Here is a 57,671-nt window from a genome sequence, read left to right as displayed (position 1 = left end):
TATGAATACGTAGATAATGTCAATGTGGATAGTATTGTAGATGTTACCGTGACAAATATTCTTGAAAATCTCGATCCGCATTCGGTATACATATCATCAGATGAAGAAAAAAGAGTTGCTGAAAACATGCAAGGTGATTTTGTGGGTGTTGGTATTCGGTTTGATATGGTAAACGATACTTTAACAGTTATCCGAACCTTAGAAGGCGGACCAAGTATTGCAGCAGGAATCAAAGCTGGCGACCGTATTCTCATGGCAGATTCCGATACATTGTACGGAAAAAACATGCGCAACACGCAAATCATTTCAAAATTAAAAGGGACAGAAGCTACGTCTGTTAAACTGAAAATTTATCGCAAAGAGACAGATGAAAAATTTAATATAAACTTAAGAAGAGCCAAAGTTCCTATAAAAAGTGTGGTTGCACATTATATGCTGACAGACGATTTAGGATATATAAAAATAAATCGTTTTGCCGAAACTACACATGATGAGTTTGAAGCAGCATTAACTAGTTTGCAACGACAAGGAGCTAAAAACTTAACACTAGATTTGCGAAACAATCCAGGAGGAATATTGGATGTTACTCGTGATATTGCAGATGAGTTTTTGAAAGATGGAAAGTTGATTCTTTTCACCAAAAACAAGAAAGGGAAAATTGATAAATACTATGCAACGAATGAAGGTGATTTTGAAGACGGAGAAATTTATGTGTTGATAAATGAAAAATCTGCTTCTGCAAGTGAAATTATTGCAGGTGCGTTGCAAGACAATGACAAAGGTGTAATTGTTGGAAGAAGATCGTTTGGAAAAGGATTGGTACAACGCCCAATGCCGCTTGGTGATGGTTCAGTTGTTCGTTTAACGATTTCTCGTTACTACACACCAACAGGACGTTCTATTCAGCGATCATACAAAAAAGGAAACAACGATTATTTTGACGAATATTACGAACGATTCAAATCGGGAGAATTGAAATCGATGGACAGTATTAAAGTCGCAGATTCGTTAAAATTTGAAACACCAAAAGGTAAAATTGTGTATGGCGGTGGCGGAATTATTCCAGATGTATTTGTGCCACTTTCAAGTACACCAGAAGAGTTATCGCTGGAACGCGGATTACGAGCCAAAATAGTAGGTTATATTGACGACTTTGTATTCAATAAATTAGATACAGATAGAGCAACCTATAGCAATATGTCGCTTCAAGAATTTATGCGCGATTTTAAAATTTCAGATGAATTACTAAAGGAATACACTGGATTTTTAAGTGAAATGCGCGGACAACGTATTTATATTGAAAAATATGCCGATCAAATGAAAAGACATATCAAAGCTATTTACATAGAGCAATTGTTTGGTATGAATGGTTATCAGCAGCAGCTAAATTACGGTGATGAAATGATTGAAAAAGTAATTGAGTTACATACTAATTAGTACTGAGTATTGAGATGTTAGTATTGAGAAGTTTTGAAACGTATGTATTTGTTACAAAGACTACTACTACTACTACTACTGAACTTCAAAAGAACTTATTACAAGTTGTTTTTATTCCTCTTAATTAAAATCCACAAAGAAGTATCAATCAGAACTTGAACTAACATTAAACCAATTGCGCCATAAAAGTAGTAACTTTCAAAATCACGATTAAAACTACCATCATAGCCAAGTAAATCTAGCAAAACGCTCCATCCAATATTGGTTGTTGTATGTGTTCCATCGGGTCTAATTAAGGCAAGCAAAAGTAGGTTGAGAAATGAAATAACGACCAACCATGTATACTTTTTTAGGGATTGAATTTTTAAGCCTACGGATGCATGTAGAACTACTATTGGAATAAGGATGATGAGAGAAACAGCAAAAAACAATCCTATATTTAATAGCATGATGGCAATTGAAATACAAAAGAATATCCAATATGCAATACGTATGTTTTTCATTAGTTTTTTAAATGTAATTTTTCAGCAGGAATAAAATCAGTAAACTGTCCGTAAATTGGGCTAATCCAAATTTTCTTTTTGTTTCTTACAATTACAATCATGTTGAACCTTTTATGATAATACACATGATTGATGTCTTTCAAATGTACTTCTTTCTTTTTACCAAACTCAGTACAAATTACCATAAACGTTTCGTTAATCTGTATGCTATATCGAAAATAGTGTAATAAGAAATACATTGCAAATCCCAAAAAGCCAAGAAACATAAGAATAACGCTGAGAAACCCATAATACTGATTATCCTTAATAACAAAGAACATCACATACAGCAATACCAATGAAATTGCGAAACAGAAAAGTCCGATGAAAAGAATAAATTTCCCAGGTTTTAAATGCATTTAATTTTAAGTATATAGGCAATTAATAAACGGTAGATTCCTTTTAACGCTTTCAGTCAAAAAATCAAATCTTATCATGCACTTTCGTATGATTTCCATCATTCCAAAGTGTCAAAATATCGGTGGCAACCTGTGCGCCACTTCCTGCGGCAATAGCAAACTGACTTCTCCAACCAGCAATAGTTCCACAAACATACAAACCATCTTTTACGAGATGATCTTCATTTTTTAAGTAGAGACGATCTTTCTTTGCAGCTGCTCTTGGATGTGGAGCTATAAACTCGTCCAAACCATCAATTGTAAATGGTTTTGAATAATTTAATGCAATAACTACACATTTACTTTGATAGGTATTTTTGTTTGTAATGATTTGAAAATTATCAACATCACCTGTAATTTCGCATACTTTTTCGTTGGCAATTTGCGATACATGTGGATATACTTCCGTTAAATGTGTTTGTCCTTCTTCTAAAATAGTAGCGCCAGTTGTTCCTTTCGGTAAACCGAGTACATTATTAAACAAGGCATTCTGTAAATGTGAAGACTTTTGATGCAGTACAATTCCAATCTTCTTTTCTGTAGCAAATGGTTTTTCCTTTGCGGAACCTAATACAAGTGCGCATTGCATTCCAGAAACGCCGCCACCAATTATAAGTACGTCAAACATTATTTTTTCTTATGATTTTTCACTTTTTCTTCAATCTTTTTAGACGTTAGAAAAATTAATAAAATCATAATTGCACACATAGCAGCAACAATACTAATTACTGCAACCAAACTGTCGCCTTGTAGTAAATTGTTAAAATCTAACTTTGTTGCATTGTAAATGCTCAGAGCTATGGCAAGAACAATAAATATATAAGAGAATTTTTTCATAACAATTTTATCTTTTTATTTAAAATACGCTAAAAGAATTTCATTTTTTAACGCTTCTGCTTTTTGATCAATTTTTGGCGGTTTTGCCAATTTTTCTGGACTGCTAAAATACGATATTTCTCGGTAATATTTTTCTATATCTCCTATGTCGTCTTCATCCTCATCTTTTGAAGTGTACTCGTATTTGTCCGTAATTGTTTTTGTTATCCAATTCAAATGTTTGTCAAAAGTATATTCCGCCAATTGAATTCTTGTAGCAACGTCTTTATCTGAGTCAATTTCAATATCTTTTATAATATTTCCATAATTGTCAACGGATTTAATAAAGGTTTTTTGTAAACCTTCTTTCTCATCTTTATAGCTGCTACGTCGCGCTTTTGGAATATTAGTCTCAAAGAGTAGCTTCGTAACTTTTGTATTCTTTTTAGGATATTCATGTATATATTTATACCCACGATATCCGTTTGAACCAACAGTTTTGTCAAATTTTATCACTAAATTTCCATCAGCATCTCGTAGATATGTATCTAAAGCATATCCTTCAAATTGACCTGAAGAGGTGTATTTTACAGATTGAAGATACGGTTTCCCTTTAATGGTTTCGTAAATATATTCAGTTGTATATTCAAAAGTTCTTCCATTACCAATATTTTCATGTCTATGTTGCGTCTGAATCAATCCTGCGCTATCGAACTTTTTTGTAGTTGTATACAATAAGTAACCATATCCACGTTTTTCCAACCCTTTAATAGTTGCAACAATGTCAGTTCCTTGTTTTTGGTACGAATATGTTTTGTATTCATCAAAGTGATACACAGAATCTTTGGTAATTTTATACTCAAAAAAGGTGAGTATGTTTCCGTATGTATCATAAGACATTTGTTCTACACGAGAATCCATATCGCCATAATGATCTTCACCATTCTCGCGGCTTTCACGATGCAAGATATTTCCTTTTTTATCATAATAATAAAAATAAGTATCCTCATCATTTTTCAACTTTGTTATTTGTCCGATCGTGTTAAAATCAACCTCTGTATGTATATATACAGTATCGTTTTCTATCACAACAGCATCATCACCATAACCTGACCATTTTGAAAACTGACGCACATGCTTGGGTTGCTTATTGAAAATAGTATCAAACCCGCTTGAAATGGTAATATTACGTGTAAAACTTACTAAAACACTGTCTACAGCAACTGGATCTATGAGTCTCTCAGATACTGTGCTTTTTGTGTCAACAGATTGCCCGTTTACATAATTAACACATAATAAAATGCTAAAAATAGATATGATATAAGAGATTAATTTCATTTCATTGTGAATATTTCCTGAATTCCGGAAGTAAATATTTTAACCGCAATTGCTAATAAAATAACACCGAATACTTTTCGTAAAATACGAATTCCATTTTGTCCAAGCCAACGTTCAATTTTAGCGGAAGCTTTCAATACAATATACATAATAATCATGTTGATTAAAATGGCAATCACAATATTTTGTGCATCAAACTCAGCGCGAAGCGACAAAATAGAAGTCAAACTTCCAGGTCCAGCTACTAATGGAAAGGCAATAGGAAATACAGAAGCATCACTCATAGCATCTTCACCATCTTCCTTAAATAAGGTAATTCCTAAAATCATTTCTAGTGCTAGAAAAAATAGCACAAACGAACCTGCAACAGCAAACTGACTAGCGGTAATTCCGATAAGATTCAGCATACTTTGCCCAATAAATAAAAATACGGTCAAAATTACACCCGCAATAATGGTAGCTTTACCAGATTGAATGTGTCCAGTTTTGCGTCGTAAATCGATAATGATAGGTATGTTTCCGATAATATCAATTACCGCAAAAAGCAACATACTAGCTGTTAAAATATGATTCCAATTCAAATTCATTTTAGTATATCTTTAAATTCGCGGCAAAAGTACACTATTCGCCTAATTATCAAAGAGAAAAGATGTGTTTTTTAGTTTAAATTAAAGTGAATAAATCGTTGCTGTTAAGTTTGAGTAAAAAGTCAAAATAAAAAGTCATAAAAAAAGTATATTTGCCACATGTTTCAGATAGGAAAAACCATCATTTCAGAAGATATTATTGAAAAGGACTTTGTATGTAATTTGGCTGCATGTAAAGGAGAATGTTGTGTAGCAGGTGATGCAGGTGCGCCACTTGAAAAAGAAGAAGTCAAAATATTAGAAGACATATACGATACCGTAAAACCTTTTTTACGTAAAGAAGGTATAGAAGCTATTGAAAAGCAAGGAACCTATATAGTTCAAGAAAATGGCGACTTAGAAACTCCTTTAGTTAATGGTGCAGAATGTGCCTATGTTATTTTTGATGATAAGAATACCGCTTTGTGCGGAATTGAAGAAGCATACAATAAAGGTTTGGTCGATTGGAAAAAACCTATTTCTTGCCACCTATACCCAATTCGAGTAGAAGCATATAGTGATTTTGCAGCAGTAAATTATCACAGATGGCCAATTTGTGATGATGCCTGTTCTTTAGGAAAAGAATTACAAGTACCTACATACAAATTTGTGAAAGAAGCATTGGTTCGAAAATTTGGAGAAGATTGGTATTCAGAATTAGAGAAGACAGCAAAAAAATTAGGACGCTAATTTATTAAAAAATCATTTTCCCATTTTTTTTTGAAAACGCTGGTTTTATCGCTGCTAGCAAAGAGTTGATTCTTGTAATTAACTGATAATCAGATAAAAATGCCGTTTGATAAAATGTTGAAAAAGTAGGAAAAAACTGTACTGTTGTTAAAAACTCATCAACTTTGTGAATAAGTTAGACTTTCATTTTAAAAGACAATTTCCAATCTTTGTAGTTCCCAAATCAAACAATAGTCTTTTACCCAATTTTACATTAAAAAACCCGATAATTTTATGTCATCAGCAATAGAACCCATCTTACAAGAAAACAAAGACAGATTTGTGATTTTCCCAATAAAACATGCAGATATATGGGAATGGTATAAGAAATCTGAAGCTAGTTTTTGGACTGCTGAAGAAATTGATCTTCACCAAGACTTAACAGATTGGAGCACTAAATTAAATGATGACGAACGTTATTTTATAAAACATATTCTTGCCTTTTTTGCAGCATCAGACGGAATTGTAAATGAAAACTTAGCAGAGAACTTTGTAAATGAAGTACAATATTCAGAAGCTAAATTTTTCTACGGATTCCAAATTATGATGGAAAACATTCACTCAGAAACATATTCGTTATTAATTGACACGTATGTGAAAGATGAAAAAGAAAAAGACAAGTTATTTAAGGCAATTGACAATTTTCCAGCAATCAAAAAGAAAGCAGATTGGGCTTTACAATGGATTGAATCACCAAGTTTCGCAGAGCGTTTAATTGCGTTTGCTGCCGTAGAAGGTATTTTCTTTTCAGGAGCTTTCTGTTCTATTTATTGGTTGAAGAAAAGAGGAATTATGCCTGGGTTAACTTTCTCAAACGAGTTAATTTCTCGTGATGAAGGTGTGCACTGTGATTTTGCAGTACACTTACACAATAATCACCTAATAAATAAAGTTCCTAAAGAGCGTATCCGTTCTATCATCGTAGATGCATTGAATATTGAGCGCGAATTCATTACAGAATCTTTACCTGTAAGTCTTATTGGAATGAATGCTAAATTGATGACGCAGTACTTGGAGTTTGTTACCGACAGACTTTTACAAGAATTAGGTTGTGAGAAAGAATACAATGTATCAAATCCATTCGATTTTATGGATATGATTTCTCTTCAAGGTAAAACGAACTTCTTTGAAAAAAGAGTTTCAGAATACCAAAAAGCAGGTGTGCTTAATAAAGAAGAAGAGAAAGACAAATTTAGCTTTGACGCTGATTTCTAAAAGAAAATCCCTTTGATTTTGGTTGCACTGCAATCAAAGTTTTAAAACACATTAATAAAACCCTAAATGCTAATTTTTTCGCCGAAAAATTAGCAAAATAACTAACCCCTTTTCTGAACGAGAGTCAGAAGGAACAAAAAACAGATGAGCGTATGTTTGTAGTAAAAAGAGACGGAAGAAAAGAGCCAATGATGTTTGACAAGATCACTTCACGAGTGAGAAAGTTATGCTATGGCTTAAACGATTTAGTGGATCCTGTAAAGGTTGCTATGCGTGTAATTGAAGGATTATACGATGGAGTAACAACTTCAGAATTAGATAACCTTGCAGCAGAAATTGCCGCCACAATGACGACTACGCATCCCGATTATGCACGATTGGCTGCACGTATTTCCGTATCAAACTTACACAAAAACACAAAGAAATCATTCTCTGAGACAATGGTGGATTTGTATGAGTATGTAAACCCAAGAACAGGAAAAAAAGCACCATTATTATCCGATGAGGTATATAATGTAATTATGGAAAATGCAGATCGTTTAGATTCTACTATTATCTATAATCGTGATTTTGGATACGATTACTTCGGATTTAAAACGTTAGAGCGTTCATACTTATTAAAGTTAAATGGTAAAATTGCAGAACGTCCACAGCATATGTTAATGCGTGTTTCTGTTGGAATTCACTTAAATGACTTGGATGCTGCGATTGAAACATACGAGTTAATGTCTAAAAAGTTCTTTACACATGCAACTCCAACGCTTTTCAACTCCGGAACTCCAAAACCACAAATGTCATCATGTTTCTTATTAGCAATGCAAGATGATAGTATTGATGGAATATACGACACTCTAAAACAAACGGCGAAAATATCACAATCAGCAGGTGGAATCGGCTTGTCTATCCACAACGTGCGTGCTACAGGATCATACATTGCAGGAACTAATGGAACTAGTAATGGAATTGTACCAATGTTACAAGTGTACAATGATACAGCACGTTATGTAGACCAAGGTGGAGGAAAACGTAAAGGTTCGTTTGCAATATATATAGAACCTTGGCATGCAGATATTTTTGACTTTTTAGATTTAAAGAAAAATCACGGAAAAGAAGAAATGCGTGCGCGTGATTTATTCTACGCAATGTGGATTCCAGATTTATTCATGAAGCGTGTAGAAGAAAATGGACCTTGGACATTAATGTGTCCAAACGAATGTCCAAACTTATTCAATGTACATAGTGATGAATTTGAAGAGTTATACTTAAAATACGAGTCGTTAAACAAAGGAAGAAAAACAATTAAGGCGCGTGAGTTATGGGAGAAAATCCTAGAATCTCAAATTGAAACAGGAACGCCATACATGTTATATAAAGATGCGGCAAACCGTAAATCGAACCAAAAGAACTTAGGTACAATTCGTTCGTCAAACTTATGTACAGAAATCATGGAGTATACATCTCCTGATGAAGTAGCAGTTTGTAACTTGGCTTCGATTGCATTGCCAATGTTTATCAAAGGAAAAGAATTTGATCATGATGAGTTATTCCGAGTAACAAAACGTGTAACAAAGAACTTAAATAAAGTAATTGATAGAAACTACTATCCTGTAAAAGAAGCAGAAAACTCTAACTTCCGTCACCGTCCAATCGGATTAGGTGTGCAAGGATTGGCAGATACCTTTATCAAATTAAGAATGCCATTTACTTCGGATGAAGCTAAAAAACTGAACCAAGAAATATTTGAAACTTTATATTTTGCGGCAGTAACTGCTTCTATGGAATTGGCAAAAGTAGAAGGTCCATACCAAACGTATGAAGGTTCGCCAATATCGCAAGGAGAGTTCCAACATAATTTATGGGGAATTAAAGATGAAGAATTAAGCGGTCGTTGGGACTGGGGAAGTTTGCGTAAGGAAATTGCTGAAAATGGAGTACGTAACTCATTATTAGTAGCACCAATGCCAACTGCATCTACATCACAAATTCTTGGAAACAACGAATGTTTTGAGCCATATACATCAAATATTTATACGCGTAGAGTACTTTCAGGTGAATTTATCGTGGTAAACAAACATTTACTAGAAGATTTAGTAAACTTAGGATTGTGGACAGAAGATTTAAAGCAAGATTTAATGCGTGCTAACGGATCTATCCAACACATTGAAGAAATTCCGCAAGACATCAAAGAATTGTATAAAACAGTTTGGGAATTGAGTATGAAAGATATTATTGATATGTCTCGTCACAGAGGATATTTCATTGATCAATCTCAGTCATTAAACTTATTTATGGAAGGTGCAACAATGGCAAAATTAACGTCAATGCACTTCTACGCTTGGAAATCTGGATTAAAAACAGGAATGTACTACTTACGAACAAAATCGGCAGTAGATGCAATTAAGTTTACAGTAAAGAAAGAGGTGAAAAAAGCACCAGTTGCTGTTGAATCTGCGGCTGCAATTGCTGTGGAAACAGTAGGAGCAAAGCCAACTCCAGTAGCAGTTGAGCCATTAACTCCAGAAGAATTAAAAGAAATCATTGCACGATCAAAAGAAGGTCAAGATGACGATTGCTTAATGTGTGGTTCTTAAATCATATATTATTATAAAAAATCGACAAAAGAAAAAGGGAACGCTTGAAAAAGTGCTCCCTTTTTTAATGTTTTATCAGAAATGTCAAACTGACAAACAATTGATTTTTATCTAATGCTAATACCATTTATCATTTTCTTTTACAGTAAATTCAAACAACAATTGGTATAATAATTTCTTATGTCAATCTCACATTAAGTAGCAAATGTGGTTTAATTTATTACTATTTTCTGTGTTTGAATATTGTTGCCTTGCTGAATTTTTAAGATGTATACACCAGAAGCAGTATTGGAAACCTTAAAATTTGTCGTTGTATTTTTTGTTAGATTGATAGTCTGATGATCTACTTGTTGTCCAGATAATGTATAAGTTGTTATCGTTGCCAAGCCATTTTCATTCGCGCCAAGCGACATATTTCCATCAGAAATAGTTGGATAGATTGTAAATTGATTTTCTGACTCAATTTCCGTAGCATTCAAGGTTCCAGATAAGAATTGACCTGTAAAAAACCCGCGTCCGTGTGTAGTTGCCAACACTATATTGTCTGATGCGCGCATGTCTAAATCTAATACAGGAACAGAACGCATTCCGTTGTTAGATTGTACCCAAGTTGGAGACATTGTTTCAAAGTTTTGCGATCGCCACACACCTAATTCAGTTCCAACAATTACTTCTTCTCCATCTGTAAGTAATGGATTCATTAAGATAGATTTTACAGGTAAATCTGGTAAATCACCTTCTTTATTGTTCCACGAAGTTCCTTGATTCGGTGAATACCAAATATTAGTTACACCATAATTATGAAAGGTAACTAAGAGTTGATTTTCATTCAAGCCAAATTCAATATCAGAGATGCTTCCCACAAAATTAGCATCGCTTATATCCATAAAACTTGGAGTTTCTGTATGCGCATTGTCTATTTTTAGAAGTTTTCCATTTTTTAAACCTGCATATAAGGTTTGTCCGTCCGCAGAAATTTTCAATGCTGTTGGTGCATTGTCTAATAAAGCATCTTGAAATTCAAAAGTAATTACATTGCCATTTCCTCCATTTACATTGGAATGTTTCCCTATTTGAAAAGCTCCGTTAGAGATAGAAGCATTCGTGTACAATACATTGTTTGTTTTGTCTAATTCTGCTACATTGATAAATTCGCCTTCGCGAAAGCTAGACGGATTCGATTCAGACACAATAAAATAACCAATAGAAGCATCTAACGAAGGATACGGAACATACGCATGGTTTAAGAATGGAAACGAAACTACAGCGTATCCGTCGGCTTCATCAATTTCGGTATACGCGCCATCGCCTCCTAAAGCTGTGAAAAAGTTATTGATTCCCACAGTAGCATCAATTGCACCTAGAGTTCCGTTGTCTTGTGTTCCACCAGCAATATCATCACCATCTAAAATATCAGAATCTGCAATAGCGCCATAATAAAATTGCGTTACATTGTAATCTTTTACGCGTGCTTCCATTGCAGTAGCATTATTCACGGAAGTAGAAAAAGCAGCGCTAAAATATACACCACCATCATTTCCTATGATTGCCTGATTGGGATTGTTTGGTCGAAATGCAATAGCGTGTTGATCGGCATGTACAAGTGAAGCCGTAATGTTTTGTAATCCGTTATTGTTTTTCCATTTAGAGATTTGATCCCAATTGTTATTTGTTGTATTGTATTTGAATAAGTCAATTCCACCAACATATAAGTTGTTGTTCACGTCTGCTTCAATGACCAAATCGTAAAAGGCTTGTCCGCGCGTAAAATCGGTAGCGGCAATTCCGTTGTCTGCATCACTTGGTTCTGCGAGTGTGTTTACAGTATCAAAATCATTTGTTGTGATAAACATATCTGCACGTCGGTTCACTTCTGCCAAAATCCAAAACGTTCCTGCTGTGGTTTGCGAAGGTTCAATTTCCGTACGCTGTCCGTTTGGAATGGTGTGTTTTAGTGTAAACGTATTTCCATCTGTAGATTCATAAATATAACCGCCAGGATTATTGAAGAAATCGTTTGTGGTTGCCAGCCAAATATTGTTGTTGATGTCTAGTTCAATATCATTTGGGTTTACGTATAATCCGCTTGTGTATTGCAGTGGAAATCGTGACCAATTGGCACCATCATCCGTAGATTTGTATAAACCGCGTTGATCGAAGCCTAGAATATTGAATGGAGCTGCTGCCTCTCGGTACGAAGCACTTGCAATGGCTGCATAGACTTCTGTAGTTCCGTTATTGTTTCTCGCCACAATATCATTTACATGAAAAATACCATCAACATAATACGAAGCACCATCTACAGACGATGTTCCTTCATTTCCGCCTAGTACTTGTTGCCAAGTTGCGCCACTATCTGTTGATTTATAGATTCCGCTTCCGACACCAAAACCGCTTGAGTATGATTCGCCAGAACCTAAGTATAAAATGTTAGTATTATTCGGGTCAGCTTCTAAAACTGTCACCGAAATGTTATCAGGCAAACCTGCAACTAACTGCCACGATGAGTTTGCATCTGTGATATCGTCATTTACCCATAAACCGCCCGAAACACTTCCTGCAAATACGCGTGTATAATCGTCATTCGGATTTGCGTTATTGATATCGTTTGGATCAAATAAAATGGCACGTGTGCGTCCGCCAACATTGTTTGGACCTCTTTCTAGCCAAGCATTATCGGAAGCATCACCAGGAGCGCGTTTTTGTATATTTTGTTTTGATTGTTGTTGTAGTTGAAGTAGGTTTTCGGGAGTTGGTCTTCCTAAAGCGGGATTCATTGTGAGTTCCCATTGCTGTTCATAGTATGCATTTGGTGGAATTCCTTGTGCTTTTCTGTCAGATCGAGATAGATATTTTGAGTTTGAAAACGGACTATTTTCTAGGTGATACGCATGTTGTTCTTTGATTGTTTTTGCAGGAACATTTTTTTGCGTTGCTTCTTTTTTCTTTTTACTACTTAGAACATAGCCAATAATTGCTAGAAATAGTAAAATTAAAAACGCCCTTCTCTTTAACTTTTTGTCCATATTTTAGATATTGAACTTGTATAATATTGGATTATGAATTAGCTATCTTAAAGGTAACTGTTCTTGCTAAATTAATATCTTTTAGTAGATAAATTACTTTAATTTGTGTCAAATACACTTATAGCTACATTGTTGGTATTTTTAATTGGTTTGAAAAAATATGACTCTCAAGTTACAATACGACATAAAAAAAGCGAACTTATTTAATAAGTTCGCTTTTGATTTTTAGTAATAGTTTGTATTACTGTATAACTATTTTTTGAGTTTTAATTGCATCGTTTTGCTGAATTTTCAGAATATAAACTCCTGATGATAATTCAGAAAGGTTTAAGTTTGATGGTGTATTTCTACTTAAATCTAGTTCTTTTACACTTGCTTGTTGTCCTGCAATTGTATACGCTGTAACTGTTGTTTTTCCGCTATCTTTTGCTTTAAGCGTCATATTTCCATTAGAAATTGTTGGATAGATAGAAAAGTTGTTTACTGCGCTAAATTCTTCTGTACTTAGTATTCCTGGTAAGAATTGACCTGTAAAGAAACCTCTACCGTAGGTTGTAGCAAGCACTTTATTATCTGAAACTCTTACATCTAAATCTAATACTGGTACAGAGCGCATTCCGTTATCAGAACGTACCCAAGTTGGACTGTTTGTGTTGAAGTTAGCTGATCTCCAAACTCCTAAGTCTGTTCCTATAATTACTTCAGCGCCATCAGCTACTAATGGATTGCTTTTTATTGTCATTACTGGCAAATCAGGTAAGTTTCCATCTTTTTGTTCCCAAGTAACTCCTGCATCTGGAGAATACCATACATTGTTTACTCCATAGTTATGGAATGTAACGTATAAATCATCTTCTGTTTCTCCAAATTCGATATCAGAAATACTTCCAACAAAATTTGCATCTTGCACATTTGACCAAACTGGTATCGTTGTTAATGCAGCTTCAATTTTTAATAAACGTCCATTACGAAGTCCTGCATATACTGTTTGTCCATCTGCAGATGCTTTAAAAGCCGAAGGCTGACTGTTTAATAGTCCATTTGTTAAATCGTTTCTTACAACATTTGCTCCACCGTTCGTTATGTTTGTAAATTGTCCTATACGTGGTGAATTACCAACAGTGGCATTTGTGTACAAAGTATTTGTGTTTTTGTCTAGTTCGACTGTATTGATGAAGTCTCCATGGCGAGCACCATTATCATTTGCAATAAAATAGGCTCCTGAGGTATTTAACGCTGGATATGGAATATATACATGTCTTAAAAATGGTAATGATGCAACCATATACCCATCTTCGTCATCGATATCTGTAAAAGCTCCATCTCCTCCTAAAAACATGTTTAAACTGTTCACTCCAGCAGCAGCATCCAATGCAATTAAACTTCCATTATCTTGTGTTCCTCCAGCGATATCATCACCATCTGCAGCATCTAAAGCTCCAATAGCTCCATAATAAAATTGTGTCACATTATAGTTTAAGTTTCTAGCTTGAATAGCTGCAGCATTGCCTGCTGAGTTTGCAAAATCGGCACTGTAATAAACTCCTCCATCATTTCCTATGACTGCTTGTGTGTTATCATTTGGACGAAAAACGATTGCATGTTGATCTGCATGTACAAAAGAAGCTGTAATATTCTGCTGTCCACCTCCTGTTTGCCATTTAGAAAGCTGATCCCAATCATCATTAACTGCATCGTATTTAAATAAATCGATACCACCTACATAAAGGTTATCATTAGCATCTACTTCGATTGGTAAGTTATAAAACGCTTGTTGTCTCGTATAATCTGTTGCAGGAATTCCGTTATCTGCATCATTAGGTTCTGTTAAAAGTGTTACAGACCCAAAGCTATCTGTTGTAGTATATATATTTGCTTGCGATCCAGCACCTACATCAGCCGCAACCCAAAATGTTCCTGGAGTTGTTGACGATGGTTCCAATTCTGTACGTTGCGTATTTGGCAAACTAAATACAAAATTAAACGTGTTTCCATCTGTAGAACGGTAGATAAATCCACCTGGGTTTCCGAAGAAATCATTTGTTGTAGTCAACCATATATCATTATTCAAATCTATTTCAATATCATTTGGATTCATGTATGTATTGTCTGGAAATTGAATTGGGAAACGTGACCAAGTTGTACCGCCATTATCAGATTTGTATAATCCTCTTTCATCAAAACCTAACAGATTCGATGGTGTACTAGATTGACTATATCTACCACTTGCTGCAGCTACATATACTTCTGTAGTTCCATTGTTATCTCTAACAACAAGATCATTTACATAAAAGATTCCATCTACATAAAATAATCCACCTGTATCATTAAATGTTCCTGCGTTTCCTCCAAATATTTGTTCCCAAGTTACTCCGCCATCTGTAGATTTGTACACTCCATTTCCTACGGCAGCTCCAAATGTATACGATTCTCCAGAACCTAAGTACATTGTATTAGAATCATTAGGATCTGAAACAATGACAGTAACCGAAACATTTCCAGACAAACCTTCTACGAGTTGCCAAGAAGAGTTTGCATCTGTAATGTCGTCATTTACCCACAATCCACCTGAAGTTCCTCCAGCAAATACACGTGTATAATCATCTGCAGGATTTGCATTGTTTATATCATTAGGATCAAACATTAATGCTCTTGTACGACCACCAATATTGTTTGGACCTCTTTCTTCCCAAGTATTATCAATTGCATCACCTGGCGCACGTCCTTGTAAATCGAATTGCTCTATTTGTCGTTCTATTTCTTGAAGATTTTCTGGAGTAGGCCTTCCAAGACTTGGGTTCATCGTTAATTCCCATCTTTGTTCGTTGTAAGCATTTGGAGGTAATCCTTTTGCTTTACGATCTTTTCTAGATAGTTTTTGTGTCTCTTTGAAAGGACTGTTGGCTAGAAAATTGGCATGTTTTTCTTGCAAACTGCTTTCTTTTTCTTCATTCACAAATTCATCACTAAGAGTATATCCTAGTACTCCTAGGAATAAAAGGCCTGCAATTGCCTTTATTTTAGTTTTCTTTCTCATTAAATTTTTGTTTTAATGTAATTTAAATACATATTTAGTAATTAGGTTAAGAGGCTAAATATTTTAATAAATTATACGGTTTTTGCTGTAAGCTTATTGAATAATATTACTGCTTTACTATCCGATAATCTAGATACGTAATTTGTAATATTCATTAGTCGGTTATACAAATGGTTTGTTTGATAGTCTACATTTTCAGGTAAAACTTTCAAAATTAACTTATCATAGTTGGAAAGCGAACCGTTATGATGGTTTTCTGCAGCAGTGATAAATGTCTCTAGTAGGTGTTGCAATACATGATATCCTGTGATTTCTTTTTCTATGACTTCACTGCTTTTATAAATTTTATCGATGCTTATTTTAATAATATCGTCTATTTGTGCTTTGTATTTGCTTTTTTCCATCAAACCAATAGAAAATTCTCCTGCACAAATAGCTTCTTCATTCTCCAAGAAAATACGTACTGCATCTTCTATGAGTGTGTTGATTGATAGTGCTCTTAAATAACTCAAGCGATCTTCACGATGTTGCAATAAGCTATATTTATCTTTTTGAATGGTGTCTCGCACTAAATTGATTAAATATTCTAGTGCTTTTTCTTCTTGAATTAATCCAAGGTTGATTCCATCTTCAAAATCGATAATTGTATAACAAATATCATCGGCAGCTTCTACCAAAAATGTCAATGGATGTCTCGCATAACGAATATCATCTCCTTCTCCATGTGCACGCAAACCTAGTTCGGTAGCAACATCTAAAAATGCTTCTTTTTGCGATTGAAATATTCCATATTTCTTATCTGCAATGTGTGATGTTGGTTTTTTTGGCAGCGATTGTTTCGGATATTTCATAAAGGCTCCCAAGGTTGCATAACTTAATCGTAAGCTTCCATCAACTCCTTTGCGGTTTTCAGTTAATAATTTAAATCCGTTTGCATTTCCTTCAAAATCACATAAATCTTGAAATTCTTTTGGAGTTAATTTTGATTGAAATTGTGTGCCGTTTCCAATTTTAAAATATTCTCCAATTGCTTTTTCACCTGAGTGACCAAACGGCGGATTTCCAATGTCATGAGCTAAAGCTGCAGCAGCTACAATAGCACCAAAATCATTAAATTGAAATCCATGAACTTCTTTTAAATGTGGATACTTTTCTAAAAGTTTTGTCCCAACTTTTCTTCCCAAACTTCGCCCAACTACTGACACTTCTAAACTATGAGTAAGTCGTGTGTGTACAAAATCTGTTTTGGATAAAGGAACCACTTGCGTTTTATCTTGCAAGCTTCGGAAAGCAGATGAAAAAATTACCCTGTCATAATCAACTTCAAAACCCAAACGAGTCTCATCTTGTTCTTTACGCAATCGCTTATGGGTGTCTCCGTGGCGTTTTAGCGAGAGTAATTGTTCCCAATTCATTAGAAAATAGCATTTTCCTCGCAATATACTATATAAATAACAGAAATCCCATCAAGAACAAATTCTAGATACAATATTCCCGTTTTTCAAACAAAAAAATGTTTTTTTGTTTCTTTTATCGTAATCGTTATTGTTGCCAGCTCATTACCTTTTAAGCCTACAAGATAATTTTAACAATAATGTAATTATATAAAATTATTACGACCAAATTTTGATAATTAATGTTACCTTAACTATGGGATTGAATTTCTTTCGTAATAGAATAAACCAATTTACCATAGTATTAAATTAAATTTTAGTTGTTTTACACTAAAACGGTGATTTATTAAAAACTCTTGAATGATCAAAATAAAAGTCCTCTTAATTCTATTTTTCTCTACTTTTGTATTCAAATCTAAAGCACAAGAAATCAGTGTTCCAGAATTCGGGAAAGGTATTTTAAATATCCAAAAAAAAGACAGCACTTTTAGTATGAATTTTAGCGCTAGAATGCAATTTTTGGCTATTTCTCAATGGGAAGATCAGAATGGAGACCTTGTGAATTCTGAATCCAATTTTTTAGTTCGTAGAGCACGTTTAAAATTTAAAGGGTTTGCCTTTTCTCCAAAACTTCAATATAAAATTGAGATAGGGTTATCTAATAGAGATATTGCTGGAGGGTCAGAATTTACCAATAATACACCAAGATATATTTTGGATGCTTTGGTAAAATGGAATTTTCATGAGAATTTTTGGCTTTGGGTCGGGCAAACTAAATTGCCAGGAAACAGGGAACGTGTTATCTCTTCAGGAGACTTATCATTAGTAGATCGCTCTCTTTTAAATGTCAATTTCAATATTGATCGCGATGTTGGATTACAATTACGACATCATTTTAAACTTTCAAATAGTTTTATTGTTCGTGAAATGTTTGCTTTTTCCCAAGGAGAAGGACGAAATGTAACTACTGGAAATCTTGGAGGTTATCAATATACAGGTAGAATCGAATTATTACCCTTTGGAACATTCCAACAAAATGGAGATTATTCGGGCGTTGACTTTTTAAGAGAACAAAATTTAAAAGTAGCTATTGGTGCTACCTATGATTTTAATAATGATGCAGTAAAAAGTAGAAGTAATCTAGGTACTTACATGAAAACAGATACTGGTTTTCACGAAACTAACATTAGTACTTTTTTTATTGATACTATGTTAAAATATAAAGGTTTTTCATTTCTGGGAGAATATGCTAGTAGAGATGCAGATAATCCTATTGCCAAAAATGCTGATGGCAGTTTAACAGGTGATGTCGTAGAAATTGGAAATGCGCTTAATTTGCAAGCAGGTTATTTATTTACTAGTAATTATGAAGTGACTGGACGCTACACAAATATCAATTTTAATAAAAATATTACAGGAAAAGGTCTTGAAGAGCAATTTACACTTGGAGTTTCAAAATATATAGTAGGACATAAGTTAAAAATACAGTCAGACATTAGTTATTTATCTGTAAATAAAGGTAATGATCAATTAATGTGCAGATTGCAATTTGATGTTCATTTCTAGAAAGATATAACCTTAAGGTAACATTTGCTTTAATAACACTCCTGATATTTGCATATTATTTTTTAACATATTTTTTTATGGAGAATATTTACTTATATATGATTATTGCTCTTGCAATTTTGGCTATTGCCGATTTAGTAGTAGGAGTAAGTAATGATGCGGTAAACTTTTTAAACTCTGCTATTGGTTCTAAAGCCATTTCTTTTAGAACGCTTATGATTGTAGCGAGTGTTGGAGTTGCTATCGGTGCCATTTTTTCAAGCGGATTGATGGAAGTCGCCCGAAAAGGAATTTTCAATCCTGGCGAATTTATGTTTGAAGAGATCATGATTATTTTCATGGCAGTAATGATTACAGATATTCTACTGCTCGATTTCTTTAATTCTATAGGATTACCTACTTCAACAACCGTTTCTATTGTATTTGAATTGTTAGGTGCTTCTGTGGCAATAGCATTGATAAAAATTGGTGCTAATGATGCGGAAACTGCTTCAGACATAACAAAGTATATAAACACAGAAACTGCAACGTGGATTATATTCGGAATTATTCTCTCGGTCTTTGTCGCTTTTACCATTGGTGCCATTGTACAATGGATATCCAGACTTATATTATCTTATAACTTTGAGAAAAAAGCAAAATGGGTTGGCGCATTGTTTGGTGGTATTGCCTTAACTGCTATTACCTATTTCATTTTTATGAAAGGAATCAAAGGAACTGCCTATGCAAAAGCTATTGTCGACACTGTAAATAATATTCCAATAAATAATCTTCTTGAATGGGGTAATGAATACTTAGGAACTACATATGAGACTTTAGAAGGCTCGGAAGGATTTCTTGAAAAGACAAAAGATTTATTAAAAATTGATGGAAATACAGCTGATTTAACATTAAGAGGGTTTCTTGAAAAATATGTACTTCCAATTGTTGGGATAAGTTTAGTATTCTGGTCATTATTATCCTATGCATTGATGAACTTCTTTAAGATGAATATCTACAAACTAATTATCATTGTAGGAACATTTGCACTAGCATTGGCATTTGCAGGAAACGATTTAGTGAACTTCATCGGACCATCAACTGGAGCATTTCAAGCATATACCGATTTTATGGATCCTTTGGTGAACACGCAAGGTTTATCGGCAACTGAGTTTCCAATGGATAGTATTGGTAAAAAAGTAACAACTCCTACATTCCTTTTAGTAATTGCTGGATTGATAATGGTGGTTACATTATGGTTTTCTACCAAAGCTAAAAATGTAGTAAAAACATCATTAGATTTATCTAGTCAGGGAGAAACGAAAGAGCGTTTTCAGCCTAACTTTTTATCTAGAGGGTTTGTTAGAATGGCGATGGCAATGTCCAAAACAACTTCTTATATTTTACCTGAATCATGGCAACAAAAAATAGAGAAACAGTTTGAAACACCCGAAGTAACTTTATCAAGAGATAAAACAGAAGAATTACCCGCTTTCGATATGGTTAGAGCTGCCGTAAACCTTATGGTTGCTGCTGTTTTAATTTCTTTCGCAACCTCTTTAAAACTTCCACTGTCTACAACCTATGTAACTTTTATGGTTGCTATGGGTACATCTTTAGCTGATAGAGCTTGGGGAGCTGAAAGTGCCGTGTATAGAGTTGCAGGTGTATTAAACGTAATTGGTGGTTGGTTCTTTACAGCACTAAGTGCATTTATCGCAGCTGGATTGGTAGCATTCTTATTAAACTTGAATTTAGAAGTAATGTTCCCTATACTACTAGTTGTCGCTATAGGATTATTAGTAAGAAGCACTATTGTTTATAATAAAAAATCGAAAGAAGCTAAGGCTGAAGATCACTTACAGAAAACAGAAAGCAGTTCTGTACAAGGAGTTATTCACGAAAGTGCAGATAATATTGCAAATGTTGTAAAACGTGGTAATAGAATCTACACAAACGCTATTAACGGATTGGCTAAACAAGATTTAGCAATGCTTAAGAAGAATAAAAAGAATATTGTAAAACTTTCAGATGAAATTGACGAGTTGCGTGACAATATCTTTTATTTTATTAAGAACCTTGACGAATCAAGTATTGGTGCAAGTAACTTCTACATTAATATTTTAGGATATTTACAAGACATGACACAATCATTAGAATACATTTCTAAAGTAAGTCATAAGCACATTAATAACAATCACAAGAAATTAAAATTCAACCAAATTAAAGAGTTAAAACAAGTTGATGCGGCATTAGAGAATTTATTTAATGAAATGAATGCTGCCTTTAACTCACGTTCATTTGAACAAATTGGTGATATTTTAGAAAATAAGAAACAAGTTTTTGACTTGGTATCTCAGAAAATTCAAGTGCAAGTAGCGCGAACAAGAACTGAAGAGTCAAGTCCAAAGAATACAACACTATACTTTAGTTTGTTATTAGAGACAAAAGATTTATTAAATGCTACGATGAATCTTTTAGAAGAATATCATGATGCGCACGATGCTACTGTAAAGCCTGCAACAATTTCTATTGAAGAAAGTAATACAGATCAAGAGTTGTCAGAAGCAAAAACGAAAGAGGTAAAAACATCTGAAGCTAAGAAACCTGCTTCAGATACTCCAGAAGCAAAAACGAAAGAGGTTAAAACACCTGAAACTAAGAAGTCTGCTTCAGATACTCCAAAAGCAAAAGCTAAAGAAGTAAAAACACCTGAAGCTAAAAAACCAGCTTCAGATACATCTGAAACAAAGCCTAGCAAAAAGTCAGATACTGACACAGACGAGACTTCAGGAAAAACTGAATAGTATTTAAATACCATACGCATATTAAAAAAACACAGCTCATGCTGTGTTTTTTTGTTTTACAAAAGTTTCAGTCTATGTATCTAGCTCTTTCATCTGATTAAAAATAGCTATCTTAGACTTCATTAATTTTAGCTTATCAACCCATGAACAAATCATTTTTTTTAAGCATTTTATGCTGTTTTATTTATATAACAACTGCAACTAGCCAAGAGCTTACTGGGCAACAATTACTAGAAAAATCTATTCAATATCATGATCCTAACGGAAATTGGAAAACATTTAATGGAACACTTCAAGTAACGATGGAAACGCCTAAAAACGAGCCACGCGTTAGTACGATTAAAATTAATTTGCCAAAGGAATATTTTTATTTAAAAGCTGCTCGAGATGGAAAAACGACAGAGTACACCATTGAAAAAAACGATTGTACTATTGCATTTAATGGAAAAACAGATATTTCTGAAGAAGTGATTAAAGAAAATAAATTAAGTTGTGAACGTGCCAATTTATACAAGAATTATTATACGTATCTCTATGGTTTGCCAATGAAGTTAGAAGATAAAGGGACTATAATTGATCCGAAAGTGATGAAGAAGACCTTTAAAGGAAAAGAATATTTAGTGCTAAAGGCAACCTATGCAGAAAGTGTTGGAAAAGATACTTGGTACTTTTATTTTGATCCAAAAACCTATGCAATGGAAGTGTATCAGTTTTATAAGGATGAATCTAAAAATGATGGAGAATATATTTTACTTACTGAAGAAGCTGTCATTAATGGAGTTAAAATGCCAAAAAAACGCGCTTGGTATTATAATAAAGACAACGGGTATTTAGGAACGGATATTTTAGGAAATTAGATCACTTCACTTCAATTTTGCTTAGCGTGATGCTTATAGATTATGATGCTTTTTGATACATGATTTCGAGCGAATACAAGTCTAAAGTTAATGTTGAAAAACACTTAAAAATCAATGTTAGTTGCTTGATAAAGAGAGTAGCAGTTTTTTAATTTCATCTCTAGAAATTCCACACTCTTCATACAATTCTGCAACAGTTCCGTGCTCAATAAAACGATCGGGAATTCCGCGAAGGTATAGTGTGTTGTTGTAATTATGTACTGCAGCAAATTCGGCAATTGCACTTCCAAATCCGCCATTAATTACACCATTTTCAAGTGTAACAATGATTTCATATCGATCAAAAATATCATGAAGTAATTTTTCATCCAACGGTTTTACAAACTGCATATCATACAATCCGATTTCATTGGTAGAATCCAATTCGTCAATTACTGTTTTCGCCATATTCCCGATATGTCCGATGCTCAACACGGCAATTTTAGTACCTTTTTTCAAACAACGCCCTTTTCCAATAGCAATTGGTTCAAAAGCACGTTTCCAATCTACAATAGAACCGCGACCTCTTGGATACCGAATCGCAATCGGATGTTCTAAACCAAGTTGTGCTGTGTACATTATATTTCGCAATGCAATCTCATCAAAAGGTGCAAAAATGATGAGGTTTGGTATGCAACGTAAATACGCCAAATCGAACACTCCGTGATGTGTAGCGCCATCTTCGCCAACCAAACCAGCTCTATCCAAACAAAAAATTACTGGTAAATTCTGTAATGCCACATCATGAATCACCTGATCGTATGCGCGTTGCAAAAACGTAGAATACACATTGCAAAACGGAATCAAACTTTGCGTTGCCATTCCTGCAGCTAAAGTAACTGCGTGTTGTTCGGCAATACCAACATCAAACGCTCGCTCGGGAATTTCGTCCATCATAAACTTTAACGAGCTTCCTGTAGGCATGGCAGGCGTAATTCCCACAATCTTTTCATTCTCTTTAGCAAGTTCTACAATCGTATGTCCAAACACATCTTGAAACTTTGGTGGCAAATGTGCTGTATCTTTAGGTTTCAATTCGCCAGTATGCTTATCAAACTTCCCTGGCGCATGATATTTCACTTGATCTTCTTCTGCTTTCTGCAATCCTTTACCTTTCGTAGTAATCACATGCAAAAACTTCGGACCTTTTACCGTTTTCAAACGTTCCAATTCGGCAACAACGGCAAAAATATCATGTCCGTCAATTGGTCCTGAATAATTAAAATTCAAGGCTTCAAAAATGTTATCTTGTTTCTGTGTTCCTTTCTTTACATTCGTCAAATACATTTTCAATGCACCCACACTTGGATCAATTCCAATAGCGTTATCATTCAGAATAATCAACACATTTGTATCGGTTACACCTGCATGATTCATGGCTTCAAACGCCATTCCGCTTGCAATAGAAGCATCTCCAACGACTGCAATATGTTGTTTCGTAAAATCCTGTTGTAACTTGGATGCGATTGCCATTCCTAAAGCTGCAGAAATCGCTGTAGAGGAATGTCCAACACCAAACGTATCATATATGCTTTCATCACGTTTTGGAAAGCCAGAAATCCCGTTTTTTCTTCTGTTTGTATGAAAAACATCTTTGCGTTCGGTTAAAATCTTATGTCCGTATGCTTGATGTCCAACATCCCAAACGAGCAAATCATTTGGTGTATCAAACACATAATGTAGTGCAATTGTCAAATCGACCACACCTAAACTTGCGCCTAAATGTCCTTCTTTCACCGAAACAATATCAATAATAAACTTGCGAAGCTCTTTTGCGACTTGTGGTAAATCTGCTTTTGGAAGCTTTCGTAAATCTACGGGTGAATGAATATGTGAAAGTATATTTTTCATGGGCGAATTAAGAATGGTAAAATTACGATTTTAATTCGAGACGATTTTTATACAAATAGTTATAAAAAAAGCTGTTTTTAAGTTCAATTCATTTTTGGGAATATTCAAAAAGTCAATTCTTTTTCATTAGAAAGCATCCTCCTACAAAACCATTCGCGTCATTCACGTTATTTTTCATGTCATTCGCGACAAAATTTTGTTTTTAAGGTTGATTATCAGATAGTTTTGAGGAAAGCTGTTGCAACGCTTGTGAAGTAGATTATTAATTTAAAAAACGGAAATTATGAATACAACTGATAAAAATTATTTCTACGCTTTGTTGAAATTATTGACAGAATTTGATCGAGCTGTTGAGACAGATTCTTATGAAAATGTAAGAACAATGATTAATCATATTGGAGCAAATATCTCATTTCAAGAAAGTGAGAAACTCTTTATGGAAGTAGCTAATTATCTTTCTGCGGTAAGGTATTATGACTTAGGGAAAATTACTTTGCAAACACATCTAAAAAATGACTTAAATATGTCACAGATGGCAAAAAAACTTATGCGTGCTCCTTTAAATAGAATTATTGAAAAATTTGGAGGAGGCACATGGGTGAGAAATTCAGATTGTATTGCTTGTGAAAAAGTTAGTGATTGTGTTGAATTGATTAAATCAAAATTACCATGAAATCAGTATTAATTATAATAACGAGTCTATTTTTCTTAAGTAGCTATGCTCAAGAAGAAAATGGTTTTAAACTAAGAAAATCAGCTATTGATTATTTAGCAGATAACAACTCAGGAGAGACAAATAGAGGAGCTTTGTTCTCGTTCACAAAGCCAAAAGGTGAATCAGCATCAGTTTTATTGAATGCAGCCGCGATTTACACTTTTAATTTTATGGAGCCTAAAGTTGATAGGGAACGAAAACTTATATTTTATGCGCAATATGATGTTAATACCCTAATTAATGAAGAGCAAAATAATTTAATAGGAGGATTTATATACAAGGATAATCTCTTAAAAGGACAAAATAAAGATAGAGAATTAATTAAACCCGAATTAGCTTTTTCAGGAGGATTAAGGAGAGATTTTGAAAATAAATTTGATGCTTTACAGACAAAAATAACGTTTTCCTTAATTGAATTTGATTACAAGAAAAAAGCTAATAATTATCAGCCAAGTTTTTATAGAGACAAAGAAAAAGATTCTAGTAATACTTCTACTAATAAAAGTGGCTGGAATTTTATAGGAAAGAATTTTTTTTATTTAATAAATTTAGGATTAGAATATGATTATCGTTTTAGTGGTGTAATTTCTGAATTAGATGGAAACTTACTACGCTCTTTTTCACAATTAAAATTTAGTTGGAAGGTTTTTGACCCAGTAGTAATTTATTCTGATCTTCAATATCGTCAAAACCTCTGGAATACTACAGGAATAGATACTTCCTCTTTTACTTTTTTAACAACAGGTGTAGACTTACCTTTTTCACTAAATGATAATATTAGCTCTTCTGTTGGTCTGGTTTATGTGAATGGAGAAAACCCAAATAATGGATTTAATAAGCAATCGTATTATGCTGTTAATTTATCATTAAAAATCAATTAAAAGAAAATTATGAAAACAAATTATAAACATATAAAGGCCCTAAAAAACGAAGTTTTAAACTCAGAAGAGGTTTTATCATTTATTCAAAATAATCCTAGAGAGTTTTTTGAAAAAATAAATCAAGAACCTAAAAGAATTCCTTGGATTTATGCTTTAATAATATCAATAATTGGTTTGGCATTTGTTATAAGTGTTATATATATAGCAGTTATTGCATTGGCAGACCCTCACATAATTGCTGGAAAAGCAAAGTCTATTGAGATTCCAGATGTTCTAGTGGTTGTAGCATCTTCTTCTATAGCTGTACTGGCTGGTTTATTAGCTCCTTCCCCATTATCAAGTCAACGACAAGAGCAGATTAGTTAACCAAAAACTTATTACAATGAATTTTATAATAGAATCAAAAGATCCTAAGGATTTAGATATTTTAAGAGAAAGAATTTCTAAAATTAAAAGTAGATATACTTTTTCTCATTTTTCTCTTTTGGATAAATTTAAAAATGAAGGAATAAATGAATTGGATGCATTTAATTCTGAAGAATTTGAAAGGATTTCTAACAGATTTAGTTTTTTGGAAATACAAGGAGCTACAAGAATTGGAGAAACAATAAAAAATGTTTTAAATATTGAAGGTTTAGATTTTGTAAAAGAGGTTAATGTAAACTTCGCAGATACAAAAGAAACTTTTATTGATTTTAGAGCAATTAATAATAGTACATATAGACAGTTAATTTTTGATATGATAGGTTTTAGCCATCAATTTTTCAGTGGAGTATTAGAAAATCAAAACCAAATTATTGCTGTTGCTGATACAGGTGTTGACCATACTAACGAAAAATTAAAACCAAACCTTTGGTTTGATCCAACAGTTAATTCTCATGGATTTAATTTAACAACTGCAAATGGTAATGACTTTTTTAATGTATATGATGATACTAGCACTAATAATAAAAGAGGTCATGGTACTGCAGTAAGTAGTATTATAGGAAAAAACACTTTATCAAGTGAAGGGGTTGGAATTTTACCGAGTTCCTTTAAAATACTAAACTTAAAAGTTTTTCCAGGACACAAAAGTAGTTTTACACAAACTTGCTTAGCATTAGTTTTTGCAGGGCTTATGGGAGCAAGCGTAGTGAACTGTAGCTGGGGTATTCCTAAAATACAGAATCAACCTAAACTTGTCCAATTATTAGACCGAGTACTCTTATTTTTAAAAGAGAAGAATTGTATTCCTGTATTTGCTGCTATGAATGATAGAAAAAAGGTTTCTAATATTTTTCCTCAAAATAGTGAGCATGTAATTACAGTAGGCTCAGTTACTCATGACCTAGAAAGAGCAGAAGATTCTAACTGGGGAAATGAGATAGACATTTGGGCTCCTGGAGAAAATATACATGTAATGAAAGCCAGAAAACTAGATGCAACAAAGTACACTTTAGAAAGTGGAACCTCAATGGCAGCGCCTTTCGTAAGTTCCGCAATTGCTTTATTAAAGTCTAAAAACTCATCTCTTGCAATTGATGACATTAAAAAAATCTTAACTGAATCAGGAACGTTAATCGAAATTGATAAATCTGCTCACAAAGTAAGACTTTTAAATATTCAAGAGGCTTTAGCTTATTTACAAAATAATTATTAATAAATTTAAAATATGAAATTATGATTACTATACCAGAAACACAAGAAGATGTAAATAAATTAGTATTTACAAATTTAAACTTGGCCGATAACAAAAGTTTTCAATTGCTTCATAATGATGTTAAAAATGATTTTAGATATCAACTATTAGGAAGATTCGAAGCAGAACGTAACGGAGAAAATTTTAAGATTAAACAAATAGATTTTAAAATAATATATATAAATTTCCCTGAAGGATCTTCGTATTACAAAATAAGAAGAGTGGAAATAGAGCTCCCAGAAAATAGTGATTATGGAGCAGAGATTTATATTTATATTGAAGGTACAGATGAAGAAAAAACAGGAATTGATTATACTTATAATAGAGTTTTTGAAATTAATTCAAATAAATCGCTCATTGATTATCATATAAGAGATTTGGATGGTGAAACAGTAAATCGATTTGGTAATCCATGTAAAACATTAGCTTACTACCAATTGAAAGGATGATAAGAAATTTATATCTCATATTATTTTTTTTGAATTTGAGTTTTGTTTCAGCTCAGAAAAGAATTGATCATTATAAAATTATAGATCAATTTAGAAGATATGAATTAGATTCTATAGATAAACAAATCAATGCTCTACCAGAATCAACATCTAAAGACATTCTTAAACTGGAACTTAGATATCAAATTTCAGGAGAAATTAATAGAAATGATATTGATTGTATAAAGTCAAAAAGTAAAGAACACTATCTAGATAGTGTTCTTTACTATAATTTTTTAGGAGATTTTTATTTAAGAAAATCAAAAATAGAGAAGATTGATTATATAAAAGCTTTTAGTAATTATGAAAAGTCATTGGAAATCTCAAAAAGGCATAATCATCAAGAACTAATAATGGAGTCTCTTCGTCGAATTAATCACTTTTTTTTATTAAATCCAACGGATGAAAATCTGAATAAACATTTTGTAAATGAAATTAGATTATTTAGTCGAGACAACGTAGATATTTTTTGGAGCAAATATTATAAAGAATTTTATAATATGACACAGAAAGCAATTAGTAAAGGAGCTTTAAAATCACATGAAAAGAGATTTTCAGAGAAAGACTTTACCAATTTAAAAAAAGAATCGGAAAAATTAATTTTTTTAGCAAAAGGTAATAGTTATTTTATGGGCATCTCCTTACATTATAAAAGTATGTTGTTACTAGAAAATAAGGATGCTTTAAATGAAGCATTAGATTATATAAAACAAGCTCTTGAGTACCATAATCAAAATAATCTGTATTACTCAAAGCAAAGAAAAGAAAGAACATTTACATTATTAGCAAATCATACATATAAGAATAATAACTATAAAAAAGCTGTTGATCTACTTCATCAAATATTAAAAAATAATCAAAACGAAATTGAAATTGGATTTAAAAAATCTATATATAGTAACCTTTACAAGGTATATAAAGAACAAAAAATAGTTGATAGCCTATCTTATTATTTAGAATTGTTTACAATTACTAATAATGAAGAGAAACAAGAATTTGCAGCAGTTGAGATTAGAAAAATATATGAAAAAAATAACTCCCAAGAATACCAACGAAAACTTAAAAAACAAGAAAAAGAAATCATGAATCAAACAACTATACTAAGTATAGTTCTCCCAATCTTAGCCATTATAGCCCTAATCGCTATTGCATTATTTTATTACTTTAAAAAATACAAATCCAAATCAAAGAATCTAGAATCCGCACAATCGGAAACGCTTGAAAAAATAGAAGAACTCAAAAGTATTGTGATTAAAAACCATATCGTTCTCAAAGACAAAACCAAAGTCTATATCTCAGATTTAATGTACATCAAATCAGAAGATCATTACTTGAGAATCTTTACCAACGATACCAAAAGTGCCTTTGTTCGCGGAAAGCTGAGTCAGATAAAAGAAGAATTGCCACCAAATTTCATACAATCGCATCGTTCGTACATAATCAATTCAAACTTTATCAAGCAGATAAATAACAATCATATTATTCTATTGGATAAAACTGAAATTCCATTGTCGCGTTCGCACAAAAACAATTTCAAAGATAAACCGTAGCTTTGCCAAAAAATAAGTTACACTATGCAACTCGAAGACATCTACGACGACAACTATTTCATGAAAAAAGCGCTACAAGAAGCGGAAATGGCGTTTGAAAAAGGAGAAGTTCCTGTCGGTGCTGTCATTGTTATTGACAATAGAGTGATTGCACGTGGACATAACTTAACAGAAACCTTAAATGATGTCACAGCACATGCTGAAATGCAAGCTATTACGGCGGCGGCTAACTTCTTAGGTGGAAAATATCTAAAAAGATGCACCTTATATGTCACTTTAGAACCTTGCCAAATGTGTGCAGGTGCGTTGTATTGGAGTCAAATATCAAACATTGTCTATGGTGCTCGCGATGAAGAACGCGGTTGCATTCACCTAAACACAAAACTACATCCAAAAACTGTGATGAAAGGAGGCGTACTAGCAGAAGAAGCTTCAACTTTAATGAAACAATTCTTTATTCAAAGGAGAAATTTAAATTAAATACCTTTTATTCTAACGTGAACTCGGTATAAAAACCAACAGTGATTTTCTTCTTTTCCGCAGTATAGCGGGGATTTTTCGTTAAAAATTTTTGAAGCCTTGGAAAAAATTTAGAAAAATTCATGCGGTTTTAATTTTTTCCTTAAAAGAAAAATTAAAAATACCTCTGGAAAAGCGCACTTTCTTTTGTTTCTTTTCTTTGTGCGATCAAAGAAAATGAAAGTAAGAATGTAAATTTCAGTATTTTACAAATAATACAATAAGTATTCTTAAAATTTTGTTTGAATAAAATTTACGTTAAACGGACATTGCTGTCCATAAAAAAACGCGCAATTAATATTGCGCGCATAGCTTGTAATGGTGGGTTTTTGAACAACTTATTCAATAATTTGTACTTGTACTGCAACCATTCCTTTTCGGCCTTCTTCTTCTTCATACGATACGTTATCGTCTGCGTTTAATACTAAGCCATTTAAATTGGAAACATGAACAAAAATGTCTTTCCCTGTGTCGTCGTTGGTAATAAAGCCAAAACCTTTGTCTTCATTGAAAAATTTAACTGTACCAGTCATTTGTGATAAAAAATAAAATTAATAGGTAACTAAGTTACTATTTTTCAAGGAAAACCACGCAAGTGAGTTGTGTTTTTTGTGTTATTCTTTTCGAGAGAAGTCATTCATTTCTTTCAAATTCTCGTTTGAAAGTATAAAATCTTCCTTTTTTTTGTTTTTATATCGATGGTAAATAAAGAGCGGCATCCAAATAAAAGAAAATATTAAAACGCACACACCAATTACTTTTTGATCGAAGTCTTCTTCGGCAAATTCATAATTATAAGCGAAAATTCCAACGCCCAATAATGCAACAATAAGGATGATAAGAATGTATTTCATAATAGGAGTTTATTCTACTTTGATTGAACTAAGTATCTTTTTAGTTTTATTGAATAATTGTATAAAATCTTGTGTTTTTTTAGAAGGATCGCTCCAAAAGGCAGTCGCAGTTGTCAAAATTATTTTTCCATCATATTCAAGAGCAAAGCTTATAAATTCAATTGGAAGATGTGCTGCTGTTGCAGTACAAAAATAGCGCATTCCTTTTTTATCATCAGATTGCACCTCTTTTTTTAGTTTAATTTTACAATCTTTATATGTATTATTATTCAGCAAATCATTTTCATATTCCTTGGTAAACGCTTCTAAAGTTTGCTTATTTTTAGTGATTTGTAACCCTATAGTTATTATGAAACCTTCTGATTCATTATTAGATTCCATAATGTAAATAAGATTCCCAGGCATTTTTTTTTCTTGCCAATTAGATGGAAATTCTATTGAAAATCCATTTCGATTAACCGTTGTTAGTTCTTGAGAAAAAACAATTGACGAAGAAAACACCAATACTATCAATATACTTGTAATAAATCGCATGTAAAAATGTTCTATTTTATCGTGTAAAAGTAATCAACTTTCGTCTATACGCAGTTAATAATTTAGATTTTGAAACGAATCCGTAATATTTTTCATCTTTCAATACAGGCAAATTCCAAGCGCTGCTATCTTGAAACTTTTTCATCACGGTTTTCATATTATCGGTTTCATAAATAATATAATCAGGCGCGTGATGCATAATATCGTCTACGTGAAGCGAATCGTACAAAGAAGTATCAAACATAAACTCGCGAATATCATCCAGCAAAATAATGCCTACCAAATTGTCTTCATCATCTACCACAGGAAACAAGTTGCGATTCGATTTCGCCACAGCTTCATGCAACATTTTTCCCAAAGTCATTTGTGGCTGAATGACGCTAAAGTTTTTCTCAATTACACTATCGAGTGCCATCAAAGTTAACACAGTTTCGTCTTTATTATGCGTTAATAAATCGCCTGTAGCAGCCAATTCACGTGTATAAATAGTATAATTTAATAGGTTTTTTGTGATGAGAAACGAAATCGCGCAGGTAAGCATCAACGGAACAAACAAATCATAACCGCCTGTAATTTCTGCGATTAAGAAAATGGCAGTTAATGGCGCATGTAAAACTCCTGCAATCAATCCTGCCATACCAACTAAGGTAAAATTGGACTCTGAAACAGTAAACCCAAACTGATTGATCACTTTTGCAACCACATTTCCCAACGCACTTCCCATCACCATTGTCGGAATAAAAATTCCGCCCGAACCACCAGCAGCAAAAGTTGTGGTCATGGCAATGGCTTTAAAAATGGTAATTCCGATGAGTAGCACAATTACTACCCAAATATTTTCTGTATAACTGTCTAAAGGAGTTGTTCCAAGTGCTTCTATATGTTTTCCGTCCAATAAATTTGTAATAAATCCAAAACCTTCACCATACAATGGAGGAATAAAATAGAGCATGACTCCAATGGTCAATCCGCCAAAAATCAATTTGTGTTTCTTCTGCTTGAAGCGTTCAAACAGTTTTGTAATGGCAAAATGCATTTTGGTAAAGTAAATAGAAGCAAAGGCAGTTCCCACGCCAAGTGCAATATAAAAAGGAATGTCTCCTAATTGAAATTGTTCCGAAAGGGTAAAATTGAACAAGTTTTCATTCCCCAAGAAAAAATACGAAGTCACAACTGCCGAAACAGAAGCCAATAACAACGGAATTAAAGAGGTTAGCGTTAAATCGAGACTAAATACTTCTATCGAAAAAATAATGGCAGCAATGGGCGATTTAAAGATGGATGAAATAGCACCAGCTGCCGCACAACCAATGAGCAACATTCTCGTTTTGCTATCAATATGAAACAGCTTGCTAATATTAGAGCTTATTGCTGAACCTGAAGCCACTGCCGGACCTAACAATCCTACCGAACCACCAAAACCAACCGTTAATGGCGCTGTGATTAATGGCAAATACATTTTATAATTCGGAATGATTCCTGTGCGTTTAGACAAAGCATACAGAATGGACGAAATGGCGTGTTCAGTTTCTTTCTTAAACACATATCGCAATAAAACATAGACTAAAAAAAGCCCGATAACAGGCAAAATAAAGTACAGTTGATTTTTAGAAAAGATAATTCCGTTTTCAAGCAATGCCTGAATCCAAAACGTGATGTTTTTAATAGTAACTGCAACCAATCCAGAGCCTAATCCGACTAAAACACTTAAAATGAACACGAAATTTTTGTTGGAAATATGTTTATATCTCCAAATCAAGAAACGTGTAAAGCGTGATTTTTTCTGCGTTGGCATGTTGCGCGTTTGTATCTTTTAAAAGTACAAATCTAATGCATCGATTCCAATTTCGCTTTTAGGTTTGTATAATCTTCCAAATATAATTGGCGAATCGTTTCTACGTACGGACGTTGATCGGAATATCCATTGTTAAAGTTTTCGATAGCTTCTTCAATGATTTTTAAGGCTTCTTGTTGTTTTTCTTGTCTTTCTTTTTTAAGAATTTTTGCCAGAAAGTTGCTACTGCGCGTTTGTTCTTCAAAGTTAATTTTTAGTTGTAATGATTCACATTCTTCAAGCAAAATCAACGCTTTGTAGTATTTGGCATCTGCAAAATCAGTATTGTATTTTAGTAATGTGTTGAGGCTTTTAAGTGCTTTTTTATAATTTCTGGCTTCATAATGTGCAATTCCGCGATAGAGAAATGCTTCATGTTCTACCCAATCTTCGCCAGATTCCTTAATTTCTTTTTGAATGTGCCTGTCAAAAAAAGCAATCGAATTTTCATAATCTTTTAATCCTAAATAGGCAATTCCGCGCCAAAAATCGACACTATGACCTTGTGGTGCATCTGTAAAATTTGGAGTTAATGTATCAGTCGCATTAAAATCGGCAATGGCTTTTTTATAATCGCGATAAAACCACAAATAATTGTAACCGCGATAGCCTTGCCATGCAATTGGATCGAGTTCCACAGCTTTGTCAATGTATTTTTTCCACAAATGTGGCATGCCTCTTTTTAAGAACGGAATCGACAATTCGCGCCAAGATTCTGCATGTGTAGGATCATATTCTACAGCTTTTGCAAAACCATTGATGCTTTCTTGCGTTCCTTGATAATGTTGCATTCCGTATTCAAAACATTCCATAGAACGTTTTTTGGTGTCAATTTTTTCTTCGCAAGAAAAGAGCAAAATGACTAGAATGATACTAAGGAAGGATTTCGGTAATGTTTCCATTTTCTATTCGGTATGAGATGTACATATACGTGTCGTAATAAGCGCTTCCATTTTCACCTGTAATTAGGTTCGGATTCCACTCTTTTAATTCTGTTGTCAACTTAAAAAGCTGATCCTTTAGCTCTTTTGTGAACGTTTTTGGTGCCAAATCCAAATCGTTTTCATGAATTACATAACGTCCTGCTTCGCCTTTACAATTAATCACAAAGCGAATGTTAAGGTAACCAGAATCTGTATAGTTATTGTTTGTATAGTTTGATAAGATAAAGTTTCGCAAGCCGTTTTTACCTTCGCTATATGTTGCGTGCTCTGGATTGTAATATTGGAGAATATAATCTTCATAACACACTTCAAATCCATCACTCAATAGTGCTGTTTCAGGATCAATATAATGCGCATCGTTTGTAAATGCATTTTCTGTTGGAATAAAATTTTCTTCTTTTGGTTGCTTTGCGCAAGATGCTACGCAGATAGCTAAAACGATAGCAACGAGAAAGAAAAAGTTGGTTTTGATGGTTTGCATGGTATAAAACTAACCAAAAAATAAATTATTAAACAGGTTTATATATATAATACGAATGTAATCGTATGAAGGTATTTTATAGTGGTACAAACTACATCGTATGAAATATACCATGGTGTTTTAATTTGTGTATATATATAATTTAAAAGACTACAATTTCAATTTTTTAAATTATAAATTCTTGCTGATATATTGTAGCCTAAATCGTTCAATTTATGGAAGAAGTCTATTTTTTGAGCCCGATTAATGGCTATATTGATTTAGGGTTTATTCTAGAAAAGCATGCTTGCAAATCCAAAAAGGTCATTATATACAATAATGATAATTAATAATCATTAAATTTTTAAATCATGAAAAAAAAGTCATTAAAAAAATTATCATTCAGCAAAAGTAAAATTTCAAATTTAGAGGAAGAAGCAATATCTGGAGCTGGAACAGTTGGTTGCCATACATGTTCTTGTATTACATGTCATTGGACGTGTGGAACTACGGCATTATATTCTGCTTGTGGAAATCAGCAATGTCACTAATATGTAGTGAAAGTAAAAAGGTTGTCTAAAAAATACACTTTTTAGACAACCTCTTTTATATATCTAATCTGAGTTCGAAATAAGAAACTATTTATACAAAAACAATTGTTTTAATTGAATCTCGACTGCGCTCGATTTGACATTTGTATAGAACTCAAATTATTTATAAATCAAGCTTAATGCTTAACTCCTTTAATTGTTCATCATCAATAGTTGCAGGCGCATCAATCATCACATCACGACCCGAGTTGTTTTTCGGGAACGCAATAAAATCACGAATCGTTTCTTGTCCGCCTAAAATAGCAACCAATCTATCCAATCCAAAGGCCAATCCACCATGTGGCGGCGCTCCATATTGGAAAGCATCCATTAAGAATCCAAATTGCGCTTTTGCTTCTTCTTCGGTAAATCCTAAATGCTTAAACATTGTTGCTTGCATTTCTTTATCGTGAATACGAATAGATCCTCCACCAATTTCATTTCCGTTTAAGACTAAATCATACGCGTTTGCTTTTACATCGCCAGGATTTGTATCTAACAATTCTAATTGTCCAGGTTTTGGAGATGTAAATGGATGGTGCATTGCATGATAGTGACCAGTTTCTTCGTCTAGTTCTAATAATGGGAAGTCCATTACCCAAAGTGGTGCAAATTCTTCAGGATTACGCAAGTTTAAGCGTTCTGCCATTTCCATACGTAAAGCGCTTAGTTGTGCACGAACTTTATTTGTATTTCCAGATAATACGCAGATTAAATCACCAGCTTTTGCGCCAGTTGCTTCTGCCCATTTTGCCAAATCTTCTTGGTCGTAAAATTTATCTACAGATGATTTGAATGTTCCGTCTTCATTACATTTTACATACACCATTCCTAGTGCACCAACTTGTGGACGTCTTACCCAATCAATCAGTTTATCAATTTGCTTACGTGTGTAACTTGCTGCTCCAGGAACTGCAATTCCAACAACCAATTCTGCCGAGTTGAATACGTTGAATTCTTTGTGTTGTGCTACATCGTTTAACTCACCGAATTCCATACCAAAACGAATGTCTGGTTTGTCATTTCCGTAGGTTTTCATAGCGTAATCGTAGGTTATTCTTGGGAATTTTTCAATTTCAATTCCTTTGATTTCACTTAGTAAGTGACGTGTTAATCCTTCAAAAACGTTTAAAATATCTTCTTGCTCTACAAACGCCATTTCGCAGTCAATTTGCGTAAATTCAGGTTGTCTGTCGGCACGTAAATCTTCATCACGAAAACACTTTACAATCTGGAAATATTTATCCATTCCACCAACCATCAACAATTGTTTGAAGGTTTGTGGCGATTGTGGTAATGCGTAAAACTGTCCTTCATTCATACGAGAAGGAACCACAAAATCACGCGCACCTTCTGGTGTAGATTTGATTAAATATGGAGTTTCAACCTCAATAAATTCTTGATCCGACAAATATTTACGAACTTCCATTGATACTTTATGACGAAACATCAAACTGTTTTTTACAGGATTTCGACGAATGTCTAAGTAGCGATATTTCATTCGGATATCTTCTCCACCATCCGTATCATCTTCAATTGTAAAAGGTGGTAATAAAGAAGCATTTAAAAGTGTCAATTCAGTCACTAAAATTTCAATATCTCCCGTTGGGATTTTTGAGTTTTTAGCTTCACGTTCAATCACGTTTCCTTTTACTTGAACAACAAATTCTCTTCCAAGTGTTTTTGCTTTTTCAAAAACGTCGGCTGGTGTGCGTTCTTCATCAAAGATTAATTGTGTGATTCCGTAGCGATCGCGAAGATCAACCCAAATCATAAATCCTTTATCTCTAGACTTTTGAACCCAACCTGCTAAGGCAACTTCTTGTGTAATGTGCGATGATCTTAACTCACCACAACTATGTGATCTGTACATGTGTATGCGATTTTAAAAGCGCAAATTTAATGGTTTTTGGCGGATGATGTGTGTTGGAATTGAAATATTTTGGAGACTTAGAGTAGTACTTCATTTAGATTTGTCAATTTTCTTTTAAAAACGCAAATTTGTTAGTGTATTTATGGAATTTAACATAAAAAAATACATATATTTTGATGCAGTGGAATTTGTTTTGCATATATCAAAATTGCTTAAAAAGTACATGTTAAAATTTATTTTAATAAATTAGAGACCTCTAAGCACGTAATTATTTGGTATGAATAGTTCAGAAAACACGTTATGGTATTCATTTTTATCTGGTGATAAAAATGCGTTTTCTGCAATTTTTAAAATGAACTATAGTGAGTTATACAATTATGGTTTGAAGTTCTCCAAATGTCCTTCCTTAACAAAAGATTGTCTTCAAGATTTTTTTATTTACTTGTATACGCATAGAGATTCCATTAACGAAGTGAAATCAATTAAAAGCTATCTGTTTATATCTTTTAGAAGAGCTTTATTAAAAAAGCTAAAAGAAGAACGTCGCTTTACAGATACAGATGTAGAAAGTGTATACGTGTCTAATTTTGAATTTTCTCCTGAGGAAATTGCTATACGACAAGAGATTTCTAATATTAAATCTGATACACTAACTACTATATTAAATAATTTACCTCCAAGGGAACGAGAAGCTATTTACTTAAAGTACTATAGCGAATTGAAAGTTTCTGAAATTTCTTCTATAATGAATATTTCTTATCAAAGTGTTCTGAATACTATTCAAAAGGCATTTAAAAAGATAAGAAACGCTACTGAAAATGAGATGATTTCAAATATTTTGAAAAAAAATTGAAAAAAATAGGGTATAAAAACAATACGCTACTCTCTTTACTAATAAACAGCTAAACTTTTTAAAGTTAATGAATCGGAAATCTAAATTACATTTAGAAGAACTCTTAGACGATGACTCGTTTAAAAATTGGGTACATGAAAGTAATCAAAATGATGTTGCTTTTTGGAAAGATTGGATTAAAAAACATCCAGAACATATAGATAAAGTATATACAGCAAAGGCAATGATCTTAGGTATATCCTTTAAGAAGAATAGTGTAGATACTGAAGAAATTAATGAGTCTCTACAAAGCGTATTAGACAGTGTCTCAACACCGACAATAAAAAAACCTGCTAAGTTAATTTTATATACTAGATATGCATTGTCAATTGCTGCTGTAGGACTTATTTTTTTCTTTTCAATACTAACCTTTTTTGATGCTTCTGACGAAATAAATTATAAAACTGGATTTGGTGAAGTGGCCAATATTAAATTACAAGATGGAACATTAGTTACTTTAAATGGAAATTCAGAATTAAGTTACCATAAAGATGAACCAAGAAATGTAACCCTAAATGGAGAAGCATATTTTAAAGTAAAACCTATACCATCTACAAAAGCCAAATTTTGGGTGAATACTAATAATCTTACTGTTGAAGTGTATGGTACCGAATTTAATGTAAACAGCAGATTAGAAAAAACAGATGTTATTCTTGATGAAGGCTCTATAAACCTTGTGTTTAATGACGGGAAACAGAAGGTTATGAAGCCAGGTGAAATAGTTTCGGTGTCTTCTGATAAAGAAACAATTTCTCATAAAAAAATTGAAAAGAACGACACCTACGCTATATGGAAACCTAAAACGTATGTTTTTAACAAAAAGACTTTAGAGTCTGTAATGAAGCATATAGAAAACACCTACGGAGTATCGGTAGCGTTTGATAATGATAGCTTAAAATATTCTGAAATATCAGGTGGTATACCAAATGAAAATTTAGAAATATGCTTAAAAGCTATAGAGAAAATAACGAATGTTAAAATTCAGAAAAATAAAGACCAAATATTAATATATAAAATAACTAACTAACATACGTAAATGAAATATTATGATTAAAAAATCAGCCATTAGTTTATTACTTGTACTAACCTTATTTTTTGGTTTTGCACAAGTAATTGAAGCGAGTAATTTAGAAAGGGATAACGAGAATTATATTTCCCTTCCAAAATTTTTAGAGAAATTAAGTAACAAGCATTCTGTATTCTTTTCTTATAAAGCAAAAGATGTAGTGAATACTGTGCTAAATCCAAACGATTATAATTACAAGAATCTAAGTAAGGTGATTACAAAATTAGAGCAAACTACACGCTTTACATTTGAACACCTTGGAGATAAATATTATGTGATTTATAATAAGAAGCCAAGAGCTAAAGCTATCGCTAATAGTCTTGATGAGAAAGGTGTAAATTCTACTCTCGAAATAAAAGATATGAAGCTTCAAAATACAATTAAAGGAACTGTTACTGATGCGGACACTGGAGGTCCATTACCTGGCGCTAATGTTTCTATTAAAGGAACAGCACAAGGAACAATTACCGATTTTGATGGAAAGTACATGCTTAGCGCAACTCAATTACCAGTAACGCTTGTTTTTTCTTCAACTGGTTTTGAATCACAAGAAGTAGAAGTGAGTTCGTCTAGTAGTCCAGTAAATGTTGCTCTTAAATCGGGACTTGCATTAGATAAAATTGTATTAGTAGGAAACAGAGCAAAACCTAGAACAGTACTAGAATCTCCTGTACCTGTAGATAATATTAGTGCGAGAGAATTAGCTATAAGCGCGCAGCCAGAAGTTGATAAAATGTTGAGTTATCGTGTCCCATCGTTTAATTCAACCAATCAAACAATTTCTGATGCAACAGCACATTTTGATCCTTCTGAACTTCGTAATTTAGGACCAAGTAGAACTTTAGTACTTATAAACGGTAAAAGAAAAAATCAAAGTGCATTAGTATATGTAAATGAAACCCCAGGTAGAGGTGAAGTAGGAGTAGATATGAAAAGTATTCCGGCTTCTGCTATTGAAAGAATAGAGGTTTTAAGAGATGGAGCTTCTGCACAATATGGTTCGGATGCCATTGCTGGTGTAATCAATATAATATTAAAAGAAAAACCAAAACAAACTACGATCAATTTAGGATCTGGAGTTACTTCTCAAGGAGATGGATTTAGATATAATGCAGACATTAACACTGGATTTACTTTTGGAGATGATGGCTATTTTAATGTAACAGCCGAATTTTACCATCAAGATTATACCAATAGAGCAGGAGAGCCAGGAAATGATTTATTATTTGGAAACATTTTTGGCGATTCAAGTTTGTTAGATGGAACACATCCATGGATTCAAGCAAATCCTGACTTGGGAATGATTGTTGGGCAACCAGAATATGACAAATTCGGATTGTCATTTAATAGTGGAATTCCATATAATGATAATAAAGCAGAATTCTATGTTTTTGGAAGTTTACAACAACGTAACGGAACAAGTTTTGCACTCTACAGAGCACCGTATTGGATTACTGATGATTTCGGATTGCTAACGCCTCCGGGACAAGCTTATAACGGATTTCAACCAACATTTGAAACTGACATTAGAGACAATACACTTTCTATTGGAAACCGATGGGAAATGTTTAATGGTTGGAAAGTTGATTTAAGTTATACATTTGGAAGAAATGCGGTCGATTATACAATAGGAAATACTATAAACCCAAGCTTAGGAGCAAATAGTCCAACAACGTTTAATCCAGGAGGATATAGTTTTAAAAATGATATAGGAAACTTAGATATTTCTAAAAGCTTTGGTGATGTTTCTATTTCTTTTGGAAGTGAAGTGAGAAGCGAACAATTTGTAACGAAAGCAGGAGAGCCAGCTTCTTATTCAAATGGAGGTGCACAATCTTTTCCAGGATTACGTCCAGAAAATGCATTACGTGAAAAACGTTCTAATATAGGAGTATATGGAGGAATAGATTGGGATGCTTCAGAGCAATTATTAGTTGGTGGAGCTGTTCGTTATGAAGATTATAGCGATTTTGGAAATAATGTTTCATGGAAAATTAATGCAAGATACTTACTTCCTGAAAAGAAAGGAGCTATTAGAGCTTCTATAAATACTGGATTTAGAGCACCATCGTTACATCAAATTTATTTAAGTAATATTCAAACATTACAATTAGCAGATGGAACTATTGGTCAGCAAGGAACATTCAATAATGCAGATCCTGTTATTATTGATCCAATTGCTGGATTAGGTGTACCACAATTAGATGCAGAAGAATCATTTAACATTGCGGCTGGATTTACGTATAAATTCACGCCAAGATTTACAGTTTCAATAGACTATTATAACATTAGAGTTGATGATAGAGTGTTGTTTACAAATCCATTAGGGTTTGATGGAGACGATACTTCTACCAATGCCGTTGAGCAAGTATTATTAGATAATAATATTGGAAACATTACTTTCTTTGTAAATGCTGTTGATACAAAAACACAAGGAATTGATTTAGTAGCTAACTATAGAGGTATAGAATTGGGTTCAGGAAAACTAACTGTAAATGCTGCATTTAACTGGAATAAAACAGATCTTGATGGAACGATTTCTGTGCCAGATAAAATTTTAAACGCAGGATATACGGATATTTTTAATAGAGAAGAACAATCGAGAATTACGACAGCACGTCCAAACTTAAAAGGTGTTTTAGGACTTGAATATGAATTAGGAAAATGGTTTTTCGCATTAAATAATACATATTTTGGAAAAGTAACTTGGAGACATCCTAGTACTCCTGGTTTTGACCAAACATTTGCAGGAAAAATTGTTACGGATTTCTCAGCATCGTATGAAGTTAGTAAATCAGTGTCTGCAAAAGTGTCAATTAACAATTTGTTAGATACATATCCTGATGAAATCAATACGTTTGGAGATTTCGGAACTGACTTAGGTGGTCGTTTTAGATATCCTTGGGAAGTTAATCAGTTTGGATTTAATGGTATGACCTTAAGTGCAGGATTGACTTTTAAATTATAGAATACACTATTTTATTTGAATAAGAAAAAGGACGCTTCTGTTTTTGAAGCGTCCTTTTTTATGTGTTGAATGTAGTTTTGAATGTGACTTCTTGTGTAACTTGTTTATCGCATCTATATAATTTTTACATGTGTATGCGGTTTTAAAAGCGAAAATTTAATGGTCTTTGGTAAATCATTAAGACAACTAAATATTTTTAAAATGCGTAAGCAGCCCTTTGTTTAGTTTTGTCGTTTTTTCTATAAAAAAGCATCAACTTGTAAAAAAAGTATTAGTTTCAGCATATAAAAATATTAATTAATCAATATCATGGCACAAAATACTATTACAGGAAATGTAACAGATGGAGCAAACGGACAACCATTGGTTGGCGCTAATGTCACTGTTAAAGGAACGTCACAAAGTACTTATGCTGGCTTACACGGTAACTTTACGATTGAAGTAGCCGAACTACCAGTAGAATTATTATTTTCTTTTCCTGGATATCAAACAGTAGAACTTAATGTGGATACTGTTGCTCAACCTGCAAATGTAACTTTAAACCCTCTGGGTTAGGTTTAGATTAAATTGTATCAGTACAAAACCAAGAATCGGTTTAAAATTATGAGTACAAATTGATAGGTTTGACTTTCAATTTATAATCTATTATTTTATGTATTTCAGAAAGAAAAACACTTCTACTGTAGAAGCGTTTTCTTTTATATTAATTAAAAACAGTTTCTAATGGCTGATTTGTTTGACCTTTTTGCTTTGCCATTGCTTGACTTTCCTTAGCTGCAATTACATATAAGTTAAAATCGTAGTTTTCTAATTCGGGTGTAGATACATTTCCTTGTACTTTATATACTGGAATTAAAAATCGTTGTAAGTCTGACGGACTTGCAGCATAATATCCAAGACTTACATCTGTGATTTCTCCTGAACTTTTTCCTTGTTCTTTGATAACAGCAAATCGGAAGTTATCAAATACTTGTTGTACAGCTTCTTCTGGCGAAATTACTTCCGCTTTTCCTTCTTGTTTTGGTATTCTGTTAAAGTGTGCAAACTGAACCAACTGATCGTTGTTTATAAATGAAATTTGTGTTTTTGCACCCGAACCAAATATTGGCAAACCTTCCAACTCGTGTGTAAAGTTAACATCGACACTTGTTGGAAATTTTTTAGGATCTCTATCTTTTGGTGATTCACTCGTAGCAGTAAAAGAATTGGAAACCGAATGTACTTTCATGGTACTTGTATCAATTTTTAATTCTTCCAAAAGCTTTTGTGCACTGCGAATAGCTTCTTTTTCAGAAGGTAAATTTTCAGAAAGCTCTTTGTTTTCGCTATATGCGTTTTCGCGATCTGTCCACCAAAAGGAGTCACTTCCTGTAAATATTTCTAATGCTTCTTTTTGATTTCTAATGATTAATTGATCTCCTAAATCTCTAAGTTCTCCATCAGTTTTAAAGTTGGAACGTAAAAACTCAGTGCGTTTTGCAATGTAGTTTGCATATTCTTTGTTTTTGCTTGAAGCAGTATCGAAGTGAAATGTTCTATACATTGGTACATGACCAACGTTTTCTGGTAATTTTGTATTGAATTTAAATAATGAATCTTTCATTTTGTATTTTTTTTGATGATTGAATGTTAACAGTTTCCGTTTGCGTACGCTAGTTGCGTAGGATTATCAGGATCGATACTTACACTTCCTTTTCCGTGCCAATGATCGGCGTACGTACTAATGCTTCCTTCGTTTGCGCGTAAATATGCCCATTTTGTTTCTGTCGGTTCCGTTTCTATACAGGCTTTAATCCATGCTTCACGAACAGTCCAAGAATCATTTAAGCGTTTTGCAAATTTTTCTCCTCTATCTCTTCGATCATAACATATAGTTGCAAATCCTAAAATGAAGTGTAATCCTTTAAAAACGCCCCATCCCCAACGGTCAAAAACACCATCAAAATCCAAAGCATTACAGCCGTCAAAAACGATCCATTCCAAATCTTTATCACCAAGTTCCATTTCTGTATTTCTGGCTTTTCCGTTATCAAAATCATTTCTTCCAAAGAGTAAATAGCTTTTTGAACCATGACCTGAGAAAAAAGCAATATCTACATTGTCAGCATAGGTTGTATCTGTTCCGTCAGCAGGATTTCCTTTTCCTGATTTTTCAAAATCACGATCCCAAGCTAAATTATCTCCGTAGTCAAATTGTTTGACGCCTTGTAATTTATTGTAAAAGCCTCTTGCATTATTATCATTATTACTGAGGTCGGAAGCATTTCCGTTGTATTCATTGACCCATTCAATTCCAATTGATCCCATAAATAGTAGTTTTAGTTTTTTTATTCTAGTTTTTCCCAAAACTAGTACGTATCTCTCCTAATTACAGCCATGTTAATCCTAAATAGAAACAAGTGTTTTTCCCCTTTTTTTGTACGAGAAGTTTTTTTGGTTAAAATTTAATAATCTGATAATCATTCTTTTACAGTCTCAATGTTAATTTAATGTTACGTAAAGGTTGCTTGAAAGTAAAAAAAATGTTAAGTTTGTAATATAATTATTAACAAGATCCTCAAATTTTAAAAAATATATAGATATGAAAAAGTTACTTTTAATAGCAGTTTTCCTAGTTTCAGGAGTTACTGCATTCGCACAAAACAATGACAAGCCAACCTTAGAGAAAAAAGGAGATTTAGTTGAAGCTACTTATTACCATGAAAATGGAGCTGTAGCACAAACAGGTTTTTTTACACTACAAGGAAAATTGCAAGGAGAATGGAAATCATTTGATACGAATGGAAAGAAGACTGCCGTTGGAAATTATGAAAACGGAAAGAAAGTTGGAAAATGGTTTTTCTGGAATACAAACCAGTTAAGTGAAGTAGATTATTCTGGTAGTAAAGTTAAAAATGTAAATACATGGAAACGCTCAACTTCAGTTGTGAGCAATAAATAAGTGTACATAACGATAAAAAAAATCCCGAAATCTAATTTAGATTTCGGGATTTTTTTGTTTGTGTACTTTTTAGATTACACCGTTTTAATTGGCAAATCTATTTTGTTTTCTATCTCATTCTCAATGTGTAGAATATAAACGTTATCTTTTGTTTTAAACTCTCTCTTATAATGCAAAATGACTTCTTTGAATATTCGATTACATATCGATATAATGTAGGTCATATTTATTTCTCTTAAGAATGATAAAAATTACGCTCATCATTTAAAAGCGAAAATTTTAGACCTGTATAAAAACTAAAAAAAGCTAGATTAAGGAGTTTCCTTCTTCTAGCTTTTTTATCTATAAACCTTATATATTTCTTTTATACCGTTTGTATTGGTAAATCAATTTCATTTATGTCTTCATCTTCGTCTGTATCGTCGATGATGTTTCTATCAGATTCAACAGGGCGCTTGTCTTTGAATGCCCAAAACTTGAATTTTGTGATGAGGTAAAACAGTATTGGAACAATAATTAATGTTAAGAACGTAGCAATGATTAATCCGTAAATTACAGTCCATGCTAATGGTCCCCAAAATATTACGTTGTCTCCACCAATATATATTTTTGGATCAAACTCACTGAATAGTGAGAAGAAGTCAATATTGAAACCAATTGCCAGCGGAATTAATCCAAGTACCGTTGTAATAGCTGTTAATAATACTGGACGCAAACGTGCTTTTCCTGCTTTTACAATTGCTTCATATACATGAGGAATTGGTAAATAACGACCTTCAGGAATATTTAATTCGTGTTTCCTTCTATCAATCAATAATTGGGTATAATCAAGCAGTACAACACCATTATTTACCACAATTCCCGCAAGGGAGATAATTCCCATCATGGTCATCATAATTACGAATGAGGCACCAGTAATTAATACTCCACCAAAAACACCAATCAAACTTAAGAAAATTGCAATCATGATGATTGTTGGTTTTGAGATGGAACTAAATTGGAAGATTAGGATCAACATAATTAAACCTAAGCCAGCAAAAAATGCACTCATTAAGAATATCATTTGCTTGTTTTGTTCTTCAATCTGTCCTGTAAAATCTACTTTAATACCTTGATCTTCAACATCAAATTCACCTGCAATTTCCGCCTGAATTTGATCTACAATAGCTGCTGCATCTGTATATCCTGGCGCTAATCCAGAATATAAGGTTACCACACGTTTGTAATCGTTGTGTTTAATGGCACTAAATCCAGATGTATTTCGCTGTTTTGTAACTGCTGAAACAGGAATCTCTTTCAATTGTCCCATTTGATTTCTAAAAATCATTTTTTGGTTGAACAGCGAACTTGTATTGTAACGATTCTCTTGATTGAAACGTAAATAGATATCATAATCTTCACCATCTTCCTTATAAACGGCTGCTTTTACTCCAAATAAAGAATTACGTAATTGTTGTCCAACTTGTCCTGCAGAAACTCCTAACTCTCCCGATTTTTCTCGGTCAACTACAACTTGCATTGCAGGTTTTCCTTTGTTTACGTCAATTTTTAATTCTTCAATTCCTGCAATATTTTTTGAATTGATTAAGTCACGCATATTTTCCGCTTCAGCGATTAATTGCGTATAATCATCACCTTCTAATTCAATATTAATAGGATATCCAACTGGCGGACCAACGGCATCTTTTTCTACAGAAATAGCAACTCCTGGGTAAATTCCTTTTAAGGTGTCTGTAACTCTTTTGCGCAATTCTTCACTATCTTTTCCTCTACGGAATTTGTATTCGCGCATGGAAGCCGTAATTTTTCCTTTGTGTGGCATTTCGGCAGCTGATCCACCATCAGTTTGTGGATTTCCAGCACCTTCACCTACTTGTGATACAGCAGCTTCTACTAAGAAATTCCTGTCTCCATCCATGTATGTGTTGCTATTTAAAACAGCAAATACACGTTGTTCAATTTCCTTAGTAATTTCATTTGTTTTTTCAATAGCTGTTCCTTGCGGATATTCTACATAGACAATAATTTGATTTGGTTTATTGTCTGGGAAGAATTCTACTTTGGTACGTTTGCTTTGAATGGATTGTCCAAACATCATAAATGTAACAATCAATAATAGAAAAGTTCCTATTGAAAATGCATACGATTTCCATCCAGTTAAAGCAAAACGTAAGAAGCGTTCGTACGATCTTTCAAGTGCTGCTAGTATTTTTGTTTGGAAATAACGCGCCATTGGTTTGAGTACATATTTGTATACCCAAAACATAATTGCAATGAAAATGAATAATGTTCCAAGTCCTACTGCTTTTCCACCAATTACATAGCAAATAACTCCTAAAATTACCAATACAGTACTTAAAATAAGCAATTGCTTTATTTTGAGTTTGCGCTCTCCAACTTCCATAAATTGTGACACCATCATAGAGTTGATCAATATTGCTACAAATAATGACGAACCTAATACAACCGATAGTGTAATAGGGAAGTAGATCATAAATTGTCCCATAACTCCTGGCCACATTCCTAAAGGAACAAAGGCAGCAACAGTTGTTAAGGTAGAAATGATAATTGGAAACGCAATTTCACCAATTCCTTTTTTGGCAGCTTCTATGCGAGACATGCCTTCTTCTTCCATTAATCGATACACGTTTTCAACAACCACAATTCCGTTATCTACCAGCATTCCAAGTCCCATAATAAGGGCAAATAGAATCATTGTGTTCATGGTATATCCTAATAAATTTAGAATCATGAACGACATAAACATCGACATCGGAATTGCCAATCCTACAAATAAGGCATTTCTAAATCCAAGGAAGAACATTAAGACGAAAACCACTAAAATGATTCCGAAAATAATATTGTTTACCAAATCATTTACTTGGTTGATGGTTTTTTGAGATTGATCATTTGTGATAGAAACATCTAAGTCTTCATGTTCTTTTTTGAAGTCCTCAATGATCTTATTGATTTCTTCCGCCGCAGCGACCATATTTTTACCCGCACGCTTCTTTACATCAAGCATTACAACACTTTCTCCAGATTTTCGTGCGTAGGTTGTTTTGTCTTCTTCTTTAAAACGAACCGTAGCAATATCTCGTAAGTATACAGGTCCATCAATTGATTTTACCACAAAATTTTCTAGTTCTTTAGGGCTTTCAATTTCTCCCAAAAGACGAATGGTACGTCGTTGTCCTGAAGAGATTAAGTTTCCGGCAGAGATTGTAACGTTTCCGTTTGCAATAGCGCTTCGTACATCGTCAAAGTTTACTTGTGCAGCCATCATTTTATAGACATCAACAGCAACTTCTACTTCTTTTTCTTGCGCACCACGAATGTCTACTTGTTTGATTTGATCTAAATCTTCAATTTCATCTTCTAGATCTTCGGCATATTCTTTCAATTTTTCTATTGGATAGTCTCCAATAATATTGATATTAAGAATAGGAACTTCTTCAGAGAGGTTCAAATCAAATATATTTGGTTCTACTTTGGCGCCATTGAATGTTGGCCAATCTTCACTACCTTTTTCTGTATCGACTTTATCCTTTACTTTCGTTTTGGCAGCTTCAACTGAAATTCCTTCATCAAATTCAACCACAATAATTCCGTAATCTTCCTGCGATGTAGAAGTAACTTCTACCACATTACTTATGTTTTTGATTTGATCTTCAAGCGGATCTACAATCAGTTTTTCAATATCTTCTGCTGTGTTTCCAGGATAAATAGTACTGATGTAAATTTTTGTTTCTTTAATTTCTGGGAAATCTTCTCTAGGCATACTAAAATATGCAGAAAGCCCAAGCACTAAGAGCAATCCCATGATAACGTAGATAATCGTTGAATTATCTATTGCCCAAGAGGATATTTTAAACTCCTTATTGATTTTTTTATCAGACATTGGTTGGTCGTATTATTTTTTTATAATCGTTATTTCTTGTCCATCATTTACACTACGCGCACCTTCATTTACAATAGCATCTCCATCGGTTAATCCTTTAAGAATTTCGATAAAGTCACCCTGTGTTTTTCCAGTAGAGATAAAGGCTCTTTTTGCTTTGGCAGTTTTTCCTTGTAGCGAATCAGCTAAAAACACATATTGTTCACCATCTGCATTTTCTGAAATCACACTTTGCGGAATTAAGATTGCTTTTGGATTTGTGTAATCATTAATTTTAAGCTTTGCCGTTAAGTTTGGTTTAATGTTTCCCTTTTCGTTTTTCACCGCAATTTCTATTTTAAATGTACGGTTGTTAGGGTCAATGAAATCTGAAGCTTGACGTATTTTTGCATTTACCTTTTCTCCTAATACAGGGAAATATACTTCTACATCTTTCCCTTTTGTGACACTTGTTAGGTATTTTTCAGGAATTACAGCTTCAATGTACATATCACGTAAGTTGACAATACGAATTATTTGCGATTGTCCAGCACCAACTACCGAACCTTGCTCCGTAATTACATCATCAATAACACCTGAAAATGGTGCTCTGACAGCAGTTTTACTTAATTGAACCTTTAATTGGTCGACTGCTTTTTGTTGCGCTTCGTACGCAGATTTTGCTTGAAGAAACTGAATTTCAGAACCAATTTTTTGATCCCATAATCTTTTTTGACGTTCGTAAGTAGTTTTTGCTAAGTCTGCTTGAATTTGCAATTGTGCTACTTGCTGACTCATTCCGCCGTCATCGATTCTTGCTAAAATTTGACCTTTGCTTACGCGTTGACCTTCTTTTACAAATACTTGCTTAAGAATTCCACTCATTTCTGGCGTGATCACAATATTTTTCTTTGTATCAACACTTCCTTGTAATTCTAAGTAGTGATTGAAAATGCTATCTTTTGCAGAAAATAAGGTAATATATGTTTTCTTCTTTGTTGGATTAATTTCTTCAATAGCATCCGAAAGCTTTTTAATTTTAGCATCAAGCTCACTTTTTTCTTTCTTTAATGCATCTCTTTTTTCGGTAATTGCGTCTACATTTTTTTCAGAGATCAACGTATCAATGTTTTTCTCAGTTCCACCACCGCAAGAAACTAATACAAGTACTATAGGGAGAAGAAGTATATTTATTTTTTTCATTATGATTGATTTTTTTATAGTTGATGAGTTTATATGTTTAGAAATTTATCAGCTTAGTTGTGACTTCTGCCAGACATTTATTTTTTCATAAACTCTTAAACTCCTTTAATTAATTCGTTTTATTTAAAATAGTTTCCAATTGTGCTTTTGTATTAATCACATCGAGCATAGCCTGTAAATATTCTTGCTGTGCAGTATACAATTGTGTTTGTGCTTGACGCAATTCAAAGCTAGAACCTATACCTTCAAAAAACTTCACTTGATTTTTCTTCTCAATGCGTTCTGAAAGTCTAAGGTTTTTCTTTGCCGTTTCGTATTCTTCTATTGATAACTGATAATCGCTTTTTGCAGAGGCAACTTGCAACTTTAATTGTTGTTCTACTTCCGTTAAATCGTCTTGTGCTTTTTCTAAATTAATTTTTGCACGTTGGGTAGCAGCGCTTCTTTGAAAAGAACTAAATATTGGAATGTTTAAACTGACACCAAAAGCAGCAGATCCAAACCATTGTTGATCTTTTTGGAAAAACTCAAAAGAGTTTGCATTTCCATTATATCCAGCAGTAACAAATCCTGCAAGTGATGGCAAAGCTTTGGTTTTTTCTAATTTTAATAATAATTCTTTAGCGCGAGTATCGTTAGAGGCAATTCTGTAGTCAACCGTTTTGGTAACATCGTCTTCGGCAGCAAATAAAGAAGGTGCAATATTTTCAACCGTAAGTCCTTGAAGTGTATCAGTAAGTGTTGTATCATTATTCAAGTCAATCCCTAAAGTGATATTTAGCATTTTGTATGATAAGTCACGTAAACGCTTTACATTTCTCAAATTACTTTCAATACTAGCAAGTGTAATTTCCAATTGTTCTACATCTTCTTCTTCAGTAAGTCCGTTTTCGTAAATCTTCTTCGTCTCACTTAAATTTTTCTCTAGTGTCGTTTTATTGCGTTCTAAAATCAGTACACTTTCTTCTGAAAGTAATACATTTCCATACGCATTAATGACAGCTTTTCTAATTTCTAAATCTGTTTTTTCTTTGGCATTTTGAGAAATCTCTAAAAATACTTTTGCTGATTGCAATCCTACCAAATACGAACCATCAAAAATCAATTGATTTAAGGTAATGTTTGCATTTACAGTTTGTTTCGTACCAAAAGTTGCAGGAAATTGATCATTTATATTTAACCCTAAATCTTCTCTATCTTGTTCAGATAAAATTGAAGCTGGCAATAATGATACTTGTTGTTTTAACCAGTTTTGATAATCGACTTTTGCATTAATTTGTGGTAATCCAGTTGCGGTAGTTTCCCATTTTTGCTTTTTTGCGGCTTCAATATCACGGACTGCATTTTTTGCAGTTCTGTTGTTTTCAAGTGCAAATGCGATGGCTTCATCCAAAGAAAAACTCTTTGGTATCTCTTGATTCTGAGAAAATCCAAAACTCAGAAAACATAAACTAAAGAAAAATATTAGTTTGTTTTGCATGTTATGATGATTGATTAGTTGTTGTTATAAATTTGTTTAAAGTTTCTAGTCCTTTCGGTGTGCAAATTCCACGTAAGTGATATTCTAAAAATTGATCCATCAGTGTATTCATAGGGAACATTTTCGTTGGGAATAATTCGTTATCCTTTATTCCAATTACGCCTGTAAAATAAATTCGAGACACAAACTCTACATCAATGTTTCCTCTGTACATTTCAGAATTAACACCGCGAGTCAAATTGTCTTTTACACAATCTTGCATTACATCAAATTGCTTTTTTTTCAGCGTTGCATAAATTTTTGGATAGTATTTCTGCAATTGATATTGTGGTGAAGATTTTTCGTTTTTTAAATGTTCCATGACAAATCGTTTGATCTCATACAATTCTTCAATGGAATTCTTTTCTGCGGCACAAATCAAGTCAATACCTTCGCTAATTATACAAAATAGGGAACTTGTTACTTCATTGACAAGCGCAGTTTTGTTATTGAAATGTGTGTAAATGGTTTTTTTTGAGATGCCCATTTCGTTGGCAATATCATCCATCGTCACACTCTTAAATCCTAAGTTTAGGAATAAATCTGTTGCCGTTATTTTTATTTTTTCTTTCATAAGTAGAGTGCAAAAGTACACAGGAAACTTTGAAAACAAAAAAAGTTTCCATGGTTTTTACAATTATTTAACAATTGATTTTAATTTGCAAGAACTGGAAATATGGTATTTTTGTTAAAATTTCACATTCATGGCAGATATTGCTCAATACAGAGAAACATTCATAAAGTATTTAGAAGAAAAAGTTGTTCTTACCGAACCTAAAAACTTATACGAACCTATAGTATATATTTTGAAACTTGGAGGGAAACGCTTGCGTCCAGTGTTGACTTTAATGACTGCTGAAATTTTTGGTACTCCTTACAAAAAGGCATTAGATGCAGCTTTAGCAGTTGAGGTTTTTCATAATTTTTCATTGGTGCATGATGATATTATGGATGAAGCGCCTTTGCGTAGAGGAAAAGTAACAGTGCATGAAAAATGGGATATTAATACTGGAATTTTATCTGGTGATACAATGCTGATTTTAGCATATCAACTGTTTGAGAATTATGATGGAAACATATTCAAGGCTTTGGCAGAATTGTTCAGTAAAACAGCAATTCAAGTATGTGAGGGACAACAATACGATGTTGATTTTGAAACCAGAAACGATGTTACAATTCCTGAATATTTAAAAATGATTGAATACAAAACTGCGGTTTTGGTTGGTGCAGCAATGAAAATGGGCGCCATTATAGCACAAACGAGCGATAAAGATGCAGAAGGGATTTATGATTTTGGTCGTTATTTAGGAGTAGCATTTCAATTGCAAGATGATTACCTTGATGCTTATGGCGATCCAAAAACCTTTGGAAAACAAGTTGGTGGTGATATTATTGAGAATAAAAAAACCTATCTATACCTTAAGGCACTTGAAAATAGTTCGGAAGCGAATACAAAAAAATTGATGCAGTTATTTTCTGAAAAACCAGTAGATACTACCGAAAAAGTAGCCACTGTAAAAACAATCTTCAACGAAGCAAATGTGCCAGAAACAATGAAAACTGCAATTTCAGAATACACGTTGAAAGCTTTTCAGGTATTGGAAACCTTAAATATTGGCGATAAAGAAAAGCAAATGTTAAAAGTATTTGGTGAACAATTGATGAATAGAACAGTCTAAACTTAGTAGCTAGATATTTAGTAATGAGTATTGAGATTTCTCACTCTTATGTGATGCTGAATCTAGTTTAGCATGACGTAAAATGTTAGCAAACAAAAAGATAAATCATAAAAGTCTAGCATCTAAAAGCGCAGCGGTCTCATATCTAACAGCGTTAGCGATCTAATATCTAGTAGCGCAGCGATCTAATTTTACAGATCCGTTCCAAACTTCAATCCTATAAAAATGGTTCGCGGTTGTGAAGGTCCGTAAATATAATTTGGATCTCTGTCTACAGTTTGATCAAAATCATCTTGATACGCATTAAAAATGTTCTTAACTCCGCCATTAATTTCAAATTGATATGCATCAGAAATAGTAAATGTTCTACTAGCATTCAAACCAAATTCAAGTAAATTAGGTGTTTCTTCCAAAACGGTTTCCGAAATAAATCCTGCTACATGCGGTACATACATTTTTCCTGTATACACACCATTTACATTAAAATCCCATTGTTCATTTGGTGTATAATTGAACATCATATTTCCGTAAATGTTTGGCGTACGCGTAATTTTATTAGTTACAATTCCTTCTTCAGGTTCGTACGAATTTTCAAAATAACTATTCTGAAACGTTCCGCCAAGCTGAAATGAAAACTTCGGATTTGGGCTGTATCTAGCTTCTACATTAAAACCATTTACAATAGCATTATCGCCATTAATTTTTTCTTTAATCTCCAAACCACCGACATCACCGCGTGCTTCATATACAAACGGATCATTAATGGTTGTGTAAAATCCTTCCAAGGTTAAAACGAGTTGATGTTCTTCATGTTGATGCGAATATTCTAACGAACCAATAAAGCTATGCGACAATTCTTCTTTTAAATCTTCCGCCAAGCGTACACGACGTACTTCGCCAGTAATGATTTCCGAATGTACATCTTCCGAATAAAATTGCGGAGCTCTAAATCCTTGCGAATAACCAGTTCTGAAGCTAATCGTTTCGGTAATATTGTATAAAATACTCACACGCGGATTCACAATAAAAAGTGATTCATCATTCAGGTTTGAAGTGAACAATTCACCTCGTGCGCCTGTCAATACTTTTAAATTATCTAAAATTTTCCAATCGAGCTGTGTGTAAATTCCAAGTGTATTGGTGTTTTGCGTGATCGGAATTATCAACGGATTTTCACGACGTTCCTTAATTCGATTAAAACGATGTTCAACACCAGAAGTCAAATCCATGCTTCCGCCTAAGAAATTTTCAAACTTTGCTGTATGTTGCACACCAGCAATCGTAACAAAATCTTTCGTTAATCCAAAACCGTTTGGATCTTGGTTTGTGCCATAATAATTATCTGATCGTGAATTTTGAACATTTCCGTATGCAGAAAACTTTTGTAAATAATCCTCCGAAAAATAATCAAACGTAATACCTGAGCCAATCACGTTACTTGTAATTTCTTCAGCAATATTGGCAAAAATGGGCGATTTATCAATGAAGTCTCCACCGCGTCTATATTCATTAGAAGCATTAAATTCGAGTGTCAACTTTCGTCGGAAGTCAAATTTGTAAAACGACTTGAGCCCGAAATTTAAATTGCGCAACTTGGTCATTTCGGTAAAGCCATCATCATTAGTATCGTATCCTTCTCGATCGCGATGCATTCCAAAAAAAGTAATTCCTTTATTCAAATCTTCAGATACAAAAGTTGAATTAAATGTAGTAACTGCATCCGTACTTTCGCCATCAATCAAACCAATTTTAGAAGCGACTTGAAACTGATTTTCTATCGGATCTTTTGTAATAATATTGATTGTTCCTGCAATAGCATTCGAGCCAAATATAGCCGATCCGCCACCGCGAGTCACTTCAATTTGCTCAATCATATTTGTTGGAATTTGTTCCAAACCGTAAATTCCATTCAACGAACCAAAAACAGGACGACTATTCACTAAAATTTGTGAATATGCACCATCCAAACCGTTAATTCGAATTTGCGAAAAACCACAATTTTGACAATTTACTTCCGTACGCAATCCTGGTTGGAAACTCAAACCTTCAAACAAGGTTGCTGCTTGTACATTTTTTAAAGATTCTGCATTTGTAACCGTTACTAAAACTGGTGCTTCTCGTCGATTTAGCGCAGTTCTTGTTGCCGAAACTACGACTTGATCTAAGCCTAAAACATCTTCTTCCAAGTTAAAATTTAAGGTTAGTGTTTTATTCTCAACAGTAACTTTTTCTTCTACAGTTTTAAAACCAATAGATTGCACAATTAAAGTATGCGTTCCTTGTGCAAGTTTAAATGAATAGTTTCCTTCTTCATCTGACATCGTTCCTTTACTTGCATTCTTTACATATACATTTACAAAAGGAACAGGACTGTTTTTATATAATACAACTCCTTTTATTTCTGTGTTTTGAGAGAACCCTGTGAAATAAATTAGGAATAAAATAAAACAAATCTTTACATTCATTAGAACAAATTTTTTGCAAATATATAATTAATTTTTAGTCTTGTCTAAAAATAGAATCAGCATTAAAGTAAAAATTGTATATTTGTGCTGTTAATTAAAGAATTATGATGACACTTTCGGAGGAAAACTACTTAAAAGCGATCTATCATCTTGGCGATACGTTTGATGGAGGCATTAGTACGAATGCAATTGCGGAAAAAATGAACACCAAAGCTTCTTCTGTAACAGATATGATTAAAAAACTATCTGAAAAAGGCTTGGTGAACTATAAGCGTTACAAAGGTTCTGAATTGACAGAAGAAGGAAAGTTAATTGCCGCTAATATCATTAGAAAACACAGACTTTGGGAAGTGTTTTTGCTAGAAAAGCTCAATTTTACTTGGGATGAAGTACATGATGTTGCTGAGCAATTGGAGCATATAAAATCTGAAAAACTCATTGATCAATTAGATGAATTTTTAGGATTTCCAAAGCGCGATCCACATGGTGACCCAATTCCAGATAAAGATGGAAATATTTCAGATAATGCAGATGTGCTTTTAGTTACGCTAGATGTAAATGACAAAGGTATTATTGTCGGTGTGAAAGATTCGTCTTCATCATTCTTAAAATATTTAGACAAGCAAGGAATTGCACTCGGAAAAAAGATAAAAGTGATTGATAAAGAGCCGTTTGATAATTCTATGAAGATTCGCATTAAAAAAGAAGAATTTGTGATTTCACAGCAAATAGCGAATAATATTTACATTAAAAAGTAGGCTTTTTTAATGTAAAATTATAAACAATTGTGCTGAAAAGGCTAACATAAAAAAAACGTCAGTTCGAGTGATTTTCTGTCACATTGAGCTTGTCGAAATGAAAGAAAATAGTATCGAGAACTACTTCGAAATTCATAGTACTTCTCGATACACGCTGAATCAAGTTCAGCACACTCGAAGTGACGATTTTGTAAAAAACAAAAAGACGAATCAATAATAAAAATGAAAAAATACATATACATACTTCTCGCAGTTATTGCAATAACGAGTTGTAAAACTGAAGCGAAAAAGCGAGACGGAAAGCTTAAAATTGTTACAACAACTACAATGATTACTGATATGGTTCAAAATATTGGTGGCGATATTGTAGAAGTGGAAGGGTTAATGGGAAGTGGCGTAGATCCACATTTGTACAAAGCCAGTGCAGGAGACGTAAGTAGGCTATCTAATGCTGATGTAATTATTTATAGCGGATTGCATTTGGAAGGAAAACTAGAGGATATTTTCGAAAAATTGCGAAAGCAGCAAAAGAAAATTATTACAGTTTCTGATGCGATCGATAAAAAAGGACTGATTGGTTCCGAATATTTTGCTTCAAATTATGATCCGCATATTTGGTTTCATATTGGATATTGGAAACAAGCAACTCAATTTGTGATTGATGAACTTAAAAGATTAGATCCAAAGAATGCTGAAAGTTTTGAAAAAAACGGACAAGCCTATATTGCAAAATTAGATGTATTAGCGACTGAAATTGCGGCAACTATTGAAACCTTGCCTAAAGAAAAGCGAATTCTAGTTACAGCGCACGATGCCTTTAATTACTTTGGAAAACTACACAATTTTGAAGTGGTTGGTTTGCAAGGATTATCAACTGCAACGGAAGCTGGTGTGCAAGATGTACAAAAACTTGCAACCTTCATTATTGATAAAAAGATAAAAGCGGTTTTTGTAGAAACTTCAGTGCCAAAACGTACCATTGAAGCATTGCAAGCTTCTGTACAAGCAAGCGGACATGAAGTTGCAATTGGAGGAACATTATACTCAGATGCACTAGGAAACGCAGGAACTGTAGAAGGAACGTATGTAGGAATGTATAAGTACAATGTAAAAACGATTGTGGATGCGCTTA

47 protein-coding genes (1 of these 47 running past the window's edge) are annotated in these 57,671 nt (G+C 33.3%); 23 read left to right on the top strand and 24 right to left on the bottom strand.

The window, feature by feature from the left end; genetic code table 11:
* On the top strand, positions 1-1,437 hold the 3' portion of the coding sequence (locus ACRBBL_RS21340) for a S41 family peptidase (protein WP_431371119.1). The gene continues 162 nt to the left of window position 1, outside the view; the window shows 1,437 of its 1,599 coding nt (coding positions 163-1,599); its start codon lies off the left edge, out of view; it ends in the stop codon at positions 1,435-1,437.
* Between the two features lie 98 nt (positions 1,438-1,535).
* Here ACRBBL_RS21340 and ACRBBL_RS21335 read toward each other — a convergent pair whose 3' ends face one another.
* From ACRBBL_RS21335 to ACRBBL_RS21310, 6 genes are all read right to left on the bottom strand, one after another.
* A complete protein-coding gene (locus ACRBBL_RS21335) occupies positions 1,536-1,940 on the bottom strand; it encodes a hypothetical protein (RefSeq protein WP_431371118.1) in 405 nt (134 codons plus the stop codon).
* A complete protein-coding gene (locus ACRBBL_RS21330) occupies positions 1,940-2,338 on the bottom strand; it encodes a hypothetical protein (RefSeq protein WP_431371117.1) in 399 nt (132 codons plus the stop codon). The genes ACRBBL_RS21335 and ACRBBL_RS21330 overlap by 1 nt, the downstream gene beginning before the upstream one ends.
* A gap of 64 nt (positions 2,339-2,402) precedes the next feature.
* Complete coding sequence (locus ACRBBL_RS21325) at positions 2,403-3,005, bottom strand: FAD-dependent oxidoreductase (RefSeq protein ID WP_431371116.1); 603 nt, start codon at positions 3,003-3,005, stop codon at positions 2,403-2,405.
* Positions 3,005-3,214, bottom strand: a complete 210-nt coding sequence (locus ACRBBL_RS21320) for a hypothetical protein (protein WP_431371115.1) — start codon at positions 3,212-3,214, stop codon at positions 3,005-3,007. Before ACRBBL_RS21320 ends, ACRBBL_RS21325 begins: the two co-directional genes overlap by 1 nt.
* A 15-nt stretch (positions 3,215-3,229) precedes the next feature.
* On the bottom strand, positions 3,230-4,531 hold the full coding sequence (locus ACRBBL_RS21315; protein ID WP_431371114.1) for a hypothetical protein: 1,302 nt from the start codon (positions 4,529-4,531) through the stop codon (positions 3,230-3,232).
* Positions 4,528-5,118 (bottom strand): MarC family protein, encoded by a 591-nt coding sequence (locus tag ACRBBL_RS21310; RefSeq protein WP_431371113.1) that lies wholly within the window; start codon positions 5,116-5,118, stop codon positions 4,528-4,530. Before ACRBBL_RS21310 ends, ACRBBL_RS21315 begins: the two co-directional genes overlap by 4 nt.
* Before the next feature lie 159 nt (positions 5,119-5,277).
* Between ACRBBL_RS21310 and ACRBBL_RS21305 the strand changes: the two genes are divergently transcribed.
* The 3 genes from ACRBBL_RS21305 to ACRBBL_RS21295 all read left to right on the top strand — a co-directional run bounded on the left by ACRBBL_RS21305 (position 5,278) and on the right by ACRBBL_RS21295 (position 9,692).
* Complete coding sequence (locus tag ACRBBL_RS21305) at positions 5,278-5,847, top strand: DUF3109 family protein (protein ID WP_431371112.1); 570 nt, start codon at positions 5,278-5,280, stop codon at positions 5,845-5,847.
* A gap of 273 nt (positions 5,848-6,120) precedes the next feature.
* Entirely contained in the window at positions 6,121-7,101 is a 981-nt protein-coding gene (locus tag ACRBBL_RS21300) for a ribonucleotide-diphosphate reductase subunit beta (protein ID WP_431371111.1), read from the top strand.
* 152 nt (positions 7,102-7,253) lie between these two features.
* Positions 7,254-9,692, top strand: coding sequence for a ribonucleoside-diphosphate reductase subunit alpha (locus ACRBBL_RS21295; RefSeq protein WP_431371110.1), 2,439 nt, complete (start codon positions 7,254-7,256; stop codon positions 9,690-9,692).
* Between the two features lie 212 nt (positions 9,693-9,904).
* On the opposite strand, the gene ACRBBL_RS21290 is transcribed toward ACRBBL_RS21295, so the two are convergent.
* The 3 genes from ACRBBL_RS21290 to ACRBBL_RS21280 all read right to left on the bottom strand — a co-directional run bounded on the left by ACRBBL_RS21290 (position 9,905) and on the right by ACRBBL_RS21280 (position 17,170).
* Entirely contained in the window at positions 9,905-12,718 is a 2,814-nt protein-coding gene (locus ACRBBL_RS21290) for a T9SS type A sorting domain-containing protein (RefSeq protein WP_431371109.1), read from the bottom strand.
* 241 nt (positions 12,719-12,959) lie between these two features.
* On the bottom strand, positions 12,960-15,755 hold the full coding sequence (locus ACRBBL_RS21285; protein ID WP_431371108.1) for a T9SS type A sorting domain-containing protein: 2,796 nt from the start codon (positions 15,753-15,755) through the stop codon (positions 12,960-12,962).
* 71 nt (positions 15,756-15,826) lie between these two features.
* Positions 15,827-17,170 carry a deoxyguanosinetriphosphate triphosphohydrolase gene (locus ACRBBL_RS21280; RefSeq protein WP_431371107.1) on the bottom strand — a complete coding sequence of 448 codons (1,344 nt, stop codon included), beginning with the start codon at positions 17,168-17,170 and terminating at the stop codon, positions 15,827-15,829.
* A gap of 342 nt (positions 17,171-17,512) precedes the next feature.
* On the opposite strand from ACRBBL_RS21280, the gene ACRBBL_RS21275 reads away from it, so the two are divergent.
* The 3 genes from ACRBBL_RS21275 (at position 17,513) to ACRBBL_RS21265 (ending at position 22,358) form a co-directional block, all read left to right on the top strand.
* Complete coding sequence (locus ACRBBL_RS21275) at positions 17,513-18,715, top strand: porin (protein WP_431371148.1); 1,203 nt, start codon at positions 17,513-17,515, stop codon at positions 18,713-18,715.
* Between the two features lie 77 nt (positions 18,716-18,792).
* Positions 18,793-21,501 (top strand): inorganic phosphate transporter, encoded by a 2,709-nt coding sequence (locus ACRBBL_RS21270; RefSeq protein WP_431371106.1) that lies wholly within the window; start codon positions 18,793-18,795, stop codon positions 21,499-21,501.
* Positions 21,502-21,644: 143 nt separating this feature from the next.
* On the top strand, positions 21,645-22,358 hold the full coding sequence (locus ACRBBL_RS21265) for a DUF6503 family protein (protein WP_431371105.1): 714 nt from the start codon (positions 21,645-21,647) through the stop codon (positions 22,356-22,358).
* 117 nt (positions 22,359-22,475) lie between these two features.
* Here ACRBBL_RS21265 and dxs read toward each other — a convergent pair whose 3' ends face one another.
* Positions 22,476-24,248, bottom strand: coding sequence for a 1-deoxy-D-xylulose-5-phosphate synthase (dxs, locus tag ACRBBL_RS21260; protein ID WP_431371104.1), 1,773 nt, complete (start codon positions 24,246-24,248; stop codon positions 22,476-22,478).
* A gap of 283 nt (positions 24,249-24,531) precedes the next feature.
* Here dxs and ACRBBL_RS21255 point away from each other — a divergent pair, with 283 nt between their 5' ends.
* Genes ACRBBL_RS21255 through ACRBBL_RS21225 form a run of 7 tightly spaced genes read left to right on the top strand, consistent with a single transcriptional unit; the run spans position 24,532 to position 30,040 of the window.
* The gene (locus ACRBBL_RS21255) at positions 24,532-24,921 is read left to right on the top strand and encodes a hypothetical protein (protein WP_431371103.1); all 390 of its coding nucleotides are present in this window, start codon (positions 24,532-24,534) and stop codon (positions 24,919-24,921) included.
* Positions 24,918-25,844 carry a hypothetical protein gene (locus ACRBBL_RS21250; protein WP_431371102.1) on the top strand — a complete coding sequence of 309 codons (927 nt, stop codon included), beginning with the start codon at positions 24,918-24,920 and terminating at the stop codon, positions 25,842-25,844. Before ACRBBL_RS21255 ends, ACRBBL_RS21250 begins: the two co-directional genes overlap by 4 nt.
* 9 nt (positions 25,845-25,853) lie before the next feature.
* Positions 25,854-26,210 carry a hypothetical protein gene (locus ACRBBL_RS21245; protein ID WP_431371101.1) on the top strand — a complete coding sequence of 119 codons (357 nt, stop codon included), beginning with the start codon at positions 25,854-25,856 and terminating at the stop codon, positions 26,208-26,210.
* 16 nt (positions 26,211-26,226) lie between these two features.
* A complete protein-coding gene (locus ACRBBL_RS21240; protein ID WP_431371100.1) occupies positions 26,227-27,483 on the top strand; it encodes a S8 family peptidase in 1,257 nt (418 codons plus the stop codon).
* 20 nt (positions 27,484-27,503) lie between these two features.
* Positions 27,504-27,971, top strand: coding sequence for a hypothetical protein (locus ACRBBL_RS21235; RefSeq protein WP_431371099.1), 468 nt, complete (start codon positions 27,504-27,506; stop codon positions 27,969-27,971).
* Positions 27,968-29,560 carry a LytTR family transcriptional regulator DNA-binding domain-containing protein gene (locus ACRBBL_RS21230; protein ID WP_431371098.1) on the top strand — a complete coding sequence of 531 codons (1,593 nt, stop codon included), beginning with the start codon at positions 27,968-27,970 and terminating at the stop codon, positions 29,558-29,560. Before ACRBBL_RS21235 ends, ACRBBL_RS21230 begins: the two co-directional genes overlap by 4 nt.
* Before the next feature lie 24 nt (positions 29,561-29,584).
* Entirely contained in the window at positions 29,585-30,040 is a 456-nt protein-coding gene (locus ACRBBL_RS21225; RefSeq protein ID WP_431371097.1) for a nucleoside deaminase, read from the top strand.
* Between the two features lie 377 nt (positions 30,041-30,417).
* Here the strand turns inward: ACRBBL_RS21225 and ACRBBL_RS21220 are convergent, their stop codons facing one another.
* The 6 genes from ACRBBL_RS21220 to ACRBBL_RS21195 form a co-directional block, all read right to left on the bottom strand.
* Positions 30,418-30,612, bottom strand: a complete 195-nt coding sequence (locus tag ACRBBL_RS21220; protein WP_431371096.1) for a cold-shock protein — start codon at positions 30,610-30,612, stop codon at positions 30,418-30,420.
* 81 nt (positions 30,613-30,693) lie between these two features.
* Positions 30,694-30,933 (bottom strand): hypothetical protein, encoded by a 240-nt coding sequence (locus tag ACRBBL_RS21215; RefSeq protein ID WP_431371095.1) that lies wholly within the window; start codon positions 30,931-30,933, stop codon positions 30,694-30,696.
* A gap of 9 nt (positions 30,934-30,942) precedes the next feature.
* Entirely contained in the window at positions 30,943-31,467 is a 525-nt protein-coding gene (locus ACRBBL_RS21210) for a PsbP-related protein (protein WP_431371094.1), read from the bottom strand.
* A gap of 16 nt (positions 31,468-31,483) precedes the next feature.
* Positions 31,484-33,262, bottom strand: coding sequence for a chloride channel protein (locus ACRBBL_RS21205; protein WP_431371093.1), 1,779 nt, complete (start codon positions 33,260-33,262; stop codon positions 31,484-31,486).
* Between the two features lie 32 nt (positions 33,263-33,294).
* Positions 33,295-34,203 (bottom strand): tetratricopeptide repeat protein, encoded by a 909-nt coding sequence (locus ACRBBL_RS21200; protein ID WP_431371092.1) that lies wholly within the window; start codon positions 34,201-34,203, stop codon positions 33,295-33,297.
* The gene (locus tag ACRBBL_RS21195) at positions 34,175-34,726 is read right to left on the bottom strand and encodes a hypothetical protein (RefSeq protein WP_431371091.1); all 552 of its coding nucleotides are present in this window, start codon (positions 34,724-34,726) and stop codon (positions 34,175-34,177) included. The genes ACRBBL_RS21200 and ACRBBL_RS21195 overlap by 29 nt, the downstream gene beginning before the upstream one ends.
* 350 nt (positions 34,727-35,076) lie before the next feature.
* Between ACRBBL_RS21195 and ACRBBL_RS21190 the strand changes: the two genes are divergently transcribed.
* Positions 35,077-35,256 (top strand): class I lanthipeptide, encoded by a 180-nt coding sequence (locus ACRBBL_RS21190; RefSeq protein ID WP_431371090.1) that lies wholly within the window; start codon positions 35,077-35,079, stop codon positions 35,254-35,256.
* Positions 35,257-35,419: 163 nt separating this feature from the next.
* Here ACRBBL_RS21190 and aspS read toward each other — a convergent pair whose 3' ends face one another.
* Positions 35,420-37,168 (bottom strand): aspartate--tRNA ligase, encoded by a 1,749-nt coding sequence (aspS, locus tag ACRBBL_RS21185; RefSeq protein WP_431371089.1) that lies wholly within the window; start codon positions 37,166-37,168, stop codon positions 35,420-35,422.
* Positions 37,169-37,445: 277 nt separating this feature from the next.
* Between aspS and ACRBBL_RS21180 the strand changes: the two genes are divergently transcribed.
* From ACRBBL_RS21180 to ACRBBL_RS21165, 4 genes are all read left to right on the top strand, one after another.
* Positions 37,446-38,021, top strand: coding sequence for an RNA polymerase sigma factor (locus ACRBBL_RS21180; protein WP_431371088.1), 576 nt, complete (start codon positions 37,446-37,448; stop codon positions 38,019-38,021).
* Positions 38,022-38,088: 67 nt separating this feature from the next.
* Positions 38,089-39,087: a FecR family protein gene (locus ACRBBL_RS21175; RefSeq protein WP_431371087.1), complete on the top strand. Its 999-nt coding sequence runs from the start codon at positions 38,089-38,091 to the stop codon at positions 39,085-39,087.
* 19 nt (positions 39,088-39,106) lie between these two features.
* Positions 39,107-42,094: a TonB-dependent receptor gene (locus ACRBBL_RS21170; protein ID WP_431371086.1), complete on the top strand. Its 2,988-nt coding sequence runs from the start codon at positions 39,107-39,109 to the stop codon at positions 42,092-42,094.
* A gap of 309 nt (positions 42,095-42,403) precedes the next feature.
* A complete protein-coding gene (locus ACRBBL_RS21165) occupies positions 42,404-42,649 on the top strand; it encodes a carboxypeptidase-like regulatory domain-containing protein (protein WP_431371085.1) in 246 nt (81 codons plus the stop codon).
* A gap of 148 nt (positions 42,650-42,797) precedes the next feature.
* Here ACRBBL_RS21165 and ACRBBL_RS21160 read toward each other — a convergent pair whose 3' ends face one another.
* Positions 42,798-43,697: a hypothetical protein gene (locus ACRBBL_RS21160; RefSeq protein WP_431371084.1), complete on the bottom strand. Its 900-nt coding sequence runs from the start codon at positions 43,695-43,697 to the stop codon at positions 42,798-42,800.
* Positions 43,698-43,723: 26 nt separating this feature from the next.
* Complete coding sequence (locus tag ACRBBL_RS21155; RefSeq protein ID WP_431371083.1) at positions 43,724-44,401, bottom strand: DUF6345 domain-containing protein; 678 nt, start codon at positions 44,399-44,401, stop codon at positions 43,724-43,726.
* Positions 44,402-44,675: 274 nt separating this feature from the next.
* On the opposite strand from ACRBBL_RS21155, the gene ACRBBL_RS21150 reads away from it, so the two are divergent.
* Positions 44,676-45,035 carry a toxin-antitoxin system YwqK family antitoxin gene (locus ACRBBL_RS21150; RefSeq protein ID WP_431371082.1) on the top strand — a complete coding sequence of 120 codons (360 nt, stop codon included), beginning with the start codon at positions 44,676-44,678 and terminating at the stop codon, positions 45,033-45,035.
* Positions 45,036-45,399: 364 nt separating this feature from the next.
* On the opposite strand, the gene ACRBBL_RS21145 is transcribed toward ACRBBL_RS21150, so the two are convergent.
* The 4 genes from ACRBBL_RS21145 to ACRBBL_RS21130 form a co-directional block, all read right to left on the bottom strand.
* Positions 45,400-48,936 (bottom strand): efflux RND transporter permease subunit, encoded by a 3,537-nt coding sequence (locus ACRBBL_RS21145; RefSeq protein WP_431371081.1) that lies wholly within the window; start codon positions 48,934-48,936, stop codon positions 45,400-45,402.
* Between the two features lie 12 nt (positions 48,937-48,948).
* Positions 48,949-50,118, bottom strand: a complete 1,170-nt coding sequence (locus tag ACRBBL_RS21140) for an efflux RND transporter periplasmic adaptor subunit (protein ID WP_431371080.1) — start codon at positions 50,116-50,118, stop codon at positions 48,949-48,951.
* Positions 50,119-50,227: 109 nt separating this feature from the next.
* Positions 50,228-51,598 (bottom strand): TolC family protein, encoded by a 1,371-nt coding sequence (locus ACRBBL_RS21135; protein ID WP_431371079.1) that lies wholly within the window; start codon positions 51,596-51,598, stop codon positions 50,228-50,230.
* A gap of 1 nt (position 51,599) precedes the next feature.
* Positions 51,600-52,211 carry a TetR/AcrR family transcriptional regulator gene (locus ACRBBL_RS21130; RefSeq protein WP_431371078.1) on the bottom strand — a complete coding sequence of 204 codons (612 nt, stop codon included), beginning with the start codon at positions 52,209-52,211 and terminating at the stop codon, positions 51,600-51,602.
* 130 nt (positions 52,212-52,341) lie between these two features.
* On the opposite strand from ACRBBL_RS21130, the gene ACRBBL_RS21125 reads away from it, so the two are divergent.
* Positions 52,342-53,316, top strand: coding sequence for a polyprenyl synthetase family protein (locus ACRBBL_RS21125; RefSeq protein ID WP_431371077.1), 975 nt, complete (start codon positions 52,342-52,344; stop codon positions 53,314-53,316).
* A 191-nt stretch (positions 53,317-53,507) separates the two neighbouring features.
* On the opposite strand, the gene ACRBBL_RS21120 is transcribed toward ACRBBL_RS21125, so the two are convergent.
* Positions 53,508-55,781 (bottom strand): TonB-dependent receptor, encoded by a 2,274-nt coding sequence (locus ACRBBL_RS21120; RefSeq protein ID WP_431371076.1) that lies wholly within the window; start codon positions 55,779-55,781, stop codon positions 53,508-53,510.
* 107 nt (positions 55,782-55,888) lie between these two features.
* Between ACRBBL_RS21120 and ACRBBL_RS21115 the strand changes: the two genes are divergently transcribed.
* Together ACRBBL_RS21115 and ACRBBL_RS21110 are read left to right on the top strand one after the other, a co-directional pair.
* Complete coding sequence (locus ACRBBL_RS21115; RefSeq protein WP_431371147.1) at positions 55,889-56,539, top strand: metal-dependent transcriptional regulator; 651 nt, start codon at positions 55,889-55,891, stop codon at positions 56,537-56,539.
* Between the two features lie 222 nt (positions 56,540-56,761).
* The coding region (locus ACRBBL_RS21110; protein ID WP_431371075.1) for a metal ABC transporter solute-binding protein, Zn/Mn family at positions 56,762-57,671 on the top strand (910 nt) is incomplete at its 3' end.

Source organism: Kordia sp., assembly GCF_050633145.1.
Lineage (GTDB): Bacteria > Bacteroidota > Bacteroidia > Flavobacteriales > Flavobacteriaceae > Kordia.
Note: the sequence above shows the minus strand (reverse complement) of the source record. Positions and strands in the feature narration are given on the sequence as shown.

What these genes read in the sequence shown, in the direction of transcription:
- ACRBBL_RS21335 (WP_431371118.1), bottom strand. Translation starts at nt 1,940, where the DNA reads ATGAAAAACATACGTATTGCATATTGGATATTCTTTTGTATTTCAATT.
- ACRBBL_RS21330 (WP_431371117.1), bottom strand. Translation starts at nt 2,338, where the DNA reads ATGCATTTAAAACCTGGGAAATTTATTCTTTTCATCGGACTTTTCTGT.
- ACRBBL_RS21325 (WP_431371116.1), bottom strand. Translation starts at nt 3,005, where the DNA reads ATGTTTGACGTACTTATAATTGGTGGCGGCGTTTCTGGAATGCAATGC.
- ACRBBL_RS21320 (WP_431371115.1), bottom strand. Translation starts at nt 3,214, where the DNA reads ATGAAAAAATTCTCTTATATATTTATTGTTCTTGCCATAGCTCTGAGC.
- ACRBBL_RS21315 (WP_431371114.1), bottom strand. Translation starts at nt 4,531, where the DNA reads ATGAAATTAATCTCTTATATCATATCTATTTTTAGCATTTTATTATGT.
- ACRBBL_RS21310 (WP_431371113.1), bottom strand. Translation starts at nt 5,118, where the DNA reads ATGAATTTGAATTGGAATCATATTTTAACAGCTAGTATGTTGCTTTTT.
- ACRBBL_RS21305 (WP_431371112.1), top strand. Translation starts at nt 5,278, where the DNA reads ATGTTTCAGATAGGAAAAACCATCATTTCAGAAGATATTATTGAAAAG.
- ACRBBL_RS21300 (WP_431371111.1), top strand. Translation starts at nt 6,121, where the DNA reads ATGTCATCAGCAATAGAACCCATCTTACAAGAAAACAAAGACAGATTT.
- ACRBBL_RS21295 (WP_431371110.1), top strand. Translation starts at nt 7,254, where the DNA reads ATGTTTGTAGTAAAAAGAGACGGAAGAAAAGAGCCAATGATGTTTGAC.
- ACRBBL_RS21290 (WP_431371109.1), bottom strand. Translation starts at nt 12,718, where the DNA reads ATGGACAAAAAGTTAAAGAGAAGGGCGTTTTTAATTTTACTATTTCTA.
- ACRBBL_RS21285 (WP_431371108.1), bottom strand. Translation starts at nt 15,755, where the DNA reads ATGAGAAAGAAAACTAAAATAAAGGCAATTGCAGGCCTTTTATTCCTA.
- ACRBBL_RS21280 (WP_431371107.1), bottom strand. Translation starts at nt 17,170, where the DNA reads ATGAATTGGGAACAATTACTCTCGCTAAAACGCCACGGAGACACCCAT.
- ACRBBL_RS21270 (WP_431371106.1), top strand. Translation starts at nt 18,793, where the DNA reads ATGGAGAATATTTACTTATATATGATTATTGCTCTTGCAATTTTGGCT.
- ACRBBL_RS21265 (WP_431371105.1), top strand. Translation starts at nt 21,645, where the DNA reads ATGAACAAATCATTTTTTTTAAGCATTTTATGCTGTTTTATTTATATA.
- dxs (WP_431371104.1), bottom strand. Translation starts at nt 24,248, where the DNA reads ATGAAAAATATACTTTCACATATTCATTCACCCGTAGATTTACGAAAG.
- ACRBBL_RS21255 (WP_431371103.1), top strand. Translation starts at nt 24,532, where the DNA reads ATGAATACAACTGATAAAAATTATTTCTACGCTTTGTTGAAATTATTG.
- ACRBBL_RS21250 (WP_431371102.1), top strand. Translation starts at nt 24,918, where the DNA reads ATGAAATCAGTATTAATTATAATAACGAGTCTATTTTTCTTAAGTAGC.
- ACRBBL_RS21245 (WP_431371101.1), top strand. Translation starts at nt 25,854, where the DNA reads ATGAAAACAAATTATAAACATATAAAGGCCCTAAAAAACGAAGTTTTA.
- ACRBBL_RS21240 (WP_431371100.1), top strand. Translation starts at nt 26,227, where the DNA reads ATGAATTTTATAATAGAATCAAAAGATCCTAAGGATTTAGATATTTTA.
- ACRBBL_RS21235 (WP_431371099.1), top strand. Translation starts at nt 27,504, where the DNA reads ATGATTACTATACCAGAAACACAAGAAGATGTAAATAAATTAGTATTT.
- ACRBBL_RS21230 (WP_431371098.1), top strand. Translation starts at nt 27,968, where the DNA reads ATGATAAGAAATTTATATCTCATATTATTTTTTTTGAATTTGAGTTTT.
- ACRBBL_RS21225 (WP_431371097.1), top strand. Translation starts at nt 29,585, where the DNA reads ATGCAACTCGAAGACATCTACGACGACAACTATTTCATGAAAAAAGCG.
- ACRBBL_RS21220 (WP_431371096.1), bottom strand. Translation starts at nt 30,612, where the DNA reads ATGACTGGTACAGTTAAATTTTTCAATGAAGACAAAGGTTTTGGCTTT.
- ACRBBL_RS21215 (WP_431371095.1), bottom strand. Translation starts at nt 30,933, where the DNA reads ATGAAATACATTCTTATCATCCTTATTGTTGCATTATTGGGCGTTGGA.
- ACRBBL_RS21210 (WP_431371094.1), bottom strand. Translation starts at nt 31,467, where the DNA reads ATGCGATTTATTACAAGTATATTGATAGTATTGGTGTTTTCTTCGTCA.
- ACRBBL_RS21205 (WP_431371093.1), bottom strand. Translation starts at nt 33,262, where the DNA reads ATGCCAACGCAGAAAAAATCACGCTTTACACGTTTCTTGATTTGGAGA.
- ACRBBL_RS21200 (WP_431371092.1), bottom strand. Translation starts at nt 34,203, where the DNA reads ATGGAAACATTACCGAAATCCTTCCTTAGTATCATTCTAGTCATTTTG.
- ACRBBL_RS21195 (WP_431371091.1), bottom strand. Translation starts at nt 34,726, where the DNA reads ATGCAAACCATCAAAACCAACTTTTTCTTTCTCGTTGCTATCGTTTTA.
- ACRBBL_RS21190 (WP_431371090.1), top strand. Translation starts at nt 35,077, where the DNA reads ATGAAAAAAAAGTCATTAAAAAAATTATCATTCAGCAAAAGTAAAATT.
- aspS (WP_431371089.1), bottom strand. Translation starts at nt 37,168, where the DNA reads ATGTACAGATCACATAGTTGTGGTGAGTTAAGATCATCGCACATTACA.
- ACRBBL_RS21180 (WP_431371088.1), top strand. Translation starts at nt 37,446, where the DNA reads ATGAATAGTTCAGAAAACACGTTATGGTATTCATTTTTATCTGGTGAT.
- ACRBBL_RS21175 (WP_431371087.1), top strand. Translation starts at nt 38,089, where the DNA reads ATGAATCGGAAATCTAAATTACATTTAGAAGAACTCTTAGACGATGAC.
- ACRBBL_RS21170 (WP_431371086.1), top strand. Translation starts at nt 39,107, where the DNA reads ATGATTAAAAAATCAGCCATTAGTTTATTACTTGTACTAACCTTATTT.
- ACRBBL_RS21165 (WP_431371085.1), top strand. Translation starts at nt 42,404, where the DNA reads ATGGCACAAAATACTATTACAGGAAATGTAACAGATGGAGCAAACGGA.
- ACRBBL_RS21160 (WP_431371084.1), bottom strand. Translation starts at nt 43,697, where the DNA reads ATGAAAGATTCATTATTTAAATTCAATACAAAATTACCAGAAAACGTT.
- ACRBBL_RS21155 (WP_431371083.1), bottom strand. Translation starts at nt 44,401, where the DNA reads ATGGGATCAATTGGAATTGAATGGGTCAATGAATACAACGGAAATGCT.
- ACRBBL_RS21150 (WP_431371082.1), top strand. Translation starts at nt 44,676, where the DNA reads ATGAAAAAGTTACTTTTAATAGCAGTTTTCCTAGTTTCAGGAGTTACT.
- ACRBBL_RS21145 (WP_431371081.1), bottom strand. Translation starts at nt 48,936, where the DNA reads ATGTCTGATAAAAAAATCAATAAGGAGTTTAAAATATCCTCTTGGGCA.
- ACRBBL_RS21140 (WP_431371080.1), bottom strand. Translation starts at nt 50,118, where the DNA reads ATGAAAAAAATAAATATACTTCTTCTCCCTATAGTACTTGTATTAGTT.
- ACRBBL_RS21135 (WP_431371079.1), bottom strand. Translation starts at nt 51,598, where the DNA reads ATGCAAAACAAACTAATATTTTTCTTTAGTTTATGTTTTCTGAGTTTT.
- ACRBBL_RS21130 (WP_431371078.1), bottom strand. Translation starts at nt 52,211, where the DNA reads ATGAAAGAAAAAATAAAAATAACGGCAACAGATTTATTCCTAAACTTA.
- ACRBBL_RS21125 (WP_431371077.1), top strand. Translation starts at nt 52,342, where the DNA reads ATGGCAGATATTGCTCAATACAGAGAAACATTCATAAAGTATTTAGAA.
- ACRBBL_RS21120 (WP_431371076.1), bottom strand. Translation starts at nt 55,781, where the DNA reads ATGAATGTAAAGATTTGTTTTATTTTATTCCTAATTTATTTCACAGGG.
- ACRBBL_RS21115 (WP_431371147.1), top strand. Translation starts at nt 55,889, where the DNA reads ATGACACTTTCGGAGGAAAACTACTTAAAAGCGATCTATCATCTTGGC.